The organism is Planomicrobium soli (genome assembly GCF_003014655.1).
In the GTDB taxonomy this organism is placed as follows: Bacteria; Bacillota; Bacilli; order Bacillales_A; family Planococcaceae; genus Planococcus; species Planococcus soli_B.
Genome location: NZ_PYAT01000002.1, coordinates 230,686 through 288,356 on the forward strand (window position 1 = coordinate 230,686; position 57,671 = coordinate 288,356).

Annotated in this window: 50 protein-coding genes (2 of these 50 only partly in view); 14 read left to right on the forward strand and 36 right to left on the reverse strand. The window is 44.3% G+C overall.

Annotated elements, in window-relative coordinates:
* The 11 genes from B0H99_RS03345 to B0H99_RS03400 all read right to left on the reverse strand — a co-directional run.
* Nucleotides 1-106, reverse strand: the 5' portion of a protein-coding gene (locus B0H99_RS03345) for an SDR family oxidoreductase (protein WP_106532216.1). Its footprint begins 914 nt before the window's first position; only the first 106 of its 1,020 coding nucleotides appear in the window; it begins with the start codon at nucleotides 104-106; the stop codon falls past the left edge of the window.
* A 173-nt stretch (nucleotides 107-279) separates the two neighbouring features.
* Nucleotides 280-2,232: a lipoteichoic acid synthase gene (gene ltaS / locus B0H99_RS03350; protein ID WP_106532217.1), complete on the reverse strand. Its 1,953-nt coding sequence runs from the start codon at nucleotides 2,230-2,232 to the stop codon at nucleotides 280-282.
* 830 nt (nucleotides 2,233-3,062) lie between these two features.
* Nucleotides 3,063-3,824 (reverse strand): hypothetical protein, encoded by a 762-nt coding sequence (locus B0H99_RS03355; RefSeq protein WP_106532218.1) that lies wholly within the window; start codon nucleotides 3,822-3,824, stop codon nucleotides 3,063-3,065.
* A gap of 4 nt (nucleotides 3,825-3,828) precedes the next feature.
* On the reverse strand, nucleotides 3,829-7,599 hold the full coding sequence (locus tag B0H99_RS03360; RefSeq protein WP_245894369.1) for an AAA domain-containing protein: 3,771 nt from the start codon (nucleotides 7,597-7,599) through the stop codon (nucleotides 3,829-3,831).
* Between the two features lie 409 nt (nucleotides 7,600-8,008).
* Complete coding sequence (locus B0H99_RS03370; protein ID WP_106532220.1) at nucleotides 8,009-9,319, reverse strand: 2-hydroxycarboxylate transporter family protein; 1,311 nt, start codon at nucleotides 9,317-9,319, stop codon at nucleotides 8,009-8,011.
* Between the two features lie 210 nt (nucleotides 9,320-9,529).
* Nucleotides 9,530-10,246: a response regulator gene (locus B0H99_RS03375; protein ID WP_106532221.1), complete on the reverse strand. Its 717-nt coding sequence runs from the start codon at nucleotides 10,244-10,246 to the stop codon at nucleotides 9,530-9,532.
* Nucleotides 10,239-11,837 carry a DcuS/MalK family sensor histidine kinase gene (gene dcuS / locus B0H99_RS03380; protein ID WP_106532222.1) on the reverse strand — a complete coding sequence of 533 codons (1,599 nt, stop codon included), beginning with the start codon at nucleotides 11,835-11,837 and terminating at the stop codon, nucleotides 10,239-10,241. The genes B0H99_RS03375 and dcuS overlap by 8 nt, the downstream gene beginning before the upstream one ends.
* A gap of 212 nt (nucleotides 11,838-12,049) precedes the next feature.
* Nucleotides 12,050-12,559 carry a glycosyl-4,4'-diaponeurosporenoate acyltransferase CrtO family protein gene (locus tag B0H99_RS03385; protein ID WP_106532223.1) on the reverse strand — a complete coding sequence of 170 codons (510 nt, stop codon included), beginning with the start codon at nucleotides 12,557-12,559 and terminating at the stop codon, nucleotides 12,050-12,052.
* A gap of 68 nt (nucleotides 12,560-12,627) precedes the next feature.
* A complete protein-coding gene (locus B0H99_RS03390; RefSeq protein ID WP_106532224.1) occupies nucleotides 12,628-14,127 on the reverse strand; it encodes a phytoene desaturase family protein in 1,500 nt (499 codons plus the stop codon).
* A gap of 242 nt (nucleotides 14,128-14,369) precedes the next feature.
* Nucleotides 14,370-15,227, reverse strand: a complete 858-nt coding sequence (locus tag B0H99_RS03395) for a phytoene/squalene synthase family protein (protein ID WP_106532225.1) — start codon at nucleotides 15,225-15,227, stop codon at nucleotides 14,370-14,372.
* A gap of 14 nt (nucleotides 15,228-15,241) precedes the next feature.
* Complete coding sequence (locus tag B0H99_RS03400; protein ID WP_106532226.1) at nucleotides 15,242-16,762, reverse strand: phytoene desaturase family protein; 1,521 nt, start codon at nucleotides 16,760-16,762, stop codon at nucleotides 15,242-15,244.
* A gap of 226 nt (nucleotides 16,763-16,988) precedes the next feature.
* Between B0H99_RS03400 and B0H99_RS03405 the strand changes: the two genes are divergently transcribed.
* Entirely contained in the window at nucleotides 16,989-17,882 is an 894-nt protein-coding gene (locus B0H99_RS03405) for a MerR family transcriptional regulator (protein WP_106532227.1), read from the forward strand.
* Between the two features lie 206 nt (nucleotides 17,883-18,088).
* Here B0H99_RS03405 and rpoN read toward each other — a convergent pair whose 3' ends face one another.
* The 8 genes from rpoN to B0H99_RS03445 form a co-directional block, all read right to left on the reverse strand.
* Entirely contained in the window at nucleotides 18,089-19,438 is a 1,350-nt protein-coding gene (gene rpoN / locus B0H99_RS03410; RefSeq protein ID WP_106532228.1) for an RNA polymerase factor sigma-54, read from the reverse strand.
* Between the two features lie 342 nt (nucleotides 19,439-19,780).
* Nucleotides 19,781-20,560 (reverse strand): aspartate dehydrogenase, encoded by a 780-nt coding sequence (nadX, locus tag B0H99_RS03415; RefSeq protein WP_106532229.1) that lies wholly within the window; start codon nucleotides 20,558-20,560, stop codon nucleotides 19,781-19,783.
* Nucleotides 20,561-20,861: 301 nt separating this feature from the next.
* Nucleotides 20,862-22,322: an amidase family protein gene (locus tag B0H99_RS03420; RefSeq protein WP_106532230.1), complete on the reverse strand. Its 1,461-nt coding sequence runs from the start codon at nucleotides 22,320-22,322 to the stop codon at nucleotides 20,862-20,864.
* A gap of 275 nt (nucleotides 22,323-22,597) precedes the next feature.
* Nucleotides 22,598-23,008 carry a GlcG/HbpS family heme-binding protein gene (locus B0H99_RS03425; protein WP_106532231.1) on the reverse strand — a complete coding sequence of 137 codons (411 nt, stop codon included), beginning with the start codon at nucleotides 23,006-23,008 and terminating at the stop codon, nucleotides 22,598-22,600.
* A 337-nt stretch (nucleotides 23,009-23,345) separates the two neighbouring features.
* Nucleotides 23,346-24,920, reverse strand: coding sequence for an acyl-CoA synthetase MbcS (gene mbcS / locus B0H99_RS03430; protein WP_106532232.1), 1,575 nt, complete (start codon nucleotides 24,918-24,920; stop codon nucleotides 23,346-23,348).
* 30 nt (nucleotides 24,921-24,950) lie between these two features.
* Entirely contained in the window at nucleotides 24,951-25,517 is a 567-nt protein-coding gene (locus B0H99_RS03435) for a hypothetical protein (protein ID WP_106532233.1), read from the reverse strand.
* 3 nt (nucleotides 25,518-25,520) lie between these two features.
* On the reverse strand, nucleotides 25,521-27,170 hold the full coding sequence (locus B0H99_RS03440) for a sodium:solute symporter family transporter (RefSeq protein ID WP_106532234.1): 1,650 nt from the start codon (nucleotides 27,168-27,170) through the stop codon (nucleotides 25,521-25,523).
* Between the two features lie 3 nt (nucleotides 27,171-27,173).
* Nucleotides 27,174-27,443, reverse strand: a complete 270-nt coding sequence (locus B0H99_RS03445) for a hypothetical protein (RefSeq protein WP_106532235.1) — start codon at nucleotides 27,441-27,443, stop codon at nucleotides 27,174-27,176.
* Between the two features lie 392 nt (nucleotides 27,444-27,835).
* Here B0H99_RS03445 and B0H99_RS03450 point away from each other — a divergent pair, with 392 nt between their 5' ends.
* The gene (locus tag B0H99_RS03450) at nucleotides 27,836-28,834 is read left to right on the forward strand and encodes a TRM11 family SAM-dependent methyltransferase (protein ID WP_106532236.1); all 999 of its coding nucleotides are present in this window, start codon (nucleotides 27,836-27,838) and stop codon (nucleotides 28,832-28,834) included.
* Nucleotides 28,835-28,920: 86 nt separating this feature from the next.
* Here the strand turns inward: B0H99_RS03450 and B0H99_RS03455 are convergent, their stop codons facing one another.
* A complete protein-coding gene (locus B0H99_RS03455; protein ID WP_181313556.1) occupies nucleotides 28,921-29,517 on the reverse strand; it encodes a TetR/AcrR family transcriptional regulator in 597 nt (198 codons plus the stop codon).
* Between the two features lie 156 nt (nucleotides 29,518-29,673).
* On the opposite strand from B0H99_RS03455, the gene B0H99_RS03460 reads away from it, so the two are divergent.
* The gene (locus B0H99_RS03460; RefSeq protein ID WP_106532238.1) at nucleotides 29,674-30,456 is read left to right on the forward strand and encodes an SDR family oxidoreductase; all 783 of its coding nucleotides are present in this window, start codon (nucleotides 29,674-29,676) and stop codon (nucleotides 30,454-30,456) included.
* A 70-nt stretch (nucleotides 30,457-30,526) separates the two neighbouring features.
* Here the strand turns inward: B0H99_RS03460 and B0H99_RS03465 are convergent, their stop codons facing one another.
* Entirely contained in the window at nucleotides 30,527-31,513 is a 987-nt protein-coding gene (locus B0H99_RS03465; protein WP_106532239.1) for an aldo/keto reductase, read from the reverse strand.
* A gap of 294 nt (nucleotides 31,514-31,807) precedes the next feature.
* Between B0H99_RS03465 and arr the strand changes: the two genes are divergently transcribed.
* Both arr and B0H99_RS03475 read left to right on the forward strand, forming a co-directional pair.
* Complete coding sequence (gene arr / locus B0H99_RS03470; RefSeq protein WP_106532240.1) at nucleotides 31,808-32,224, forward strand: NAD(+)--rifampin ADP-ribosyltransferase; 417 nt, start codon at nucleotides 31,808-31,810, stop codon at nucleotides 32,222-32,224.
* Nucleotides 32,225-32,435: 211 nt separating this feature from the next.
* The gene (locus B0H99_RS03475) at nucleotides 32,436-33,185 is read left to right on the forward strand and encodes an SDR family NAD(P)-dependent oxidoreductase (RefSeq protein ID WP_106532241.1); all 750 of its coding nucleotides are present in this window, start codon (nucleotides 32,436-32,438) and stop codon (nucleotides 33,183-33,185) included.
* An 80-nt stretch (nucleotides 33,186-33,265) separates the two neighbouring features.
* Here the strand turns inward: B0H99_RS03475 and B0H99_RS03480 are convergent, their stop codons facing one another.
* Both B0H99_RS03480 and B0H99_RS03485 read right to left on the reverse strand, forming a co-directional pair.
* The gene (locus B0H99_RS03480; RefSeq protein ID WP_245894372.1) at nucleotides 33,266-34,243 is read right to left on the reverse strand and encodes an alpha/beta hydrolase; all 978 of its coding nucleotides are present in this window, start codon (nucleotides 34,241-34,243) and stop codon (nucleotides 33,266-33,268) included.
* 63 nt (nucleotides 34,244-34,306) lie between these two features.
* A complete protein-coding gene (locus B0H99_RS03485; protein ID WP_106532242.1) occupies nucleotides 34,307-34,963 on the reverse strand; it encodes a DUF4085 family protein in 657 nt (218 codons plus the stop codon).
* Between the two features lie 414 nt (nucleotides 34,964-35,377).
* On the opposite strand from B0H99_RS03485, the gene B0H99_RS03490 reads away from it, so the two are divergent.
* Nucleotides 35,378-35,629: a hypothetical protein gene (locus B0H99_RS03490; RefSeq protein ID WP_106532243.1), complete on the forward strand. Its 252-nt coding sequence runs from the start codon at nucleotides 35,378-35,380 to the stop codon at nucleotides 35,627-35,629.
* A 127-nt stretch (nucleotides 35,630-35,756) separates the two neighbouring features.
* On the opposite strand, the gene B0H99_RS03495 is transcribed toward B0H99_RS03490, so the two are convergent.
* The 5 genes from B0H99_RS03495 to B0H99_RS03510 form a co-directional block, all read right to left on the reverse strand.
* The gene (locus tag B0H99_RS03495) at nucleotides 35,757-36,266 is read right to left on the reverse strand and encodes a YfiT family bacillithiol transferase (protein WP_106532244.1); all 510 of its coding nucleotides are present in this window, start codon (nucleotides 36,264-36,266) and stop codon (nucleotides 35,757-35,759) included.
* A gap of 224 nt (nucleotides 36,267-36,490) precedes the next feature.
* Complete coding sequence (locus B0H99_RS03500) at nucleotides 36,491-37,570, reverse strand: hypothetical protein (protein ID WP_106532245.1); 1,080 nt, start codon at nucleotides 37,568-37,570, stop codon at nucleotides 36,491-36,493.
* A gap of 48 nt (nucleotides 37,571-37,618) precedes the next feature.
* Nucleotides 37,619-37,768 (reverse strand): hypothetical protein, encoded by a 150-nt coding sequence (locus tag B0H99_RS17745; RefSeq protein ID WP_181313557.1) that lies wholly within the window; start codon nucleotides 37,766-37,768, stop codon nucleotides 37,619-37,621.
* Nucleotides 37,769-37,822: 54 nt separating this feature from the next.
* Nucleotides 37,823-39,337: a murein biosynthesis integral membrane protein MurJ gene (murJ, locus tag B0H99_RS03505; RefSeq protein ID WP_106532246.1), complete on the reverse strand. Its 1,515-nt coding sequence runs from the start codon at nucleotides 39,335-39,337 to the stop codon at nucleotides 37,823-37,825.
* A 339-nt stretch (nucleotides 39,338-39,676) separates the two neighbouring features.
* A complete protein-coding gene (locus B0H99_RS03510; RefSeq protein WP_106532247.1) occupies nucleotides 39,677-40,687 on the reverse strand; it encodes a hypothetical protein in 1,011 nt (336 codons plus the stop codon).
* Between the two features lie 327 nt (nucleotides 40,688-41,014).
* Here B0H99_RS03510 and B0H99_RS03515 point away from each other — a divergent pair, with 327 nt between their 5' ends.
* The 6 genes from B0H99_RS03515 to B0H99_RS03540 all read left to right on the forward strand — a co-directional run bounded on the left by B0H99_RS03515 (nucleotide 41,015) and on the right by B0H99_RS03540 (nucleotide 48,321).
* Nucleotides 41,015-41,656 (forward strand): peptidoglycan-binding domain-containing protein, encoded by a 642-nt coding sequence (locus B0H99_RS03515; RefSeq protein WP_106532248.1) that lies wholly within the window; start codon nucleotides 41,015-41,017, stop codon nucleotides 41,654-41,656.
* A gap of 510 nt (nucleotides 41,657-42,166) precedes the next feature.
* Nucleotides 42,167-43,183, forward strand: a complete 1,017-nt coding sequence (locus B0H99_RS03520; protein WP_106532249.1) for a TRAP transporter substrate-binding protein — start codon at nucleotides 42,167-42,169, stop codon at nucleotides 43,181-43,183.
* An 87-nt stretch (nucleotides 43,184-43,270) separates the two neighbouring features.
* A complete protein-coding gene (locus tag B0H99_RS03525) occupies nucleotides 43,271-43,774 on the forward strand; it encodes a TRAP transporter small permease (protein ID WP_106532250.1) in 504 nt (167 codons plus the stop codon).
* Nucleotides 43,775-43,791: 17 nt separating this feature from the next.
* A complete protein-coding gene (locus B0H99_RS03530) occupies nucleotides 43,792-45,087 on the forward strand; it encodes a TRAP transporter large permease (RefSeq protein WP_106532251.1) in 1,296 nt (431 codons plus the stop codon).
* A gap of 166 nt (nucleotides 45,088-45,253) precedes the next feature.
* Complete coding sequence (locus B0H99_RS03535; protein WP_106532374.1) at nucleotides 45,254-46,300, forward strand: FUSC family protein; 1,047 nt, start codon at nucleotides 45,254-45,256, stop codon at nucleotides 46,298-46,300.
* Between the two features lie 488 nt (nucleotides 46,301-46,788).
* Nucleotides 46,789-48,321: a gluzincin family metallopeptidase gene (locus B0H99_RS03540; RefSeq protein ID WP_106532252.1), complete on the forward strand. Its 1,533-nt coding sequence runs from the start codon at nucleotides 46,789-46,791 to the stop codon at nucleotides 48,319-48,321.
* Between the two features lie 359 nt (nucleotides 48,322-48,680).
* On the opposite strand, the gene B0H99_RS03545 is transcribed toward B0H99_RS03540, so the two are convergent.
* The 6 genes from B0H99_RS03545 to B0H99_RS03570 form a co-directional block, all read right to left on the reverse strand.
* Nucleotides 48,681-49,346, reverse strand: a complete 666-nt coding sequence (locus tag B0H99_RS03545; RefSeq protein WP_106532253.1) for a Type 1 glutamine amidotransferase-like domain-containing protein — start codon at nucleotides 49,344-49,346, stop codon at nucleotides 48,681-48,683.
* Nucleotides 49,347-49,484: 138 nt separating this feature from the next.
* The gene (locus B0H99_RS03550) at nucleotides 49,485-49,940 is read right to left on the reverse strand and encodes a hypothetical protein (protein WP_106532254.1); all 456 of its coding nucleotides are present in this window, start codon (nucleotides 49,938-49,940) and stop codon (nucleotides 49,485-49,487) included.
* A 392-nt stretch (nucleotides 49,941-50,332) separates the two neighbouring features.
* Entirely contained in the window at nucleotides 50,333-50,833 is a 501-nt protein-coding gene (locus B0H99_RS03555) for a hypothetical protein (RefSeq protein ID WP_106532255.1), read from the reverse strand.
* Nucleotides 50,834-51,034: 201 nt separating this feature from the next.
* Entirely contained in the window at nucleotides 51,035-53,338 is a 2,304-nt protein-coding gene (locus tag B0H99_RS03560) for an nSTAND3 domain-containing NTPase (protein ID WP_106532256.1), read from the reverse strand.
* A gap of 463 nt (nucleotides 53,339-53,801) precedes the next feature.
* Nucleotides 53,802-54,083 carry a YciI family protein gene (locus B0H99_RS03565; RefSeq protein WP_106532257.1) on the reverse strand — a complete coding sequence of 94 codons (282 nt, stop codon included), beginning with the start codon at nucleotides 54,081-54,083 and terminating at the stop codon, nucleotides 53,802-53,804.
* A gap of 64 nt (nucleotides 54,084-54,147) precedes the next feature.
* The gene (locus B0H99_RS03570) at nucleotides 54,148-54,990 is read right to left on the reverse strand and encodes an aldo/keto reductase (RefSeq protein ID WP_106532258.1); all 843 of its coding nucleotides are present in this window, start codon (nucleotides 54,988-54,990) and stop codon (nucleotides 54,148-54,150) included.
* A gap of 300 nt (nucleotides 54,991-55,290) precedes the next feature.
* Here B0H99_RS03570 and B0H99_RS03575 point away from each other — a divergent pair, with 300 nt between their 5' ends.
* Both B0H99_RS03575 and B0H99_RS03580 read left to right on the forward strand, forming a co-directional pair.
* A complete protein-coding gene (locus tag B0H99_RS03575; protein WP_106532259.1) occupies nucleotides 55,291-56,085 on the forward strand; it encodes an ion transporter in 795 nt (264 codons plus the stop codon).
* 181 nt (nucleotides 56,086-56,266) lie between these two features.
* On the forward strand, nucleotides 56,267-56,608 hold the full coding sequence (locus B0H99_RS03580) for a hypothetical protein (protein WP_106532260.1): 342 nt from the start codon (nucleotides 56,267-56,269) through the stop codon (nucleotides 56,606-56,608).
* Between the two features lie 63 nt (nucleotides 56,609-56,671).
* Here B0H99_RS03580 and B0H99_RS03585 read toward each other — a convergent pair whose 3' ends face one another.
* Both B0H99_RS03585 and B0H99_RS03590 read right to left on the reverse strand, forming a co-directional pair.
* Nucleotides 56,672-57,334: a hypothetical protein gene (locus B0H99_RS03585; protein ID WP_106532261.1), complete on the reverse strand. Its 663-nt coding sequence runs from the start codon at nucleotides 57,332-57,334 to the stop codon at nucleotides 56,672-56,674.
* Nucleotides 57,335-57,574: 240 nt separating this feature from the next.
* Nucleotides 57,575-57,671, reverse strand: the final stretch of a protein-coding gene (locus B0H99_RS03590) for an RCC1 domain-containing protein (RefSeq protein WP_106532262.1). It continues 779 nt past the right edge of the window; 97 of the gene's 876 nt are visible here — the last part of the coding sequence; its start codon lies beyond the right edge, outside the window; the stop codon is at nucleotides 57,575-57,577.

Below are 57,671 nucleotides of genomic sequence, written 5' to 3' on the forward strand. Positions count from 1 at the left end.
TTTCTTTCCCACGGTTGAATAAGGTTACCTCATGCCCTTTCTGAAGCGCCGTCTCTGTCAGAAAGCGGCCCAAAAACCGGGTACCGCCAAGAATTAATAATTTCATTTCCATTCCCCTTTCTTTTCAGTGAGGTTTCTTTTAAAGCGTATTCGCTATTTGTTTTGCAAAATCCTTCATCGGGCTTGAAGGCGGCAGATGCGTTAAGCTCTACTTTCCGCATCCTAATTTCCAAATAAAAAAGAACGAATCCTTTTGCAGAGGATTCGTTCTTTCATCAATTATTTAAGTTCTTCGGTTGTAACTTCTTTGTACTGATAATCTGCGGGATTAACAGGGGTGAAGCCTTCAGGAGAATAAAATCTCAACAAATCGCCATTGACTGTCTGATCCGACAGATGCAATTTGTAGATTCCTTGCTCTTGTAATTTCTTCGCCTGTTCCAGCTGATCCTCCGCTAACGGCAAACCGCTTTTCCGGTCATAGAACGTATCGCCGATTGAGTATATTTCAGGACTGACAAAATCACCGTTTCTGAATGTCACCAATTCCTCGTGTTCTTTAGACAATAGGTCTGTACCAAAATAAATATTGTCCTGGGTTTCAACACCAAGCAAGTGCATGACTGTCGGCAGAAGGTCGATTTGGCCGCCATACGTATGATTGACGCCGCCTTTCATGCCTGGTACGTGGATAAACAACGGAACCCGCTGCAAATCCGCATTGTCAATCGGTGTGATTTCTTTGGATAGGATTTGCTCCATCGCGCTATTGTGGTTTTCGGAAATTCCGTAATGGTCGCCATACATTACGATCATCGTATTATCCGCCAAACCTGAATCTTCCAATTCCGCAAAGAATTGTTCAATTGCCTCATCGGCATACCGAGCCGTCTGGAAAAAGTTATCGACACTGGTATCGCCAGTTGCAGCTTTTTCGATGGTCGTCAATTCCTGGTTGATATTATAAGGGAAATGATGCGCCACTGTGATGAACTTCGTATAGAAAGGTTCCGGCAATGTTTCAAGCAGATCCACCGACTGTTCAAAGAACGGCTTATCCAGTATGCCGTATTCAGCCATATCCATATCCGTAAGTCCGGTATAAGATTTGATATCAAAGAAATGGTCGTAGCCGAATGATTTGTAGATTTCGGACCGGTTCCAGAACGTCGCATTGTTGCCATGGAACACAGCCGATTTATACCCTTTGTCTTTTAAATCAGCAGGCGCTGCCTGGTACGTATTTTTGCCTTTTGTGATAAAGGCGGAACCTTTCGGCAACCCGAACAATGAATTTTCAAGCATGAATTCCGCATCCGAAGTTTTGCCTTGCGCCGTCTGGTGATAGAAGTTATCGAAATACAGCGTATTTGAATCGCCAATCAAGGAATTCAAGAAAGGCGTTACTTCTTCTCCGTGCAATTCATAGTTCATCAGAAACGTCTGGAACGATTCCAAATGCACGTAAACGACATTCATCCCTTCAGCTGCACCAAAATACGCTTTGTTTGGCGGCGCGTAATTGGATTTTGTGTAATTCAATACTTCCGTTACGCTGTCGCTGTCAGCCATTACTCGCTGGGAAGAGGATTTTAAACTTTCAACCGTGTCGTAAAGCGTGTAATTGTACATGCCCAAATACTTTACAATATAATTTCTGTCAAATCCACGCGTCAATAATTGCGGACGGTCGCCTTCCGCCATGGCCAGATTCAAGAACGAAATGGCCAGTGCCATGGTGATGGCTGGAATGACCGCTTTGGTTCTGAAGTTCCGTGCATCTTTTTTAATTCTTTTCGAAAATACCAGAATCGACAAGACAGCCACATCCATGAAGAAAAGAGCATCGGTTGGCTGCATCAATGTCAGAACACTGCCGCCCAAATCGCCGAAATTTTGCGTCTGGAACAAGGTTGGCAACGTGATAAAATCACTGAAAAACCGATAGTAAACCACGTTTGAATAAAGCAGGATAGACAAAAATGTGTAAATTCCAAGAAGCGATATGTACTTCCAGGTTCCTTTAAAAAAGAGCGACACGCTCAATAGAAGCATCGCCGATCCAAGTGGATTGATGAACAGCAGAAATTCCTGAAACCCTCCATCCACACCCAGGTTAAACTGCGTTTTTTGGGAAATGTAGGTTTTCATCCACAGCATTACAACAGCCAGCAGAAAAAGAGGAATAAATTTATTTATATTTTCTTTATCAAACATTTTTATATTTTTCATAATACACCTTCTCACAAATGGTCTTCACGGGAACTTCTGGGACATGGAACTAAAAAAGCTTGAAGCCGCATAACCTCAAGCGCAGTTTTGATAAATGATAACAAATTCCATTTTACTTGAAAATGAAGCAAAATGACAGTTTAAGGTTTCTTCTGACTATTTGCGGACGCGACTTGGTAAAACCAATCATTGCAATAGCAGGATAAAACGAAACATTCGTCTGACTAACTATTAGACGGCCCCCAAGCTAATAAGTTCCTTCTTTCTAAAAACTTCCCTGCAATTTTTACCTATCCTGACCAATGAATAAACGCCATCTATATTACATAGATGGCGTCAGTCTTTACACAAAATCTAGATTTAAAGAAAAATGATAGATAAAACCAACCGGATCGGCCACTTCGCTTTCCGTGGGCTCGGCTTCAGTCTCCTCGCCGTTTCACGCCTCCGGGGTCTTCAGCTCGAGTCGCTCCGTCGTTTCACTCCGTCACTGCTCCCACAGGAGTCTTCGTAGCTGGCCCGGTTAGGCGTCTCTCTTGAATTCAGGAAACGATTTCAACACACTGCTCCCACTGCAGTAGTAACCATCGTCTTCGCATTTTGCTTCAGGCTCTGTAGCGCAAGGGGGCGACTCCAGCGGGACAGCGAAGTGCCGAAATCCACTCGGGACTTGTTTCGAGTTAGTTCGGCGCGAGCCCGAGGAAAGCGTCCTCCTGGAGCGAAGGAGACGGTATGCCTCTATTATTACAAGTAATTTCATTCAAAAAAATAAACTCTTATTCTTACATTTACAGGCCCAAGCCATCCATATCAAATAGACGGCGTTTCAGCTAATTTTGAAGTTCTTTTTGTTTGTCCATCGCTTCACGCCATTTTACTACTTCTTGTTCCTCTATTTGTTTCGCCAGCGTTTCATCCCATCCGCCAATCATTCCATTCCAGACACGAGCATAAAAAATATCCTGTTTTTGGTCGTATAATTGAAATTCGATGCACGGGATGGATTCTGTGCCGAGTTCTTCACATCCAATAACGTCCGTCACGATAACTTGAAAATTCTCTTCTGCGGAACCCGACTCCTCTTTTGAAAGCAGCTCGTATATTTCGTCCCAATCCACGGTCCCGTCTATTGCATAGCGGTAAGTCGGAAGTATTTTTTCAGCTTCCGGATTCGTTTGATCAGACGCTAATCGATATTCGCCATGCACGTGACTGTAAAAGATGGGGGCCTGATCTTCTTCCATATCTTCTTCAAAAATGCCTTTGCCGAGGTAGTCATGTCCTTTGGCTGTCAGTTTATAGCCCTGCTTTTCAAGCCGGACTAAACCCGTCCGCTCCATCTTGCCGATCAAATCATGAATAAACAATTCTTCGACCAACAACATGTCAGCCAGCGTGGCGGCTCGCCGGATATCCGTTTCCTGAAAAGCCAGCAGCAGCATTTTCATCAAGATATCCATCTTAAAGCGTTTCACTCTACTAAAAGATACGTTATAGGAGCGAATGGGCAATTGCCAAAGTTCGTTCTTGATGATGGAGATATCCTGGTTGCTTAATAAATTTGACCGCAGTTCCCTCATTAATTTATCCATGCGTTCACCCCCTGCTGCCCGTTAATGCTTTCAAGCCGTTTTTCTTTTTCACTACGTCCAATACGTGCTTATACATTTGTTTTGTTTCTGTTTTTTTCGCGCGCTTCGTAAACATTTGGGAACTGCCGACCAAAACCAGCAATTCTTTGGCGCGTGATAACGCTACGTTCAACCGGCGGTAATCTTTCGCAAACCCGATATCGCCGTGCGGGTTCTGGTTGTTGCGGACCATACTGAGGAGAATAATCTCCATTTCGCTTCCTTGGAAGCGGTCGACTGTTCCCGTTTTGATTGTCAGGTGCGGCAACCGCAGCTCCTGGTCGATCAACCGCTGCAGCCGTTTTACTTGTTCCCCGTAAAAACTGATAACGCCTATGCTCTTCAGGTGGTCTTGTTGGATTCTCCCTGCCTTTTTTGCTTCCCCAACCGCACTATTCAACTCCACCAACAATCGGCTGATTTCCTGCAGCTCCACAGGGTTGTACAGGCTCTTGCCACCGCTCATCCGTTCTTCAAAATACGCCGGTTCATTCGGCAGATCGAGCCACATAAGATGGTTAGTACGGTTGACTAAGTTTGATTCGAGCAAATGGTCGCGGTCCCGGTCGGAATCCGGGAGTCCGCACTGCAACTGCTTGTTTTCGAGGCGATAGAACGGCGAAATGGTCTCCATGATATCCGCATGCATCCGGTATTGGATCGCAAGCATCGTCTTGTTGGTCTCCGGCAAATTTTTGTACAAGCGCTCAAACAGCGACTCTTCCAAAAGCTTCTCCAATTCGCGCTTTTCTTCAAACCCGCTATTTTCTTTGATCATTTCTTCAAGCGTTTCCTCCAGCGTGTCGTTGCCAAGAAGGGGCGGCAATTGATGATGGTCCCCGACTAGAATGATTTTCTTGCCTTTCAGCATCGGCAGCAACAATTCCGGCGGTGTGGCTTTTGACACTTCATCAATAATGACCACATCAAAAGCCGGGTAATTGTCCACAAAATCCTTGCGTGCAGAAGCGACGCAAGTCGTCCCGATTACATTGGCGTGCTTGATATACATTTTGCGGATTTCATCCAAGTCATGGTCGTTCGCTTCTTCCAACAAGTCCAGCCACTTCTTTTGAATCGATTGCAGCAATGGCAGATTTTTCTGTTCCTGTTTTAGCGACTCTTTTGTGAATGAAAGGCTGGCCATCTTTTTACCCGCTTCTTCAAATTGGGCTTCAGGATTTGCAGAAAGAACTTCTCTTAAAGAGTTCATCTCTTTTTCGTTGAAGGAAATGCTTTCCTGTAGACTGGCAATTTCCTCATTCAGTTCGGCAATTGCTGTTTTATTCGCTTCAAATTCATTTGTTTGTTGGACGTGTTCTTTTTGGTGTTCTTCCACAAGCTGCTTGGCCTGTTCATACAAAGCTCTTTCTTTTCGAAGTTCCGCGAGTTCGACCTGCTGCTCTTCGATTGCCTCGTCAATATTGATGGCTAGATGAGCCACATCCGACAACTGTTGGATTTGCCGTTCGAGCGGCACGCCTTCCAGCCGCTTTGTCTCCAGCTCCTCCAGCCACTTCTGGTCCAAGTCGAAGAAATGTTGCTGCTGTTTCATCGTTTGTTCATGCAGGACTTTTTTCAAGCCCTGGAAAGTCCGTTTGGAATCCTCTATATAAGCGTCAGCGGTTTTCAGCTTCGCCCCTCTTCTCCAAAGGTCGTTTTGCCGCTTGTATAAACCAGTGAGCGCTTTTGCGAGAATTGCGGGTTCATTCCGCCTTGAGCTCTTCAACACTTCTCTCAGCATTTCCAGAAAATGATCGATATCAGCAGATGTAAAAGATTCTGCCGCTGCGGCTGCCTGTTGCTTCAGCTCATCAATAGAAAGATTCGCAGCCACTGCTAACGGATCAACATAGGAAATCGCAGCCGCTATCGACTCGTTGTATTTCTTCAGCTTCCCCCATACATCCATCTTGTCACGGTTCACTTCTAACTTATTAATGCCGTACGTAATGGCAGGAACTTCCTCGATCTTTTGATCGGCCATTATCTGCAGTAAGCCATCGACTTTTTTCGTACCTTCAATTCTATCAAGCACTTTTTTCTTCTCGGCAAGTTCGGCCAATACCTGATCCCGTTTTCCAGCTATCGCAGCCATGTCCAGCTTTTTTTCAGCCAGTTCTGCTTCCAGCTTTTTTTTTAGCCGAGCACGCTCGAACTGCTGGATTTCATGTAAGATCCGATTTTGTTCTTCCTGAAACCACTCCATCGTTTTGCTTCCAAGAAGAGCCTGGTCCTTCTGAATCGATTCTTCAAGCGCCTGCAATTTTTGTTCGATGTCCCACTTTTGCCGGACTGCCTTTTCTTTAAGAATTTCAAAACCTTGAAGTTTGTTGTGTTCTTCTCCCAGCGCCGATTGAATCCTGCGTTTTTTCTCCAGCGCCGCTTTTTTGTTTTCAATAGCGGCCGCTAACCGTTCATAAATAGGTTGAAGCTCCTTATAAGCTTGTTCCGTTTCCTCTAGTTCCCGCTCCAGCTCCAGTCCGCGGTTTTTGCGCATTTCATATTGGGCCGTTATCTCTTTAAGGGTATTGTCTTTCCAGTATTGGCCGACGTTTTCTTCGATAAACTTCTTGCCGTCTTCTTCGATGCTTTCTGTCCGGCCAACGCGGAGAATCCGGATATCTTTATTTGCCAATAACCGGCCGAGTGCATTATCGACCGCCAAATTGGACTGCGAAGCAACAAGCGTCTTCAAGCCTTTTTTCGCATTTTGAAGGCAGATCTCCGCAATAACCGTCGTTTTCCCTGTTCCCGGCGGGCCTTGAATCACATACAAATCTTCAGCTGCCACAGCGCCGGACACCGCTCGTTGCTGAAATTCGTTCAACCTGTTGTGAAAGGTGAGTTTTTCCATGGGCTTGAGCGGTGCGACTTTCGGCTTCTCTTCAAACAATAGGCGATCGAGATTCGGATTTATCGCCAGACCCTTTTCCAAATTCGTAAACCCTTGGCGCAGTCTTCTGATTTGGCTCAAAGCCGCGAAATTACTGAAGACCACTTCTCTTTTGGGGAGCGTATGCCCTTTCTCGCGGAGCTGCTTGACGATGTAATTTTGCAGTTCGATTTCAACAGACAGGTTTGTTGCTTTAATGACGGTTCCGACGTCCCCGTCAATGCCGGCAAGCCGGACGCTTAGACCTCTCAGTGTTTTCCATTCGTTGTCTTTCAATCCGCAGCCAGTCAACGTAATCCGGCTGAAATCATGGTTAAACGCCAGCTTTGAATAACCGGTTTTGATATCCGGAATATCCATTCCTTGCTCCTGAATTTTCAAATAGCCTTCCCAGCTGCCGATCCGTTTTTTCACGTAATCGGAACGCTCTTTTGCCGGCGTCATCCGGTTGATCAAATTGATGAGTGTTACCGGAGCCGGGTCACGGGAATTATTAAAAACAAAAGATTCCTCCCGCTGCCAATTTGTCCCAAGCACTTGATAATTTTTTCGGAGCGTCACGTTCGTCACGAGCAGTTGATGATTCGTGAATATGCAGTGAAGGACAACGGATCCTTCCAGTTCTTTCCCTGCCAAACGGCCATTCTCAGCCCGTTCAAAAATCAGCGCAACCGAAAGAGCGCCATCGGGAGTTGTTGGATACCTTTCGATAAACACTTTAAAAGGGTTGTCCGCAATAAAAAATGAGCGTTCGCTAATGCCGAACCCGCCCATTTTTTCCGTAGCTGTTTTTGTGAATCGTAATGAAGTTTTATGTATACTTATCGTTGCGTTTGCCACTTTATCACCTGTTCTGTAAAACTGAAAATCTTTATATGAATAGATATATCGAAGTCATTTAATAATGATTAATCAATCTGGGCTCTTTCTGTTTTTCATCTAATCATCATACCATCTATCCAAGAAAATTATCTTCTTTAAATTTGAAGAAATAAAGGCGCCACCTTCGAGACAGCAGAACGGCTTTATGCCTCCCATAATAAAAGAGTTCAGTCTCTGATTGCCAGAATACTCGTCCAGTTGGTCACTATAAAAAACAGTTTTCGCCGTTTGAGACATCTTCCTTCTATTCTCACATTTTTTATGAATACAAAAATCCACCCCTTGATAAATCATGCGGGGTGGATTTTTATAGGATATATCTTTTACTGGATTATCCAGAAGTGTTCCTTGGCCAGGAAGCATTTCTTTAAATGAAGAACGGTATGAATAAGCTGGCCAAAAGCAAGATCAACGCGCCGCCAAGACGCGAGGAGATTTGTGCAAATGGCATCAATTCCATTCTTCTGGCAGCGGATAAAACGGCGACATCGCCAGTTCCGCCCATATTCGCCATACAAAGTCCCGCTGTAATCGCAGCTTCGATCGGATAAAAGCCCATAAATTTCCCGATCACTCCTGAACCGATCACCGCTCCCAAAACGACCGCCAAAACAATCAGCACGTATTGAACGCTCAAAGCATTAAGAACCGCTTCCAAATCCGTATATGCTACGCCGATTCCGACCAAAAGGGCATTGGTCCAGTTTCGCGCAACAAATTCATACCATTGGCTTGCGCCTTCTACTATCACTTCCGGCATTACATTAGCCACTTTCAGCATCGCAACCAGAATAATCATAATGGCATAAGGATGCAGCGGTATGAAATCACCTAGAATATTGCCTAGAATATAGAACGATACAGCTGCCAATACCCCGATGCCCATCTTAGCCAAATTGTATTCCGGTGTTTCCTTTTTCTCATAATAGAAACCTCTGATCAATTGACCATTCCCGGTCAGACTCGGGTACTTGTTCCCGATCAAGTTTAAGACGCTGGCAAGAATAATGGCAAAGACGTTCCCGAGCGCCAGGGCCGGAACAAGGATTGATAAATAATAGCCAGGTTCATTTCCGAGCATTTCAGAATAGACTTGAGACATCGGCACAGCGCCTGCGCCCATACCGCCGCCCATGATCGGCATTGCGATGACGAGCACCGCTTCTTGTACGCTAAACCCAAGAATCAGTCCCACTAATGCGGCAAGGGCAACGGCGCCGGCTACTGAAGCCAGCAGCGGCAACGCATAACGGACCCCTGCTTTCACTAGTATTTTCGACTCCATTCCCAAAATGCTTCCCGTAATCAATGCAGCGATATAGAAGTTCAAGAAATCGCTGTCTTTCATAAATTCAGAAATGACCGTGGCCGTACTTTCAGGCATAAGTCCGCTATAGACCATATACGCAGAACCGAAAATGGCTACGATTGCGCCGCCACCTAAAAACGTGCGGACGATCGGTGTATGGTTGCCGAACCATCCGAGCAGTTCTCCCAGTACCATCATGATCAGCAAACCGCCGATCATGCCGGCTGGCAGGTTTTCCGTATACATTGCGTAAATCGCAATTACTGAAAAGATGCCAAACCAGAGAATCGGCATATTAAAAATTGTAAATTTCCCTCTATCTTTTTTCAATGGCACCTCTGACGGTACTTGTTGTTTCGTATCTTTCATTTCTGCTCACCCCGTCTTTTTTACTTTAAACAACTTATCCGTTGCCCTTGATTTCTGTCTTTCTTCCAAAAAGCTGCCCATCTCCTAATCGCGATTAGGGTAAGCGCTTTCAATTATTGTTCTTATCATAAATAAGTTTTCTGAAATCTTATAGCTTATGGAAGTATTGATATTATTGTAATTAAAAAAAGCAACCGCTTTGGTTGCTTTTTATAAATAGGGGTTAAGCCGGTGTGAACCTTCTTTATTTAACGCGTATTGATAAATTGGCCTGCCAACTCCGTAGATCAAATCTTCGTCCAAGTAATTGATATCTGTTAAAAACTTCAAATACTTTCTCACTGACACTCTGGAAATATTGACCGCTTGCGCAAGCTCTTCCGTAGAGAAAGTTCCTGTCTTTTGCATGCGGATTACATCATTAATGGTATGCAGCGTAGTTTTTGTTAATCCTTTTGGCAATGCTGGCAAGTTCTGCGTCGCCAGATCAGATGTGTTCTTTTTCCGAAGCAAGCGATCCAGTTCTGGCTGGCTAACCCGGTCTTTAACATTGAACTTATAATGATGGTTTTTGTATTGTACCAGCGCCTCCTGAAAACGGCTGAATTCAAACGGTTTTATCAAGTAATCGACAGCTCCAAGCCGCAACGCCTGCTGGACTTGAAGGATTTCAGAAGCTGCCGTTATTAAAATAACATCGAGGTCCTGCTTTTGCTCGCGGATCCACCTCAGAAAATCAATGCCATTCGATCCGGGCATGTGAATATCAAGCAAAATCAAATCGATTTCCTTTTTTGCCAGCAATTCAATGGCCTGATCGGTATTTGCTGCACTATCGCTGACGATGAAGCCGTCAATCTGTTCAACGTATTGACGGTTTAACGCTGCAACCATCGGATCATCTTCTACAATCAATACTTTAATCATCGCTGTCATCTCCTGCTTGATAAGGAACTAGAATACTAAATGTCGAGCCTTTATCCAGCTCCGATATTACTTCAATCGAACCTTCGAGCTTCTCAACGCTATTTTTCACCAAGTAAAGCCCAAATCCTCGCCGATCCCCTTCTTTGGAAGAAATCCCTTTTGCAAAAATGGCTTCCTGCATGTCTTCTGGGATGCCAGACCCCATATCCATTACAGTTATAGCCAGCAATTCATCTATATATGAGAACTGGACACTAATGTTCTTTTGCACCGTGCCTGTAACATTTTCAATCGCGTTGTCAATTACATTTCCAACAATTGTAATTAGTTCATGCGTTACAGCCGAATCGCTTGGCTTCGGTATTTCTGTTTCACAGCTTACTGTCAACTCAACGTGGGCTTCTCTGGCGTAGCTGATTTTCCCAATAATAAAGCCAGCAAAGACCGGGTCTTTAACGTGGCGCGTAACATTTCCGACTTCATGCACTTGATGATCAACCAGCTTTGCGATAAAGCGGGCTACTTGCTCATATTCCTCTAGTTTGATCATGCCGAGCAACACGTGGAGCTGGTTCATAAATTCGTGAGACTGAGCGCGCAACGTTTCCGCATACATCTCTACACCGGTCAGCTGCTCGGCCAGCTGGTTGATTTCTGTCTTGTCACGAAATGTGGCAATCGCTCCAACGACCTTGTTATTTACTACAAGCGGAACCCTGTTCGAAATAATGGAGACGCCATTGAGATTCTGCTCCTCGTCTAAAATTGGTTTTCTTTCACCCAATACGCGGTCCAGCATTAAGCCGGGTAAAAATGCATTGATCTCCATTCCAATCGGCTCTTTTTCCAAAAAACCAGCTCTTTGAAAAATCTGTCGGGCCGATTTGTTTACCAGCACAATTCTGGAATCTTTGTCGATAGCAATAATTCCTTCATAGACCGAATGGAGCATCTGGTTCCGTTCTTCGTGGATACGTGCAATGGCATACGGTTCCAAGCCAAACAAACTTTTCTTGATGTACCGCGCCAGCCAGAAAGCGCCAACAACTCCAAATAATAACCCAATGAGCGAACCGGTAAGGATTCGCCTTTGATTCTGTTGTATGGCTTCTTCGACTTCTTTTAAAGAAATTCCCACTGCCACTGCACCAACCTGATTTCCATTGCTATCGAAAATTGGCCTAAACGACCGTATGGATTCCCCAAGCGTCCCTTCTGACCTCGACGTATATTCCTCGCCCCGAAGTACGCGCTTCTCATCACCGCCGGCAAACGGGCTGCCAATCAATTCCGGATTCGGATGCGATTTCCGTATCCCATCCATGTCCATGACAACGACGAACAGCACCTCCGTAGCTTGCTGTATGGCAAGTGCATAGTTCTGGATCGAACCCGTTGCATCAGCTTGCAAACCATTTTGGACCACTTGCGACTCTGCTACTATCCGTGAAGTGCTAACCACTTTTTCTTTTAATTGGTTTTCTATATTTTCGCTTGCTGAATCGGTAACAAGAAGGTTGGTGATCAGCAAAGATACTAAAACAACAAAGCAAACAAAAAACACAATAATGGTACTTAGTCTAAAACGCAAAGAACTCGTAATTTGCCACCTCTTTCTGCAAATGCAGGATTTCTTTATTAAAAGGCTATTTCTGAATATAAGTTAAAGTTGACCTCGAGACGAAACTTACATCGACTTGCCTGAACTATTCCTATCTGATTATCATATCATCTATTATTCGGAACGATCTTTTTAATAGTGAATTCTATACCATCAACGCTCTTTAATCACAAAAAAATCCCTCAGCGAATCAGACTCGCTCGGGATTTGTTTTGCTTTTGAATGATTAACCGCTCCAGGCGCGGGCGGTTATAGCGCTGGGCCAAGATGAACGGGGCGTTGAACAAAACAGCGTAAGCTACATTTGCCCAAAATATGCCGACAGGATTCCAAAGCAGAAATAGAGGCGCCGGAATTATCGACAGCCAATGCGTCAATTCAGCTCTTCTGGATTCGACCAGGAACTCAGTCAAAGACGAAGAATCCCGGCCATGAAGCGCCTTTTTGTTATAGGCTTTCGGAAAAAGCATGGATCCGTCTGGAAGCTGCTGTTTCCAATCCTTCACCCGGAAAAGCCGCTGCCACAATTCGCCATTGCGCTCAAAGCGGATGGGTTGAAACAACCCTTGATGGTGGACGAACCACTGAAAAGGAATTCTATAAATGCCATAAGAAATGCTGAGATGGAAAAACATCCACGCAACGATATCGGCCAGCACAAGCCAACCGGTCGATAATTGGATTAACGGCATTGGTGAATCACCTCAGCACTTTGATCAGATTTAGGCATTGCGCCTTTCCATCAACTATTTCAAGCAGCTTATTTCGCCTTATCGCGCTTTACGATTTTTTCACTCACTTGCTGTCCGCTCAGTGTCACCATTGGCATTCCGCCGCCAGGGTTGACAGTGCCGCCGACAAAATAAAGATTGTCATAAAGCTCACTCTGTTTTTGGTTTTTGAAGCCTTTATTAGTCTTTTTGTTGGAAACCGTACCGTAAATAGCGCCCCGGTGGGATCCGTAAGTGCGCTCAATATCGTGAGGCGTCCAGACATCACGCGTTACAATGTTGTCCCGCAATCCATGCAGCCCCATGCGTTCCAGCTTTCTGAGAACCGTTTCTTCGAATTTCAAATAGTCATCGGCTGTAAACGGCTTGTCTTGTATATACGGAATATGCGGCAGGATTTTTAAGTTTTCGTGTCCAGGAGGGGCTTGTGATGGATCGGTTTTATTGGTATTGACAACGTAGATGGTGGGATCATCCGGCAGCTCGTGCTTTTTGAACACTTTCTCCATTTGTTCGTGCAGATTTTCCGAAAAGAAGAAATTGTGGTGGTTGAGAAACGGATATTCTTTTTTCACGCCCAGATGCAAAACCAGACCGGAACTCGAAGGTTCAAATTTCTTTTCCAGCTTTTGGACAAACTTGGGATCTGCTGCCACCATCTTTTTGTAGAACGGAATCACTTCCATATTCGATACGTAATAATCGGCTGTCTTCACCGAACCATCTTCAAGTTCGATCCCCATGATATGGCGGTCCTTACTCGTATGGACTTGCATCACACCGAGGCTGGTATGGATTTGGACTCCGGCTTCTTTTGCCAGCCTTGTCAACCCTTCTGCCAGTTTATGCATACCGCCCGGCACATACCAGCAGCCTTGGACATGCTGCATGTAAATCATCATATTGAGAACGGCAGGTGCGTTATAAGGAGAAGAACCGACATATTTGACGAAATAAGATAGCATATCGCGCAGATGCGGGTTACCGATGCGTTTGGAAATGGCACCGTGCATGGTGGAACCCAAATCAAATCCTTTCAACGATGAAATGATGCCTTGCTTCATGATCACTTCTTTCGTCGAATCAAACCCTTTTTCGAAATAGCCGGCTTCTGTTGTATCATAGAGCCGCTTCGCGTATTTCAAAAACGAATAATACTCTTTAATATCTTTGCGGGTAAGCGAAGGATTTCTTTGTTCCATCAACTGAAGATCTCCATACAGATCCAATACCGTGCCATCCGGAAAGAAAGAGCGCCACTCGCGATTAAGCCGCTTCATCGGTACATAATCAGCCATCCGTTTCCCACTGCCACGGAATAATCTTTCAAAAATATGCGGCATCGTTAAAATGGACGGCCCGAGGTCAAAACCGAAACCATCCTGTTCAAGGCGGTTTAGTTTCCCGCCCACATGTGCGTTCTTTTCATATAAAGAAACAGCGTATCCGTTTTGCGCGAGGGAAATAGCGGCCGACAAGCCACCCAGTCCTCCTCCAATAACGAGTACGGATTTTTTAGGATTCGCCATACATGTACCGTCCTTCTTTCCAAATTTTTTCTTCAATTTTGTTTAAATCACTATAGTGGGTGGATGCTATTGCACAAGCCGCTCTAAGAAACCTATGTGCTTTGCCTTGCTATGACAGCTTTGAAACACGGAGCACTATTTTGCTCTAAGTTCACTAAAAGATATGAAGCAATACAGTAGAAACTCCCCTGGCAAGCGGAGCTATTTTGCGGAATATCGACAAGTGCAACTTCATATTCACTTTATCTGACCGAGTTAGTCAGTATCCGGATCATTTCCTGTTTGGTCACAAAGTTTTTCCGCGCAAAACAATCATAGTTGTTTTGGCGGACGCTATCCAAAATTCCCCGGTAAACTTGTGCAGAAACTTGAACGGGAAGCCGGCTGTCCCTGTCGAAGTTTGATATGCAGTCAAGAAATTCGGCATACAGCTTTTCAGCGCGCTTAGCCATCCCTTCCCAAACTTCCACAAAACCCTCGTTAATCTCGGAGTTTGCCAGTTGATCAACACGGTATCCGTTTTTCTGGAGTTCCGCGGCAGGAAGATAAATTCTTCCTTTTTCACGATAGTCTTCTCCTACATCCCGCAGAATATTCGTCAATTGCATGGCAATGCCCAGACTGACAGCGGCATCTGTGCAGTCCACTTTCGAATCTGAGGCGATGATGGGCAACAGCATGCGGCCGACTGAGCCGGCCACGTAATAACTGTAGGTTTCAACATCCTCCAGCGTTTTCGGAGTGGAAAAAGAGATGTCCATCCGCTGCCCTTTAATCTGATCGTAAAATGGATCAAGGTCCATTTCGTAGGTGTTGAAGACAATGCGCAATGCGCGCCACAATGGATGATCGATTTCCTCTCTTTGAGCAAACCGGTCGAGTTCAGCTGTCAATTTGTCCAAAGCCAGCAGCTGGGCGGCATTTCCGCGATTTTCATCAACACTGTCATCCGCTGTCCGGCAAAAAGCATAAATAGCATAGACCGCTCGGGCTTTTTCCTCAGGCAGTTTTGAAAAGGCGTAGTAAAAACTTTTTGAATGTCGTTTAATGATCTGTTCGCAAAACGCAAAGTCTTCTTGGACAGACAATTGAGCAGTCATAGAAAGCTCCCCTTTCAGCGGGTGTGGAATAGGATTCCTTTGTCATCATGCAATAGCTCTTCCGTTGCAATTCGGGCGGACAACAAGACGATCGGAACACCGGCCCCAGGATGTGTGCTGCTTCCTGTAAAGTAAAGGTTTTCGCAATGCGTGGCTTTACTTTGCGGACGCATGTGATTGCTTTGTGCAAGGGTCGGCTGAAGACCGAAAGTCGCACCATTATAGGCATTGAAGCGGCGTTCAAAGTCCGGCGGCGTCATATACGATTCAGAAACGATCTCCTGTTTCACATTTTCAAAGCCTTTGATTTTCTCTAATGCGTCTAAAATGTTGTCGCGGTAATGCTTGATTGTTTCATCGTTCCATTCATATTGTGAACACGATTTATCAGACACCGGAACCAGGACATAAAGTCCATCTTTTCCTTCAGGTGCCAAGCTCGCGTCCAGCTTAGAACCAATATAAACATAAAACGATGCTGTGTCGAGGCGTTTCCCTGAAAAGATGTCGTTCAAATTCTGCTCCAGTTCTTCATTGAAGATGAAGTTGTGCGCATTTGGCACTTCCTCGTATTTTTTGTCCATACCGAGATACATCAGGAAGCAAGAACATGAATATTTCATGCTGTCGATTTTCTTATCGGTATATTTTCCTTTTGCTTTGGGTTCAGTGACCAGGTTTTTCATCGCATATGGAAAATCGGCATTGCACATGACAAAGTCCGACGGAACATATTCGCCATTCACACGGATGCCTGTCGCCTGTCCGTTTTCGATCACAATCTCATCCACCGGCGAATTGTAATGAACCGTGCCGCCCAATTCCAAAAATAATCGTTCAAGCGAGTTAGCTAACGTATACATGCCGCCTTTGATGAACCATACCCCATAAAGGAATTCGATCATCGGGATCATCGTATAAAGAGAGGGACCGCTGTAAGGAGAAACACCGATATATAAAGTTTGGAAACTGATCATCTGTTTGAGGCGTTCGTTTTTGATGTACTTGCTGATGAAGGAATCCGCATTGTCGAACGTCTTAAGCTTCAGTCCTTGGCGCAGCACCGTCGGATTGTAGAAGTCCGTGGGTTTGCGGAAAGGTTTTTGAAGAAAGTGTTCTTTTGCGACCGTGAAACGGCTGTAAATTTCTTGTATATATTTTAAGAATCCTTGTGTATCTTCTTCCCCGAATGACTCAAGCGTTTTTGTCAGCTTGATCAAGTCTGAACTGATTTGGTAATGGTCATCTGGAGAGCCTTCGAAAAACACGCTGTACATAGGATCCAGACGCTCCATCGGGATATAGTCGTCCGGGTTAACGCCGCACACTTCAAAAACTTCCCGATACAGTTCGGGCATCATGACAATAGTCGGGCCTAAGTCGAACTGGTAACCATCTTGTTGAATCCTGTGCATTTTCCCGCCGGCCATCGCTTCTTTTTCATATAATGTGACTTCATATCCTGCTTTCTGCAAGCGGCAAGCGCTTGCAAGCCCAGCTACTCCAGCCCCGATAACACTAACACTCTTTTTCAAAGGAATCTCCTCAATTCTTTCTTTTAGTTAAACACTTTAACTGTATAACGTTTCGGCCTAACATTGGACAATCAAAGATTGAATGCCTGTAATAGTTCTTTTTATTCCCTTCAAACGAGGTTTGAAACATTCAGTGCATAATATTTGTACAATGTTTATATATCGTTAGTATAAGGTAATAGAATTAAAAAAACTAGGATTTCATCGAGGAAAGAGGCCCGGCCCAATGAAAACAAATCCAGAACACGGTCTCCTTGTAAAAGAAGTGTCTAAGTTAACCGGTTTGTCACGGCAAGTTATCCGCAAATGGGAAGAGCGTTATGGGTTAGTCTGTCCAAAAAGGCATGAAAACGGTTATAGGTTATACACGCTCGACGACGTTGAAACATTGTTGACTATCTGCAGATTACGGGATCAAGGCCACTCGATGAAAGAAGCACTGCATGCACTGTATTCGCAGCAATCTTCAAAACCTCTTCCTAAAGCACCCGTTAGCGAAGAAGTGCTTGCACTTTTAGATAAAGGTTCTGTTTACGATGAAGCCGGGCTTCTGCTCTTACTGAAACACGGGCACCACCGGTACGGATTGGAAAAGTTTCTAAGTGCCACCATCCAGCCGTTGATGCAGGAAATCGGAGAACTATGGGCAAGCGGGGCATGGGACGAAAGCCAGGAAACCATCACGAGTCTGGTCATACGCGATTTCCTGGTGCAAATCCGCAGAAACTTCGATCTGCCTGAAGGAGCACCGCTTATCCTCGGATGCTGCCTGCCGCACGAAACACATGAAATCCCATTGCACATCCTTCTGCTGCAAGCAATGATGCATGGATGGCAAACGATTGCTGCCGGCCCTTCTCCGAAGCTGTCATCTATTGAGGCTCTTGTACAGCGGATAAAACCGCAGAAACTCTTTTTATCGGCAACGACTTCTCTTCCGTTCGAACGGAATCCCCAGCTATTTGAGCAGTTGGAAAGAATTGCAGAAAAAAATCCTTCGACGGAGTTTTTTATAGGGGGGCACGGCGTTTACGCCTACGAGATTTTTTTGAAGCCGAAAAGGATTCAGGTCGCTTATTCTTTGGGGGATGTTTTTGATGAGGACTACGGAAATAGCTGATGTTTATTCCAGTTGTTTACGGCATGCTAAAATCAGTGAAGAATATACAAACAGCAAGTTGCAGCGGTTCATGAACAATTGAATGTCTTCCATAACCTTACGAAACAAGATTGATGCTTTCACAATAAAAAGAAGGTAAAAGATCGATAGTTATTCTCCCGATACTTTCACCTTCTTTTTGTTTGGTCTCTTTCACATGGTTCGCCTTAACTGTAGCGGACCCTCTTCGCTGAACTGCTGATCAGCAGCTCTTCTCTGTATTTTGCTACCGTTCTTCGGGAGATCTGGACATTTTCCCCCTTCAATATAGCAGCCAGTTTTTGGTCGGAATAAGGTTTGCTGCTATCTTCCGACTCGATAAGCTCTTTTATTCTCGTTTTGATTTGGGAAGTGGATTCTATTTTCCCCTCAGTATTCAAGAAGCCTTTAGCGAAAAGCATCTGCAACTTGAATACGCCAAAAGGCGTTTGGATATATTTGCTGTTCACCGCTCTGCTGATGGTAGACTCATGAACTTCCAAAAGCTCCGCCGCATCTTTTAAGCGCATCGGCTTTAAAGCCATTAGTCCTTTTTCAAAAAAATCTGCCTGTACTTCTACAAGCAATCTCGCGAGCCGATAAAGCGTTTGATCTCTTTGTTCCAATCCCTGGATTAAAATGCTAGCGTCTTTTAAATTCGCTTTTAAATATTCTTTTGTCACTCCATCGCATTCTTTCATCATATGTGTATAATGCTCATTGATCGATATAGCAGGCAAATGCTTCCTGTTCACACTTACAACCCACTCGCCGCCTACTTTATCGGCAATGATATCGGGAATCACATATTCCACGGCGCTACGGGTTGTCTCTTGGAGCGGTTTTGGTTTAAGCGACCGAATAAAATCGACAGCTGATTGAACCTCTTCTTTTGGCAGCTTATAAAGGCCCGCAATTTTTCTTAAGCTCCCCTGAGCCAACTCATCGAGATGGCGTTCAACAATCAGATAAGGCAAACAGGATTCCGAATAGGTTTCTGCTATTTGGATCAACAAGCATTCTTTCAAGTTTCTTGCGCCGATGCCAGCCGGTTCGAATGTGTGGAGCAGCCCCAGCACTTTTTCCGCTGCCTCGATCGGCACATCAAACTTGTCTGCTGCAGTCTCTAACGAAACCTCTAAATACCCTGATTCATTTAAGTTTTTAATATAGAAAAGTAGAATCTTTTTTTCTATAGCGCTTAAATTAGTATTAGAAGGAATTTGTTCGACTAAATGTTTTTCTATATCTTCAACTTCCAGGTTGACGGGTCTTTTTGTATGCAGATAATCTTCGCTTATATGTTTAACCGAAGCGGCCGAACCGGAATGGTTTTTCAAAAGGGCCATCTTCTCTATTCGTTTAAAGTCAACGTGATGATCTTGGTATTCAATATTCAATAACGGATTTTCCGCAACTTTCTCTGCTAAACTTGCTTGCAATTCCACTGCCGACATTTGAAGAACCTGCAGCGATTGTTGCATTTCCTGCGTTATCTTTAACGTTAAGTTCTGTTTGATATTGACTTCTAGCTGCATGAACTTCACCGCCTTTTTTAAATATTAATAATTTTATAATAATATAAATCAGTGATATTTACCGCGATTTATTAAATATGAGTTTTATTTAGTTCGTAGCCTGGAATCTTTACGGTGAAAAAAAGACAATCCGCAAAAGGATTGTCTGTTTCTTGTTTATCTGCATGAAGCTCTGTTAGGTAGCTTGACATTATTTTTAACGTTTAATAATCTGCAACATAAGCTATGCTATCTGGCCAAAATCTCTGCAGTTTTCTTCATATATTGTTACCACAACTTTTGCACCTGCATTCCGGTATTCTACTCTTGCTTGAATTAGCTTTTGGCATCCAGACCGAGGCCTCAGTTTCCGATCCTCAACGCCTGACCTTTGTTTTGCAGCACTGCCAAAATACTTAGTGCAGCAAGAAGGCTGGTCTTCGGGTTGCTTGGCATCGGATGGTTTTCGACTTGCAGCTGCATCCGCCCGAAATCCCCTTCCGCTTCGATGGTGTGGGTATTCTGTTCAATGGCCGGATCGACGATGACGCGCACTTTCGTTTGCTTGACGCCGATTCCCGCAAGTGCGAGCACCAACGCCACATTGACATTCTTCGGGAATTTTTCGACGGCGTCATAAGCGGAACCTTCGAATAGCACTTCCTCTTCGTCCGATTCCATTCCGAGAGATGCAGGTGATTTCCGTGTCGTGATCTGGACCCTCTTCAATCCCCCAGCTGCTTTCGCCGATTGCAAGACGTCCAATCCACCGATTGCACCGGATGGCAGGAAAACATGTGTCCCTGCAGACTCTGCCAACCCTTTAATTTCGTCCAGGAACGCAGCATCTTTAAAAACTCCAACACTGCTGACAATAAGGTCTTTTTTATGGGTCACCACATCTTTCAGATAAATACCCGCCGCTTCCACAGTGGATGCCTCTACGACGATGTCGAGTGGCAAGTCCAAAAACCCTTGAAGCTCCGTGTAAAAATCAGCCTCAAACTGTTCACTCAACCGCTGGCCCGCTTCCTGGTTGCGTCCGAAAATGGCTGTGATTCTTCCGTTGGCCTTATGGTTGATGTTGGTTTGCTCGAGCAAGTACGTCGCGATATTGCCTGTTCCGATAATCCCGATGTTCATGATTGCCCCTCCTCACGGTGTAGATAAAAACAGCCTGGAATTCCACTTCGCTTAGAAGTGATACTCCTTGAGTTTTTTTAAAGTCTTTTATTTTCAGGAATGAATTTTCCAAAACTGATTTTACTCTATTATACATTTTCCAGTGGTTCCTAACTGTTCTCAAGCTCTTGCTGTGGCATGTATTCTGCCTTTATCCATAACGATAAAAACGCCACCTTTGAAATCGGTGATTTCATTTAAGATGGCGTTTTCTTTATGCGATTGCGGTCCATAACTAAATCGTTCTTTTTACAGTAAGCAGTCATTTGTAAGACGGTTTGACTCTTCCGTCTGTCGCCTGCTCAAACGCATACGCGAATTCAATCAAGGCGGGGTCACTGAATGCCGGACCCATGAACGTGATTCCGAACGGTCCGTTTTCCTCCTCGAAACTGTACGGCACCGTAATGAGCGGCATCCCTGCAGTTGCACCAACACTACCGCCAAAATCCTTCGGCAGCACAAAAGCGGAAGCCTTCAACTCCTCTAGCGTAGACATGATTCCCCGTTCGCCTGCCAGCAGCCTTTTTCTCTTCAGCGCCTCTACATACTCCGGTTCATTAAGGCGTCCGGATGTTGCATTGGATTTTTCCAATTTGCTTTGCCCATACCGCAGCATTTTCTCGGGATGCTTATTATGAAAAGCAATAAGGTCATCCAGTGAGCGGATCGGGTTGCTGGGATGCGACTTGCCCAGATATTCGTTGATATTCGGCTTGAACTCGAAATACTGGACTTCATCCCCCACTTCTTCTTCCGTTACGCCGATGTCGACAGGGTCGATCAGTTCAGCTCCCGCTGAGCGGAGCACATCCAACGCTTCGTTGAACAGGTCCAGTTCATTGGCCGTGATGCTTTCTTCAAATAAATGGCGGGGCACTGCAAGGCGCACGCCCTGCAAGCCGTCTTTCTTTAAATGCGCCAGCCAGTCATAGGACTCATAAGGCTTGGCGCCGACTGTAATTTCATCTTCAGCGTCCCAGCCGATTATGGCTGAAAAAACCGTTACCGCATCCGTGACGTTTCTCGCCATTGGCCCGGCAATGTCCTGTGACGCCGCCAATGGAATAATGCCGCTTCGGCTCGTCAACCCGAGCGTCGGTTTGATTCCTACAAGGCTATTTTCGTCAGAGGGATTAATGATGGAGCCAGAAGTTTCTGTACCGATGGAAGCTGCCGCCAAACTCATGGCAATCGCCGCTGCGCTTCCGGAACTTGATCCACCGATATAAAAATCACCGAAAGGGTGGTTGATATGGCCCGAGCGCGAACAATAATTATCCGGCATATCCTCCGACATCATATCCGCCCATTCTGTCATGTGGGTTTTCCCCAGCAGCACCGCTCCCGCTTTTCGCAGTTTTGCCGCGACAACCGCATCTTTCTCCGCATAATAATCCTTCAGCGCATATGATCCGGCACTGGTGTGCATTTTATCCCCCGTGCCGATATTATCTTTCAATAAAATCGGAATGCCGTGCAAAACCGAGCGCGGCCCGGAGATTTTTCTTTCCATATCCAATGCCTGGGCAATGATCAACGCATCTGGATTGACTTCAATGATGGAATTGATGCCTTTGTCTCGTTCGCTTATGTTTTCATGGAACATCAAAACGAGTTCTTCGGAAGTCAGCACCCCGTCTTCCATCTCTTTCTGCAGTTCCGCTATTGTTAGATCATCCAGTTTTTCAAGCCGATACTCTTTCAATCTATCTAGATGCATATATTCCCTCCTCTTCCTATCAAAATCCCACAGACGCCCAATAACTGCTATACTGTCTCGCTTCCCTAGGAGGCAATGCGATAAACACGGAGCGCAAAAGCAAGAGGCTTGAACGGGAATTAAAATTTTTTTGTTCCCCACAATAAAAAAGCCCACTTAGTGAACACCCAAGTGGACCCTCTTATTATTGTTCTAATAATTCCATTCAAGAAAAAGCAAACAGCATTGTAAAAAATATTCTTAACGTACTTTTTCTAATGGTTTTTCATTGCTTCTTATAGTTCTTCAAACGCTCTGACAGCCGCTTCTGAAACTTTAACGTCGTGCTCGACACTGCTTCCACTAGCGCCGACGGCACCGACGACTTTGCCGTCTTTCGTGAGCGGAATTCCGCCGCCGAACACTACAATACGCCCACCATTGGTCGTGTTCAGGCCATACAGTTCTGCATTCGCCACCGTTGCTGATGCAAGTCCGGCCGTCGGCATTTTCAAGGCAACAGACGTCCAGGCTTTGTTTTGTGCAATGTCGACACTTGCCAGCCAGGCATCGTCCATTCGATGGACCGCTATCATATTCCCGCCGTCATCGACAACGGAAATCACCATGGCAACCCCCAGATTCTTCGCTTCCTGTTCTGCTGCATCAATCAGTTTCTTCGCTGTTTCCAATGTGATTTTTTCCATAATATCGCTCCTTTTATGCAATCGGTTTGGCAGTAATTGTTTCTTTGCCAGTCTAACATAGCCGGAATATTCATACAGTTTACAGAGGCCACTCCTGATAAAACCGTTCTAAAGACTGCTCGGAGTAGGCATTTCATAGTAGAAGCAGGAGGAGTTGAGAGAGCGAACGCTTGCGGGGCCTTAGATTCCTTTAAAGCCTCTGGCATTATTCACAGGATACATTGCACAGACTGAAATCTTTTCCACTTTCACAACATATATGAACCATAAAAGCCCCCGAACCGCTCGAAGCGGTTTGGGGGCTATCGGTAGAACGTTATCTATCAGGAAGAAAACTTTATCCGAGCTTTCGCAATTCCACACGCCGAATCTTCCCGGAAGTGGTTTTTGGCAATTCTTCGAGATACTCGATAATGCGCGGATATTTGTAAGGAGCTGTGATCGTTTTTGCGTGATCTTGCAGCTCTTTTGTCAACGCATCAGTATTGGAAGCATCTACTGATTCCCGGAGGACAACGAACGCTTTAACGACAGTGCCGCGAATTTCATCCGGCACCCCGACGACCGCACATTCCTGGATTGCCGGATGCTTCATCAAAGCATCTTCCACTTCAAACGGCCCAATCGTATAACCGGAACTGATAATAATGTCGTCACTTCTTCCTTCGAACCAGAAATAATCATCTTCGTCTCTTGAAGCTTGATCCCCTGTCAAATACCAGTCTCCACGATAAGATGCGCTCGTCCGTTCGGGATCCATGTAATATTCTTTGAATAATGCCGGACAGCTCCGGTGGACCGCAATATCGCCCACTTCCCCGACAGCTGTCGGTTCTCCGTTTTCATTGATCACTTCGACCGGATTTCCCGGAGTTGGCCTGCCCATCGATCCCGGCTTTAGTTCCATGTCTTGAAGTGTGCCGACTAACAGAGTATTTTCGGTCTGGCCATAGCCATCACGAACATTGATCTGAAAAGCCTCTTGAAAGGCTTCGATTACTTGCCTGTTCAAAGGTTCTCCGGCAGAAACTGCGCTTCTCAAATGCGGCAATTGATAATCATTCAGATTTTCCACTTTCGCCATGATCCGGTACTCAGTCGGTGTACAGCATAATACATTGACTTGCTCCTTCTCAAGAATATCCAAATACTCCCTAGCATCAAACGGACCGTTATAAACCAATGCCGTAGCTCCAAGCGTAATTGTGGACAAGAACGGGCTCCATAGCCATTTTTGCCAGCCAGGAGCAGCCGTGGCCCAAACCACATCGCCGCTTCTCACACCCAGCCATTCGGTAGCCGCTGTCCGAACATGCGCATAACCCCAGCCATGAACGTGGACAACCCCTTTTGGGTTCCCTGTCGTTCCGGAAGTATAGGATAAAAACGCCATATCCTCACGATGCGTCGGAACCGCTTCAAAATCCGTCGTTTCCACTAGAGCCAATTCTTCGAAAGACTGCCAGCCTTCCTCTTTCCCTCCGACAATCAGCTTGTTTTTCAGCGCTTCCACTTCCACGTCAATCTTATTGGTCTCAGCAGTCGCCCTGTAATGAGCGACGATGCCTTTAGCACCGGAATGTTCCATCCGGTAAAGCAGATCTTTTTGGCGGAGCATTTCCGAACAAGGAATCGCGACAATTCCAGCGCGCAAGCAAGCCAGATAAGTGATATAAGCTTCTGGAATGCGCGGCAGGATGATCATCAATTTATCGCCTTTTTGGAGCCCTAATTTTAATAAGGCTTGGGCAGATTGATTGGTTTTTTCGATCAACTGCTGGTATGACAGCTCTTGCCGATCGCCTTCCGCATTGAACCAGCGGATTGCCAATCGATCGCTATCGTTCCGGTATTTTTCCAACTCAGATGAGATGTTGTATTGTTCTGGTGCAATCAAGTGCTGGAAATCCATCTGCTCACTCCTCTAGTCATTTTTGTATAGTCATCCCGTGGGTGTGATCAAGTAGTATACGCTTGCTAAAAAAAGAAAAGATAAAAAAGCGGCAAAGTAAGATTTTTTCGTTGTGAAATTTTGGGTAGCCTGAATGATTCGCGCACTCACTAAATACATCCAGACAACCCCACCCAATAGAAGCAAAAGAACAAAGCCGTTTTCTTTGCCGGCTCCAGCCAGGTAAGGCACGGCAAGCAGACCCGGAATAAGCGCTGCAGGTACAGCCAGATTGATAGCCCGCAGCTGCCCGGTCCCGCCAAGCCCTTTGGCACCGGCCCACAGCAATAACGCTAATCCGATTTTCGTGACAAATGCCATTAACAAACCGAAGAAAAGGAAAACCAGCGGAATGATAAAGACTTTAAGTAAAGTCGAATCAAAACTTAGTATGTACGAGGCATTGGACGCAATAGAAATTGCGCCGTAGCCTACTCCTGTGGCGAGCAAAAGAAGATTGCTCGCCCCTTCCGTTTTTGGCGAGTCCAAAAATGAACGAAAAGATGGTTCGTCCAACGCAATCATTTTCCCGACCATTTTTAACACTCCTTTTTTCATGGTTTAAATCCCCCAAGGCATCAATGCCCAAATAGCGACGCCTAGCGATAAAGCGACTGTGATGCCAGCGCCGAGCGTGCTGTTATAACGGTAGGATTTCACGTCGTTCCAGCCATGGATGCGTTCAATCAGTTCATCATCCCGCTGCCTAGTCAATTTACTGGATAATGCCGGCATCCGGTTCGTGATATAGGAGACGACAATCAATAAAATGAAGCTGACCGGTACTGCCAGCATTGCCCCCGACAATCCCATCCCATCCGTCACGCCATGCCCTGTCAGCACAATGTTCGGGAAAACAAACGGCGAGACGATAATGTAAAGAATTCCTCCGACGGCAGATGCGGCAATCGCTCCATATTTATTGGCTTCTTTCCACCAGACACCTACAATGATAAGCGGTGCATTGGTGACCCCCGCTAATCCGAAAGCCCATAAAATACTGACAACCAAAAACGCGGGAGGTTCAATGGCTAACAGGATACTTACCAGTCCCCCTAGGAAGATAGCGATATAGCCAATTCGCAAATTCACTTTTTGAGGGATATTCGGCTTTAGTGTCGCAATAACATCCTGAGAAATCAGTGCACCGATCGCCAGCAAGTTGCCGCTTAATGTGGATAAACCTGCTGAAATCGCTCCAGCAATAACAAGTGCCGTCACCCACTCCGGGTTATAAACCAAATTTAAAATAATCGTTAATTTGTCCGCATCGGTATCAGAAATAACTAAGCCTTGCGTAGCCGTTGCGTATACACCGACAAAGCCCATTGCGTAAGTTGCGGAAAACACGAGCCCCAGTATGAAAGCGAACCATACCATAGCCGAACGGGCACTTTTCAATGAGGAAGAGGTATAAACACGCATGGCCAAATGAGGCAGCCCGAGCGCTCCGATGGTCAGAGCCGGGATCAGTGAGAAATACCATTTCGGTGGAAATTGGTAATCAAAGAATGTCGGCAAGGATTCCAGCATAGTCGGAACCATGTCGGCATAAAGCAATGGCGGGAAATACCAGCCTTCCGCGCCGACCGCTTTCATAATAGCCCCTAACGGAAGAATGAACATCAAGGCGATAATCACCATTTGAATGGCCGCATTGTTCGTTGCGCCCGCCATTCCCCCGATGGTGATATAACCGACAATAATCAGGCCGAAAACAAAAAGGCCCGTTATGTAAGGAATGCCCAATAACGTTTCAAACGTGACAGCGATTCCGATCATCTGCCCCAATGCGTACATGACCGAAACCAAAATCATGAACAAAGCAGCGATAATGGAAGCTGTCGTGCCGTAGCGGTCGCGGATAAAATGCGTTGGAGAAAATGCGCCCATCCGCCGCAAGCTCGTACCGTAAATGATGGTGATCAATGGGATCGCCAAGATCAATTGAATCCATAACATGATGAAAGGAACTTGCAATCGTAAAATAAGTGCGGTGATGCCTAAGAAAGTGGCCAGACTCATATAAGTCGCAGCCATCGCAAGGCCATTCGTTATAGCTCCTACGTTTGATCCACCAACGTACAAATCTTTTGCCGATGAACTTTTTCGGTTCGATATATATCCGACTATATAAAATAAGACGAACGTTAACGCAACAACAACCAATCCAAGAACCGGATTCTCCATCTTCCAGCTTTGTCCATCCATCGACTACACTCCTCTCGCCTTGTCAGATTCTGCATCTACACTATTCTCGCTGTCAATTTCGTCATCAATTTTGTTTCCGATTTTACCTGCGATGATGGTCAGGAGGAAAACGCCGAACCATCCCATCAGAATCGGCACGATATACATTGCCGGGAATCCGAATAACATGGCATCTGTAGGAAAAATTGAAAAAATCAATGCCACGTTTCCAACAAGAACAAATGCCAAGGTCATCCAAATCGTGAACTGCACTTCTTTCTTGTACGCCTTCATGAATGATCTCCCCTTTTCAGCTAGGTTATGGATTGCTATCAACCGTTTCAAAACTGAGTGACTGCTCAGTCATTCTCCACCCCCTTTTCTCCCAAGTAGATTCTCGAGCATTGTAATAATTGTAACCGCTTCCATTTATTAAGGTCAATAAAAAGTTTAAACATTCTAACAATTAGAAGGGGTGCGTTAAGCCTCTTTTTTCTCCCATAATATTGCGCGAACAAGAAGGATAATTAAATCGGATCAATCTTTTACAAAAAGATATTCAAGTTTGCTTCACCCTATACAACCGAGAAAGCAATTTTATAAACCCAAGAACATAACTTTCTGGAGTTATTGGTATACTTGATAAATGCAGCACGGATAATGCGTGCAAAGAAGGACGGGATGGATTGAAACGATTAACGCCAACGGGCGAATTCATATATACGTACGCTTATCACGAGGATGAAAAAGAACTGTGCCAGTTGGAGATGCGCGCATTTTTCGGCAGAGACACAGAAGAGAAGATCATAAAAAGCAAATGCGGCATCGATCCGAGCAGAAGCCCGTTCATCAAGGAGCAGCTTGAAGTGCTGTTTGAAGCAGCGGAACTATCCGGTATTTTGGAGCAAGCGGCTGAGGTCAACATGGACAGTGCCACATTTAAAGTGATTTTCCCGAAGATCAACGGGCTGGCTTTGGGGGATAAAGTGGATTACTTGGAAAAACGTGATATTGAACGGCGAATTGGCGCAGTTATCACAGGCCGGGCAGACGTCCACAATCCTGACGTCACGTTCGGATTGATTCCATTTGGCGGACGCTGGTATTTCGGCACGTCCCGGCAAAGTGAGTCTGTCTGGTTCCTGCACCAACAAAAACCGCGGGAGTATTCCACAGCACTGAGCACGAGAGTGGCACGCGCTGTCGCCAATATCGCAGTCCCCTATCCTGCCGGAATCAAAGCCATTGATCCGTGCTGTGGCATCGGAACGGTTTTGGTCGAGGCCCTGTCGATGGGGATCGACATTGTCGGGCGGGACATCAATCCGCTTGTAGTTGAGGGTTCACGGGAAAACATCGCGCATTTCGGGTTGACGGGCCAAGTCGATTCAGGGCCGATTGCCGACATCACCCAGCAATACGATGTGGCCATTATCGACATGCCTTATAACCTGTATACGCGCATAACATCCGAGGAACAGCAGGAAATCCTGAAACACGCACAGCCTTTTACGGAGAAGCTGCTTGTCGTGACAATCGAAACGATCGACCACATGATCGATCAAGCCGGCTTCACCATCACCGACCGCTGCATCGCGAAAAAAGGATTGTTCCTGCGGGAAATCCTGGTTTGCGAGCGAACAAATGAACGGACAAAGCTTATCGAGGAATTACAGGAAATTTAAGAAAACATGTGAAGCATCGTTTCGATAAGATGCTTTTTGTTCTATATGCAAGACAGCCCTTTAAATCAGGAAAGGCTGTTTTGTCTTTACTCCACCCGGAACCCGGCAGCGATTGCCTGTAAAATCCTGATCAATTCCCCAGCCACTTCCCTCGGCGACTTCTGGTACCCTTTCTCTGCCCAGTCCAGGATCAGTCCGGCCGTCCCATGGGCCATGTATAGCTTGAACTGCGAGGAATTGATGTCATGGTCGCCATTTGGTATGAAGGTGAATTGCTCATCCAAAAGTTCGAATATTGCACGCGGCAAGTCCTTGTACAGGCCTGGAATGGTGTCTTCCTTCAAGTAAAGATTGAAAAACGAGCGGTTATCGTAGATGAACGCAACCAGTTCGAAAGAATCGGAATCCATCGATTGCGTTGAAATCTCCTTGCCCGGCACATAACGTTCCATACTGGTCCGTTTGATTTGCTGGAACATCTCTGTTTTCAGCTCTTCTGTCAGATGTAGTTTATCCAAATAATAAAGGTAGAATGTTGCCCGGTTATACTTCGCGCGCTGGACGATATCTGTTACCGACACGTGGCTGAAGCCTTTTTCATTGATCAGATCGGTGAACGCCCCTTTGAACTGGCGTTTTGTCCGTTCGGCTTGCGGCGAAAGCTTCTTCTTTTTCTCTTCCATATCCCACTGCCTCCAAAGTCGACACTTTTCACGAAACTGTCGCATTACTCAACAAACTCGTTTTTTTTACTGATTGAACCCTTTTTTGCAAAGGCTTACACTAGATGTGGTCATTAAATCCAGTTTAGCACACCAATTAAAAGGAGAGATTATAAGATGATTAATTACACGGATAAAGCAATCATCATCACAGGCGGAGGTTCCGGTCTTGGCCGCGCTGCTGCGCTTTCCATCGCAAAACAAGGCGGCAAACTTGTGCTTGTCGACATGAACAAAGACGGCCTGGAAGAAAGCAAAAACGAAATTCTTGCTGCAGCTCCCGAAGCTTCGGTTGAACTTGTCACAGCAAACGTGACAAATGAAGAAGAAGTGAAAAACTATGTTCAATTCACGCTCGACACATTCGGCAAAATTGATGGCTTCTTCAATAACGCCGGCATCGAAGGCAAACAGAACCCGACAGAAGACTATGGCTCTGATGAGTTTGAAAAAGTGGTCAACGTCAACTTGAACGGCGTTTTCTACGGCATGAAACATGTCCTTAAAGTCATGAAAGAACAAGGCTTCGGTTCCATCGTCAACACCGCTTCAGTTGGCGGCATCCGCGGAGTCGGCAACCAATCCGGCTATGCAGCGAGCAAGCACGGCGTTGTCGGTCTGACCCGCAACTCCGGAGTTGAATATGGCCAGTTCGGCATCAGCATCAACGCCATCGCACCAGGCGCCATCATGACTCCAATGGTCGAAGGCTCTCTTCGCCAAATCGGCGGCGACAACTGGGAAGCAGTCGGCACGGAATTCGTCAGCGTCAACCCGATGAAACGCTTCGGCAAACCGGAAGAAGTCGGCAACCTCGTTACATTCCTTCTATCGGACGCTGCGAAGTTCATCAACGCTTCCGTTATTCCAATTGATGGCGGGCAGTCTTACAAATATTAAGGAATAGAAAAGAGGTTCCGGCAATCAAGCCGGAACCTCTTTTCTTTATACTGCTATTTCGACTAAATTCTTACTTCCCGGGCAAAACCGCTTTAGGAGAAACAAGTCCCTGCTCTACCAGTTCTTCCCAAAAAGCAGTTGGAATCGTGGCCTTCATTGCCGCAAGATCTTCCTTGATGCGATCCGGTCTTGTCGAACCCGTCACCACCGCTTTTACAGCTGGATGAGCGGTCGAGAACTGGAGCGCTGCATCTTTCAAGTTCACGCTGTGATTTTTCGCGACATCGCTAAACCGCTCGACTCTCTTTCGGATGTCAGGAGTGATTTCTTTGTAATCGAAATAGTCTCCGCCAAACAAAGCACCCGAGTTGAATGCCCCGCCGATCACAAGTCCACCGTCTTTTTTCTCTGCCAATGGCATCATGCGCTCGAGCGCGCGTTCATGCTGAAGCAGCGTATATTGCGTCGCAGACAAGCTCAAATCTGGATGTGCTTCTTCCAGCTCAAGCGCCACTTCGATCGGTATCGTCGTATTGACACCAAGCCCCCATGCTCGAATTACACCTTCATCCCGAAGCCGATCCAATACTTTGAATGCACCTTTGCGTGCTTCATCGAATTTTGTAATCCACTCGTCTCCCAAAAAGTCCGGCGAGAGGTCATGTACGAATACCATATCCAAACGGTCCGTTTTCAAACGCTTCAAGCTGTCATCAATCGATTTGAGCGTGCCATCCTCCGTATAATCCGTCTGAATTTTATTCTTGCGGCCATACTCAAACAGCCCTTCTTTTTCTTCCTCTTCATCCAGAATAATCCGGCCGACCTTCGAACTCAGCAAAAAGTCGTCGCGATTATAGGAAGACAAGATTTCACCAAGCCGCATTTCGGCAAGTCCTGCACCATAAAACGGCGCCGTGTCAAAATACCGGATGCCTTCATTCCACGCGGACTGGATCGTCTCCATCGCTTCTTCTTCCGGAACGTCCCGGAACATATTGCCGAGCGGCGCAGTTCCCAGGCCGAGCTTGTTCTTTACCGTTACTTCGTTTTTCATAATGGACACCTCTTTTAGAAAGTTGTTTTAACTAAAACACATAACAACTATCTACCCGCTATGATTTTGGATAAACGACGGCACGCGGAATGGGGCAAAATCAAAAAAGCCCGATTCCTCGCGATGACTATCGAGAAACCAAGCTCTGGTTATATGCAATAACATTAAGTGGTACGGATCGTTCTTTCTACTTCTATTATACCGCTAATAAAAATATATTTATAGACTACTTTTTACCAAATCATTGTCCTATACTGTTCTATACCATACTAATCATACAGGAGGCTGATCTCGATGAACGTCAAAAAAGATTTTTTGGATCCCGGTCCTTTCTTTCATGGAACGAAAGCCCAATTGGAAATTGGCGATCTTTTGGAACCGCAAAACCAATCCAATTATCAAGACAAGAAATCCAATTACATCTATTTTACGGCTACGTTAGAAGCTGCGAAATGGGGAGCAGAATTGGCCGCATCCAACGCTAAAGAGAGAGTTTATATAGTGGAGCCCTTGGGTGATTTTGAAAATGACCCTAACTTGACCGATAAACGGTTTCCGGGGAATCCGACACGTTCTTACCGGTCCAAATCTCCACTGAAGATCATTGCTGAATTGGGTTCCTGGGAACGGCATTCTGATGAAGAGATTCAACATATGCTTGCTTCTTTAAAAGAATTGCGTGAACAAGGAAAGGCAATTATTTTGGATTAACCTTTTTTGATTGCCTTCTTCGTGTCGTAAATGATAGCTCTCTGTCCACCACTTAAGGCATCCCTGCCAATTCAACACATTCCAGCGCTTGTGTTTACGAAATAAGTGATCACGGTAATTGCCTATTGCCTGATTAACTCTTCTCCAATTAGGGAAACGACTAAAGGTAGAAATTTTAGAAGAGACAACTTTATTGGAGGAGGAAAATTACATGGGCAAAACAGCAATCATCACAGGTGGCGGCAGTGGACTGGGACAAGCGGCGGCACTCCGTCTAGCAGAAGAAGGCATTAACATTTCGGTTGTCGACATCAGCGAAAAAGGCGGCAACGAGACCGTCGAACAGCTTAAAGGAAAAGGCGTCGACGCTATTTTCATCAAAGCCGATGTTTCAAAAGCGGAAGACGTGAAAAACTACGTAGACAAAACGCTCGAGCATTTCGGTTCGATCGACTATTTCTTCAATAACGCTGGCATTTCGGGCAGCGGCAAGTATTTTCTTGAAACAGACATACAGGAAATTGATCAGATCGTCGGCATCAACCTGATGGGTGCTCTGTATGGCCTGCGCTATGTGGCCGAAGTCATGGTTAAGAACGGCGGCGGCTCGATCGTCAATACCGCTTCAAGCGCAGGGGTCATTGGCCAGGACTCCGTCGTCACCTATGCCGCTACAAAGCACGGCATCGTCGGCATCACGAAGAGTTTGGTTGCGGAATATGCCAAGGACGGTCTCCGGGTCAATGCCATTGCGCCAGGTCCGACTGAAACACCGATGGTCAAAACGTTCTTCGAAGCGAATCCAGAGATGAAAGCGAACGCCGAAGCCGGTATTCCGCAGAAGCGCCTTGGTACACCGGAGGAAGTCGCAGAACTCGTTGCTTTCCTGTTGACTTCGAAGGCCCAGTACATCAACGGCGACACTATTCGCATTGATGGCGGATTTACGAATACGAAATAACCTGTTGTAAAAGGAAAAGCGTGGCAAGGACAACTTCCTGGCCACGTTTTTTTATCTATAATATTTTAACTTTTGAAGCTTTAATCCTTCTGCTCCACAAATAAATGCTCCGAAGCATGTTTGAATGAGCTCATCAAAAATTGGGTTGCTGCCTTGCTTATCTCGGCATTTGGATGAATGATATCAAAGCCATGGTAAGCTCCTTTATACATTGCAAAATCGACCGAAACTCCTGCCTGTTTTAAATTTTCAACATACTGAATCGTTTCATCTCGGAAGGGTTCGATATCCCCTACGAACGTGACTGTTGGCGGTAAGTTACTGTAATTTGTTGCCCGCGCTGGGGCAGCATAGGCCGGTACGTTCTTGCCGAACCTTTCACCAAGATAGAGCTTCCACGCCCAGCGGTTGGTGTCCGAGTTCCATACATAGGCATTGTTTTCCCGGGCCGATGCCGTCAGCATCCGGTCATCGATCATCGGATAGAGCGGCATTTGAAACGCAATATTCACTTCGCCCTTGTCTCTCGCATACAAGGTAAGCGCAGCCGTCAAGCTACCGCCGGCACTTTCTCCGCCGACCATCAGCTGATCATCCCGGATATCCAACTTCTTCGCATGGTTTTTCATCCACAATAAAACCTCATAACAATCATCGAACGCCGCCGGGTAAGGTGCATCAATCGCCAGGCGATAGTCAGGCGCGACAATGACACAATCGCTTGTCTCAATCAGTTTTTGATACATCTTCCCGCTCATTTCCGGAACGCCTTGTGCATAGCCCCCGCCGTGGATCCACAGCACACCGGGAACCGCTTTTTCCAGATGAAGCGGTTTGTAGATGCGCACACGGATTTTGGAACCATCTTTCCGGTCAACCCACACTTCACTGCAGCGGAGCCCGTTTACGTCTTTTCCTTTGAACGTTTTATCCATCTGTTTTTTGGAGTTCTGCATCGATTCGATAAACTTCGCTTCGGTCGGTTTTTGCACCAACCGGCTCAGGAGCATTCCTCTGAACCGTAATTGCTTATTGACCATTTTGCGTGATACTTTCAAAAGTAGAGCCTCCTCATAAAATAAACCTACATTCTCCATGTCTGCTTTTCTGGATTTCCCCTGTTACTCCAATACCTCGATTTTTACGTCTCGCGCAACAATCTTCACCTCAGTCCTCGGGCTGTCGAATAGGGCCTGAAGTTCGAAACCAGGATCGGTCAGATCCATTTCATCATACAGCCACCAGGCGCCTTCAAACTCTTCTGGAATGTTGGCTTCTGTAACTCCGGTGAAGGTTAGCTCGATATCGGTGAAATAATGGAAACAGCCTCTGCAATCGAGCTGGATGATCAGCACCTCATCCGACGGCTTTTCGACCGAAATCACGGTTGCGTCGTGCAGGCTTTCCTCCACCAATTGTACAGCGCCAGCCGGAAGCTGATCTTTGATGGACTCGTAGTGGCGGTTATACTCGCCAAAAAGCGCCTCCATACGCTCCTCTCTTTCCGCTTCCCATTGTTTAGCCATATCGCGCAATTCTTGCGTCGGAAAACCTGAGTTGATGGTGCCGTCATGGATATACGGATAAAACGATTCGGGCAGGAATTTCAGTAGATCCGCACGCATCTCTTCCAAATCACGGCGGTTTATCTCCTTGTAGTCAATGCCTTCAGCTTTATAATAAGCCAGTTCTTCTTCCCACTCTTCTAACGTCTCATGGAAAGTCAGAAAACCAAATACCTGCATTTCCTCATACCAGTCTTTCGTGAAATATTTCATCAGACACCTCCCATTGATTTTTTCAGCCGGTCCTGGTTGCCATTAAAAATTTAGTCTCTAATAAATCCAATTGCGGACAGCGTTTTTACCGCATAAGCGGGGAATAAAACTAAACATCGGATTTAAGAACATCGTTATAGCAGGTAAGAATTTGGATACACTGTGAATTATATTATACAGTCAGAATCGTTCAGGATTGTCTCTAGCATAGGAGCGTGTTTTTATAAGCGTTTATCTCTGTTTTCCTGCGGGGATACAACTAAAAACTGCTTTAGAAGGGGTATATTATGAGCCAGCACGAATCATCTATACAAAAACGAACATGGAAAAAATAAACGAACTCCTTGAAGAGAAATACAAGGAAACGTTAAAAAATTCCCATTCAACTGAAAGCAGATTTAAGGAGGAAGAAAAATGGAACAGAAACTAGCAGTAACTAATGATATACTGTTTTTCGCTTTAAAATATGTATTAGGTAAAAGTTCAGATGCACCTATACTTGTAATGGATACAATCAAGGAAAATATTAAGAGTATAGAAGATGTTAATTTAAGAGAATATATCCGTGAAATATATGAGTGTAGAAATTCAGGCATGATTACAGATGAAACAACTTGGCTGGATTTTGTAGACTATCTTCAGGAAGAATTAAGGAGTAGAGAATAGTAAAAGATTGTTCCCATCAAGCTGATAGATAAAACTGAAATAGGAATCCGCTTTATTGGTGAATCGAGCGGATTCCTTATGTGAGGTTACTATTTAGCTTAAATCATGTTTGACTAATAGATACAATTCAGTTCGCCAAGGCAATCTTAATATGCTCCAAATGATGTTCTTCGTGCCAGGACAGTTTTGCCAGTTTCGTTGCGACGCTGATTTCGCCATTCGTTTCGTGAGTAAAGACGCGGTTCAATTGTTCTTCCGTCACATGCTGGCCAAGTGACACAATCCGTTCGTTCAGCCCTTCCAGCATCCGGATCGAACTTTCCACCGGCAGCTCATTGTCCGGAAGCGCTGCCCATTTTTCCTGGTCAAAAGCCGGAACCGTCGGATTGTCATCCGTCAAAGCTAATTTCAGGCGCTGGTACATATTAAGTTGCGAATCTGCAATGTGATGCACCAGCTGACGGACTGTCCAGCTGCCTTCTCTGTACTTCTTAGCCAATTGCTCATCGTCCAATCCATCAACTGCTTCCCTCAGCCGCGTCGTGTATGTTCCGATTTTCCCTAGCCATCCCTGGACATCTTCAGCTTTCACATTTTCAGGAACCTCTAATTTTCCAATGGGAAATTTCACATCCATTTTTCCAACCTCTTTTCCTTATCCGTATTTTTGGACTATCGTATTCACGCCCAATATACCAATGAGGTCGGATTTTGTAAACTGGCAGAAGGTGCACTCAAACTCCGGTTTCAGATAATGCTTTTTCTTTGCCTCACAATTTTTAAGGATGAATAAACTTAAACGCCGTACCTAAGAACTTTGTATGCACTACAATATAAATGGTGTCTTATGGCCAGAACCATTTAGAACTGTTTCAAACACAAAGGCACGATTTTAGGTGCTTTTGATGCGATTTGATCTATCAGAACTTGCGCGTAATCAGTAGGATTAACATTTTTAACACTGAATACTTTCTCGCTGTTTCGGACCAGTTGTTCCAGAATCGCTTTTTCATTTGATGCGGCTTCTTCGATCGCCATGCCGGGATTGAAAAATTCATAAGCAGTCAAGAACGGTGATTTCAAGTAATGGAACGCATTGCGGTTCAAGTTCAGGATTTTCCGGACCGCTTCTTCAGCCGGTTCTACGGATACTTTATCTCCTCCCCTTTCGAGAATCGCGACATGTGTCACGGTTTCTGCGTCCAGGATGGACGAAGCAGAGACGTAATCGGTGATCGGCTTCGCTTTTAAAAAATCGATATATTCAAGCTGCGGGATCATCTTGGTTGCTTTGTTCTTCAGCTTTGACGCCATACTTTGTTCCATATTCGAATAAAAGCGGAATGTACTCGTCCATGGCACCGAAAAGATCTCATTGCCATCTGTAATCGCCAGATCCTCTGCGATAAATTTCGCACCATGGTTCATGCAAGCCATCATGCTGCTCAGCGTCTTGCCCGTGCTTGGTGGGGCGAATACTGCAACCGCTGCACCGTCTTTCTTGAATGCTGAGCAATGGATGGGTGCATATCCTTTCTTGAGAAGAAGCAGCGTAGCAAGATCTGTCAGGATATAGCCTACAGAATGTAAATTCATAAAGCGATGGGTAACGAATTTATAGTAATTTTTATTGACAGTGATTTTAGGCTCGTCAGACAAGAGATTTTCCGCTTTGATGCGCAGCTTTTTGCCCATAGCGAAATCGCGCGTGTAATAGATTTTCTCTCCGCCTGAATTGCCATTGAAATAATGGTATTTGCCAAGTTCAGCCAGCTGGTCGTCCTCATTAAAGTCCTCGATCACCAAATGGAGCTTTACTTTGCATGCTTCATAGTCTGCCTTTTCCGCTTCAGGCATGTTGTACCCGAATGACCATTTAAAGTTTTTGATATTGGTTTTGACCGCCAGAACCCCTTTGGCCGCAATGTAATAATGTTCCACTGTTACTCCCCCTCATTCCGCGTGTAAGCTTCTCCCTACAAGATCTTTTTACAGTCCGCACATTCTCCGCCAGGCAACTGCTTTAGCAAGGGTCAAGCTCCCCATTACATTAGCTTGTTGCTGAAATTCTCCTTCGCCTTCTGCTGCCGAACCCCCATTCGACAGCGCAGCTCCGGAGCCAAAAGAATGCGAACACATAAAGATAGATCGAATCTCCTCAATAATCTGTTTGCTTTAAATATGAACCTGGCCTTATCTTTTTGCCAGCGCCTGAAGCCGGGCTTTGTAATAGGCGACGTCGCTGAGCTGAAGAAGCCAGAGCATGATGCCATAGACCACAATGCCTGTACCTACCCCGCAAGCGAGGGCAATGGTATCGGAATGGCCGTGGCTGATGAAGTCGAATACGCTTTTGGCGGCCAGCGCCATAACAGCCGCTGCGGCGATCGATTTGGAAATATCCAATACGATTTTTCTGGTATTCATTGAACCGACTTTGCGTACAAGAGATACATAGAGCAGTCCGGTACTTGCCAAAGTAGCGAGGCTTGTGGCGAGCGCGAGCCCATTGATGCCCATGATCCGCGACAGGAAGATATTCAGGCCGACATTCAGGAACATGGCAAAAAATGCACTGATCATGGGCGTCCTGGAATCTTCGAGCGAGTAGAACACCTTTGCCAGGACTTCACGCAGCCCGAATCCGAGCATGCCGATCGAATAAAAGAAAAGTGCGCCGGAAGTTAATGCAACCGCATCTTGTCCAAAAGCGCCCCGGCCAAACAGGAGCTCCGTCACTTGCCGGGAAAAAATCATCAGCCCGAATGTTGCCGGAATCACCAGCAAGGCGATGGTGGTAATGATTTTTCCGACAATGTCTTTTAGCTGGGCCAGATTTTTGTTGACCGCAAGCTTAGAGATCTTCGGAAACATGACGGTGACAATCGCGGTAACGAAAATTGCCTGGATGAAGAACTCGATCCGGTGTGAATAGGTTAAAGCGGAAATGCCGCCTTCTGTAATTCGGGAAGCCAGCGTCTTGTCGACGAGCACATTGATCTGGTCCGCCGACACGCCGATAATGACCGGAATCGCCAAAAGGAGCATTTTCCGGACATTCTTTTCTGCCGGTTTAACGACTGCACTATGCCGGTATCCTGACTTGCGGATGGACGGCAAAAGAAACAGAAACTGGACCAGAACTGCCAAGACCGAACCGATGGACAATAAATAAAAGTTCACTTCATAGCTCAGGTAAATGAAAAAAATGATCAGCAGATTCAATGGCAAACCACTGAGCACGGTCGCCAAAAACCGCTTATTGACATCCAAGTAACTATTGAAGATATAGACCAATGCGGTGAAGTAAATGCTAAAGGCGGAAATGCGGGTGAAATCCACCGCGATTTGGAGCGTTTCGCCTTCAAAGCCGCTGGCAAATACCTTTACGATTTGTACGGGAAACAGCTGCATCGCCACAACCAGCACCGTGGACAGCAGCATGACAATATTCGTCAAATTTGCCGTGAAGCGGGTGGCTTCTTTCATCCCTTGATGTTCGTTGATCTTCGTGTAGATCGGGATGAAACTGGCTGCTATGCCCATACCGACAAAAGAAAACAGCACAGATGGAATCGTCTGGGAAATCAAGTACGCATCGGTTAAACCGTCTGCGCCATAAAAATAAGAAAGGGAGATATCCCTTGAAAATCCAAGCACTTTCGTCATAACAATCACTGTCATAAGCGCAATGACGGTCTTTTCCATAATTCTCTACCTCATTTGCTCAAAGGATGGTATTTGGCACTCTTCCTTGGCTGCTGGTTTCAAGCGGCCGGCTATGGAATTACCAATCGCGGGGACAAACATCTGCCTGCAGAATAGAGCCCTTTTTTCAAAATTGCAGAGTGCAAAACACCATAGTGAAGCATCCACCCTTTCTCTTTCTAACTATTTACTTTAAATTTCATACTAGAATGAATAGGTTAAATGCAGGTTAAATTATTTAACTAGTTAAAATACTTCTGATATCCATTAAAGAGCACCACGCTATACCATTTTCCTCAACAAAAAACCGCCTCTCGAAAGAAGGCGGTTTTGCCAGATTCATTGGACTGAAACAGGTGTTTTGTTTACATCCATTTCAAAAAGCAGCGCTTCCGCATAATGAGTCGGATTTTCCCTTTTCAGCGTGAACGCTTTTTGGGAGTTGTTGACAAGGGCAGTAAGGATTTCCCGTTCTTTTATAAGCCCTTCATCAATCATCAAGCCCGGGTTGAAAAATTCGTATGCAGTCAGTAAAGGCGACCGTAAATAATTGAATTCATAACGGTTCAAGTTCATCAACTTGGCAATGGCAATGCTTTCAGGCAGCAGCGCCGTTCCGTCCTGATCTTTTTCAAGAACCGCCACGTGGGTCACTTCCGCTGAAAGAACGGCTTGCCTTTTTTTGTCCTGAGCCGTTTCGGCCTTCGGGTCCCTGCTTTTATCTTTCTTGCTGTTTTCGGTGTAATGGCAAAATGAATTGGTCCAAGGCACCGCATAAATAGTTTTCCCATCTGTAATGGCCATGTCCTCAGCGATAAACTTGGCGCCGAAATCCATGCAGGCTGTGACAGCGCTCAACGTTTTCCCCGTATCCGGCGGAGCGAACACTGCCACAGTTTTATCCTCTTTCTGGAAAGCTGAACAATGGATCGGCGCAAAACCTTTTTTCAACAAAAGAAGGGCCGCTAAATCCGTGACAATATAATGGATGGAATGCAAATTCATAATTCGGTGTGTGATAAATTTGAAATAAGTTTTATTGACCGTGATTTTCGCTTCTTCCGACAGGAGATTCTCCGCTTTAAAGCGCATCTTTTGGTTCATTGGCAGCTTACGGGTGTAATGGACCTCATTCCCGCCTGGTGAACCATTGAAATAATGATACCTCCCCATGGACGCAAGTTTTTCATCATCATTGAAATTCTCCAAAACAACATGGATTTTTACCGCGCAGTTCAAGTATTCGTCTTCTGTGCTTTCGGGCATATCACTTCCAAAACACCATTTAAACCCCTTGATATTCGTTCGAATGCCTAAAATACCTTGTGAAGCTACATAATAAAATGACAAAGCTTCTCCCCCCTTCAACTTTTTCGCACGAGTGCTGCAGAACCCCTTCCACAAGAACCTTTCCGCGATTTCATACATAGTTCCACCGCTTTTCGGTCTTCTCGTATTTTAAAGGTAAAGGAACGAGGTTAAATAAACGTTAAAATTCAGTAAAGTATATGAATATTCTGTTAGTTTTATAAATTTTCTGCTTACTTTTCTTTCATCTCTCTGTAATTGAGCAGGAGAGAGTAATTCCTTCTTGCCTCTCGCCGCCAGACGTATCAGTTTGTTCTATTCTTTAGCAGGGTAGACAAGAAACAAATAAGTATTCAGGAGGAAACAGACATGAAAAAGAAATGGATTCCAATGTTGCTGGCATTTGGGTTATTGATTTCATCTCCCCTCTCCTTTCAATCGGTGACAGCTCTAAGCAGCGCCTCTGCAGCCCAGGAAGAGAAGCTGCCGGCAAGACTTGAGAATCTGATGGACATCGCGCCAGAGCATCAGTTTACTCTTCGCAAAGGAAGCGTGCGCATTGAAGTGGAACTCCTCCAATGGACATTAAATCAGTATGGGCTCCCAACAGCGGTTGATGGCATCTTTGGATCTAGGACAGAAAAAAATGTCCGGCAGTACCAAAAGGATAAAGGCTTGAAAGTTGATGGCATTGTCGGTGAGAAAACGTGGGTAGCAGTTTACGGGGAACACAAAAAACCTGCAGATCCAGAAGGAAAACTGCCGGCCGAGCTGAGAAATCTAATGGACATTGCGCCGGAGCATCAGTTTATTCTGCGTGAAGGAAGTGCCCGAATTGAAGTAGAGCTTCTCCAATGGACGTTGAATCAGTATGGACTACCAACAGCGGTTGATGGAATCTTTGGGCCCCAGACAGAAAAAAATGTCCGGCAATATCAAAAGGATAAAGGCTTGAAAGTTGATGGCATTGTCGGTGAGAAAACGTGGGTTGCACTATACGGGGAATATTAGAAAGATCATTTCTATAGCATCGCTTTAAAGGAACTTGTGCCGGGTGAACTTAATATACTTTCCGAGAAAAAATCCGCCCAACTATAAGGCGGATTTTTTAGTTGGCATTGTGTTTCTGTACAAAGATTCATTGAGATGGATCGATGCTTGGCTTCAAAAGAAGAACAATAACCAAAACCCATTAAGAGGTTAACTATATTAAACAAACAAAATTCCTTTAAAACGCAACTACAAAAACTATTACTTTTTCCCTCCCTGCTATACAGGTTCTAAACTATTAAATAAAGATTTCCACTTACTTACTACTCAATCAAAGGAAAAAGGTTTAGGAATATAATATCAAGGGGAAAATTACAATAAATCCATTAGATTGGATAAACAACAGTATACTGTTTATTGCTAGAAAATTTCTCTATTTTATCAGCAGCCTATAGCAATAAGAGGCAATCCGGATGGACGTCCGGGTTTTATTTTGGGTTATAACAAAATAGAAATTAGGGGGAATGATCTTTGAAGTTACGGAAGTTGCTTTCTTTATCAATTTTAGGCAGTTTAACCGGCTTGATGCTGGCGGGCTGTGCTACCAGCAATGCAGCCGGCGAGGACGGGCACTCGACTACATTGCGGATTGCGCATAGTTTGGCTGAAGATCATCCGATCCATCAGTCGATAACGCAATTCGCTGACCTGGCCCATGACAATTCCGATGGCGCGATTGGATTCGAAGTATATCCAAACGGCCAATTGGGACAGGAGCGCGGCACAATTGAGATGGTCAAATCAGGATTAATCGATATGGCAAAAGTCAGCGCGAGCGGACTGGAATCGTTCAGCAGCAGCTATTCGATTTTTTCGCTTCCTTATGTGTTTCAAAGCAAAGAGCATTATTATGAAGTGATGAATAACAGCGAAGCGGTCCAGGAAATATTCCAAAGCACGAGAGACGATGGATTTATCGTGATCAATTGGTATGACGGCGGCCAGCGCAGCATTTATACCGCTGACAAAAAAGTAGAATCTCCGGCTGATATGAACGGCATGAAAATCCGCGTCCAAGAAAGCCCCACTTCGATTGCGATGATCAAAGCAATGGGAGGAGCTCCGACACCGATGTCATTCGGCGAAGTGTATACGTCCCTACAGCAAGGCGTCATCGACGGGGCTGAAAGCAATGAAACCGCACTGACAAACAGCAAGCACGGCGAAGTATCGAAAGCCTATACCTACACAGAACACCAATATGTACCGGATTTGCTGATTATCAGCACTAACACCTGGGACAGTTTATCCACGGAACAGCAGCAGGCATTAAAAGACGCGGCGGCCATATCTTCCGAAAGCCATATCGATGTATGGGCGGAAGCGATCGATCAAGCGATCCTGGAGGCAAAAGAAATGGGTGTGGCATTCTACGAAATCGACAAGCAGCCATTTATCGACGCAGCTAGACCGCTTCATGAATCTTATCAGTCCCAAAACGCGGATTACGAACGGTATTTCAAAGATTTCCAAAGCTACGCCAATTAAAAAGCACTGAAAGACAGGTTCTCGCCTTGGCAATCAGCCGCTCTGGGCAGTGCCTGTCCTTTTCGCGATAAAAAAGGAGAAACACCGATGAGAAAAATAGTTGACCGAATTACGGCATTCCTGACCTGTTCCCTGATGGTCGCCATGGTGCTGGTAGCCTGCTGGCAGGTGTTTACCCGCTTCGTTCTGAATTCACCAAGCACCGTCACCGAAGAATTTCTGCGCTACGCGCTGGTCTGGCTGACCATGCTCGGAGCTGCCTATACATATGGATTGAAAAAGCATTTGGCAATCGTTTTTGTCGCAAGGAAACTGCCGGAAAAAATCCAGCGCATCCTTGATTTCGTGGTTGAGGCAATCATTATCGTATTCATTGTCTCTGTCCTGCTGTTCGGCGGCACACAAACATACCGCAGTGCAATGGGCCAAGTATCCTCAGCCTTGGGTATGCCAATGCAGTATTTATACTTAAGCGTGGTTGTAGCAGGTGTTCTATTTATTTTTTACGCCTTCATCCACATCTTCGAGACCATCAATAAGATCAAACAGACTGATCTCCAACCGAAAGCTAGAGAGCAGATAAACCCATAGAACAGGAGAGAATTTAGATGGCATTACAAGCAGGACTAATCCTCGCAGTAGTTTTCACACTGCTGCTGATTCTTAGTGTACCGATTTCATTCAGCATCGTCATTGCATCGCTGGTCACCGCTTTGTTCATACTGCCGCCGGATTTAGCGGTCTTTATGGCCAGCCAGACGTTGGTGACCGGCCTCGACAGCTTTACGCTGCTAGCGGTTCCTTTCTTTATACTCGCCGGCGTTCTCATGAACAACGGCGGAATTGCTGAACGGCTCGTCAATTTTGCAAAAGTCCTCGTGGGCCGAGCACCCGGGGCACTGGCACATACGAACGTGCTGGGCAACACGCTGTTCGGCTCGCTTTCAGGCTCTGCTGTCGCTGCTGCGGCGGCTGTTGGAGGGGTCCTCGGTCCACTGCAGAAAAAAGACGGCTATGACCCGAGATACTCAGCGGCAGTAAACATCGCTTCCGCTCCTATCGGGCTGATCGTCCCTCCGAGCGGAACCTTGATCATCTACTCACTGGTCAGCGGCGGAACTTCTGTCGCGGCCTTGTTCGTCGCCGGATATCTTCCAGGGCTCCTGTGGGCGATTGCCTGCATGGTCGTGGCCTACACAATCGCCAAACGCCGGAATTACCCAGTCACTGAACGTGTGTCTTTGAAAGTCGCATTCAAGACATTCATCGAGACGATTCCGAGCCTGATGCTCATCGTCATTGTTATCGGCGGAATCCTGGCAGGAATTTTTACGGCCACTGAAGCGGCAGCAGTCGCCGTCGCCTACACATTCCTGCTGACGCTTGCTTACCGGACAGTAAAAATAAAAGAATTCCCCAAGGTCCTTATGGAAGCGGTCGAGCTTACTTCTATCGTCATGATGCTCGTCGCCGCTTCCGCAGTCATGTCCTGGGTCATGGCGTTCACCGGCATTCCGGGTGCCATCAGCGGATTTATCCTGGGCATCTCCGATAACCCGATCGTCCTGTTGCTGCTCCTGAACGTCTTCCTGCTTCTGATCGGAACTTTCATGGACATCACCCCGGCAGTCTTGATCTTCACGCCGATTTTCCTGCCGATCGTCACAGGCTTCGGCATGGATCCGGTCCATTTCGGCATCATGCTGGTCATGAACTTGAGCATCGGCACCATTACACCGCCGGTCGGCAATGCCTTGTTCGTCGGTTCCAGTGTAGCGAGACTGAATATGGAAGAAGTCACGAAACCGCTGCTTCCTTTTTACGCAGTCATTATCTTGGTGCTGATGCTGGTCACTTACATTCCGGCCATCAGCTTGATGCTGCCGAACCTGCTGCTTGAGTAACTTGAAAAAATAGCAATACAAAAAAGGGACTGTTAGTTATCGATAACTAACAGTCCCTTTTTGTAGTGGATGATTCCTGTACTATCACCATGGAATCTAACCAAAATCTGATGCTATACTGAGCTTTAGTGAAAATACTACGCAAAAGAGAGGTGGTCGAACTATGATGCGCTCCTTCCGTTTCAATGGCAGACGAATTGTCAAAACGGGTATAGCTATATTTTTAACAGCCATTATTTGCGAGTGGTTTGGCTGGCCGCCCGTTTTTGCTGTCATCACCGCAATTGTCACGATCGAGCCGACTGTCAGCGACTCGATCAAAAAGGGGCTTGTCCGGTTCCCGGCCTCTGCGATCGGTTCGGCATTCGCTGTTTTCTTTATCACACTCTTCGGGAATTCACCGATTACTTATACCCTCGCTGCTGTTGCCACGATTTTGGTCTGTTACAGACTCAATCTTCATGCCGGCCTGCTCGTTGCCACGTTGACAGCCGTCGCGATGGTCGAAGTTATCCACGATCATTTCCTGATCGCTTTCTTCATTCGATTGGGTACAACGAGTATCGGTCTGCTCGTGTCTACCGCTGTAAACATGCTCGTCTTCCCACCAGACTATCGGAAAGATATTCTAAAAAGCATCCAAAACATCAGTGAACGTGCAGGAAGCATGCTGGAACACACATTCCGGACGATCCTGTTTGACGGTGATGCAAACCTTCAAGAGGACCGGGAAACTGTTAAACGGCTGACTGCGGAAATCAGGAAGACTGAGAAACTGATCTATTTCCAGCGGGATGAATCCAGTTTATACCCGTGGGTCCGCGATAAGGAAGCGGAGCTTCAGATGGCGGAAAGGCAATTGCAGTTTTTACATAATCTCGAGTTCCATCTGGATGCTTTGCTTCGGGTCCCGCTGCACGATATCGAGTGGACAACAGCGGAGCGAGATCTTATCATGCATGCCGTCACGGCGCTCGCGAACGACTTGCAGAATTCTACGAGCTACGATCACGAAAAGCATCAGCACCAGTTAAAAAGGATTACGGACTTGTTTTGGGAGAACAGCAAAAGAGTACCGGCAAGCGATCCCCTGCATCCTACCCTATTCCCGCCAGAGTTCACGATCCTTTACGAGCTCATCACAATTTACGATTTAGTGGATAAGTTTTTTGATCCGGATAGTGTGAAGGCTGCTCGGGGAACAAGAAACTAATAGGACCATTCGAATACCATCAAACTTGAGTAAACCTGTTGTATTTACAAATAACCAATATTAAAACGGCCGTGTCAGAAAATCAAACTATTTCTGACACGGCCGTTTTATATTAGTGAATGCCCTGTTTCATTCTCTTAAGAAATAATAATGCAGCGGATTAATAAAAAGACGCGACCAGCATGCCATCCTTCCTGTCCTATCCATTTGCCGATTAACCTGACAGTTACATTTTAGTCACTTACATAATTACTGTATAGGTAATTTGTTTTACTAATCAGGAAAAAACGATAGATTCTAACGTGCTTATATGTTAATATATAGAAAAATTAACAGAAATTTTTAAATACTTTTATTTGTCATTAGCATGTTTACAGAAGTTACCCAAGGCGTAAAAGTGGGTCAGAGCGATGTTTAGCAAACTCCTTTCCTTTTTGTCTGGCGGTTATTCAGTTTAGATCAATTTTAAATGGAAAGTGGAGAAGAACATGAAGTTTCTGGCAAAAGCAATAATTCTACTAATTTTATTTATAGGAATGAGCATCGGCAGTTATTGGCTTATATTTAGCCAGGGCTTAGTAGCAGGAATTCTGATTGCCTTTGGGCTGCTGCTCCTATGCTTAGCAACACTTGCTTTTAGCCTCTATGGCATCGAAATTGGACAGCTTAAGAAAATAAAGCTGATCAGCCGGATGGAAGTCGCGATTCTTTTGATCTTGACCGTTTACCTCAGTTCGGCAATCAGCTTGTTTGCAATTGCCAATACATTTTTGGAAGTCAAAGAGAACATCGGAAATCCTACAGTTGCTGAAAAAACTCAAACACTGGCTTCTTCACTTTGGAATAGCAATACGAATCAGAACTTGGCAGGCACGTTGGAGAAAAATGGTGTTACTTATTCGTATACTGCTTCGACAAAAGATGAAGTTGATAAGATTGATAAGTTTTTGGAACAGGAAAAAGGACGGATTGCTGATTTTTTTGGCAATGAAAACACAAGCAACCTGACTATTGTTTTCCATGATGAGTTCGATACATTGGCAGAAGCGACCGGTTTTGATGATACAGGGGGCTATTATGATTACGATACTCGGGAAATCCATATGGTTCCAGATGATTATTCTTGGGAGATCACTTTACTTCACGAATATAGCCACCACCAAAGCGATCTTTATTCTCAAAAGCATGGATTGGCTGAAACACGATTACCGACTTGGTTTGAAGAAGGAATCGCTAATTACCTCGCAGGCGACACTAGTGACTGGTATGAGTTGGAAGACGTTGAAATTATTGATTTCCACTTATTGAATCACCACTATACTTTCCTAGACACGTACACTCGAACATTCGACCCGTATGCTCAAAGTTTCTTGGCGGTCGAATCGCTTGTTAATGCATACGGAGAAGAGGTCCTTAAGACTTTTCTGTCTGCAAGATTGCCAAGTAAGTTCTATGAAATGCTGGAAGAAACAACCGGTATGGCGTTAGTCGACTTCCAGGAAACTTTCCTTGATGACATGATTGAAGAAAACAAAACGGAACAAAAGAAGTATGAGCTTGCTTATGAAGCGATGGAAAAAAGCAACTATGCAGAAGCCCAGAACCTCATTGATGAGCTATCCATTCTGGCATCAGAGCAGGATTCCAATCAACTGGCATGGATGCAGACCGACCTTTATCTTATGCAAGGAAAATTTGATGAAGCGATCGACTTCATGGAGAACCGTCTTGAAAATGAAGATTCTGAATACCGAATTGATGATTTGACGACCCTTGCGGAAATCTACGTGCTTGTTAATCCTGAGAAATCATTGGATTTGATTCAAATAGCTGAGAAAGAATCGTTGGAGGGCGAGGAGATGTACGATTTAGAGGCATATCTTGAAGCCTATGAATTGATTAGTTCCCCTTCACCATACGAAGGATATATGATTCTTTTGGATGAAGAGCTTCTCTACAATGAAACCATTATTGAGAAACTGAGAGAGAAGGTAGAGAAAGAGTTTCCAAAAGCCAGTTGATACTCGTTAAAAAAGAGCTTCCGCATTTGCGGAAGCTCTTTTCATTATGCATTAAATCCTTTTCACTCGTTCATATTAAACGTCTAATACCAGTCCGAGTCCTCTTCCCCTCTTTTTAGTGGATGTTCTCTGTGTCGCGCACAATTCATTGCAGCATCTCACATTCCCAGGAAAAACGACTGGATGTCTACCGTTTACTGGCACAACAATTCCTACAATTAATGAATTTCAGATTCTATAACTAGTCCATTTCACAGATAAACACAGGAAAGCCGTATCCGTTAACCTTTGAGGTCAGTGGATACGGCTTTTTCTTAATTCAATTTCAAGTAAAATTAAGCATGGAAGCTTCCTGTTATTTACTTCGATCTGAACGTTTCATCCAATTTTTGAATCTTTGATTGGAAGACCTTGTACACATCCCCAAATATATCGATTCTGTCCACAGCAACCCGAATGCCACAATCCTTATTCGACGCGTAAATTTTCATTTCCTCCGATAAAAGAGACAGCTCATTTCGAACCATTTTCATGTTATTTTCCAGATCAAAGTGGGATAGGACTGAAAAATCGCCGAGACCCACTCCTTCGTAAACAGAGCTCTCCTCAACTTCAGATCCAAGGTTTCTTGAGCAGAGCCATTTAGCCGACATATTAATCGCACCGGCGCTTGCCCCCAGCACAACAGCTTCGCTTTTTCGGATTGCATCCGCCAATTCATAGTCCACCAAAAAGCGGTTTTGTTCAAGCGTATTTCCGCCCAACAAGAAAATGACAGAAGCATTCTGAAGCATGGCATTGGCCTCTTCCATCTGTACTTGAGAATTGATCCGATGATATTCCTCAAATTCGATGCCTTCATGAGCGAGCCACGAAAGTTCCGCAACACCATCCTCCTTATCAACCAATGGATTCCCACTGATCATAACAAGCGATTTCCTGTCAGTTATATCCTTCTGGATCATTCTTCCCAGTTGTTCTGGAAAAGTATTGCTGAACCACCCAAGATAGTAACGTATTTTCATAGTTAACCCCATTGATTTTATTTTTCTGGGAGCGTCCCATTCCCAAGCAATTTATAATCGCAAATAAAGACTAAAAGCGGAAGCAAGGAAAGCAGAATTTATAGCCTTTGAATTCAGGTAAATAAATTTAAATGAAGTTTACTTATGAACACTCGTTATCTCTTCCATCAATTGAACCCATTCTTCTCGCTTGAAATCATACAACGCCAGCTCCGTTTTTCTCAGGACCAGGTGGATGCTGTCGAACTTTTCATCTGAACGGAATCTCCACCAGCTTTTCGCGTTTGAAGGTTTGGTGCCTGGCTCGTAATAAGTCAATGTGATTTCGGGATCTATGATTTCCTCTACCCTGTCAATATCTAAATAATTATGCGGAAAATCAATATAGAGACCGAGTGCCGCTTTATGAGGCGTAATGTACCCAATTTTATGTGATAATTCCGCGTCCTTATTTTCAAGAGTATCACTCCACGGAACCGGTTTATTGCTCGCAATCAGAAGCCGATCGCCTTCATTCGGTTCGATCCTGCAATTCGGAAGACTGTTGAATACTTCAAGCATCTCGTTCATTTTTTGTTCTACGGTTTTGTCCACTTAGCTATCCCATCCTTTTCAATTCATCTATCTTCCATGAAGGCTGCAATTCCTTTTAGGCAAGATAATACCGCTTACTATAAGAAGATTTAATGCCCCTTAACTGATATTCTAACATGTTCCCTTGATGGCTCCATGTTTCATTTTCTTACTTTTTTTAAAATCACACTTTTGTTTCCCAGGGAGCGACACACTCCCCAAACAATTTATACTGTTGAATAAAATGAAAAAGCCACAACCGACATGTTGTTGCAGACGGTGTAGCTATGGGTAAAGGATAAATTGTAGTGAATTGTCTAAATGTTCTGGAATCATCTCTTTCTCAAAGAAGCGATTTTAAATAACAATGCATTATTGCAATCGACTAGACTTATCCTCAGAAACCGATTTTCTTATGCGGATTTTCCACCGCCGTCACCTTTGAATACAATAGCCAATACTGTACCGGCCACAACTGCTCCAATTCCTATACCAATACTAATTAGGCGCTCGCTTCTGTTTCCGGAATCCTTGGCATGATCAGATATATATTTATCCATTTCTTTTAATGAGTCGATCAGATAAATCATTAATTCTGTATCCATTGTAGGGTTAGCTTTTATTACTTCCGTAATAATTTCCTTTGTTGTATTAAAACCTTCAATAGCCTTTGCATCTATAAATTTTTGCTTATCCGCCATCTCCGCAATAAACTCCTGTTGTTTCACTACCAATTCTGTAAAGTTTTCTATCTTAGGTAGAATCATACCGAGAATTTCCTTATCAACTATTGCATCCATGTTAACAAAACGTCTAAATACATTTTCATTTGACAATTCTTTTTCAGAATCAAGCCCCAATTTATCTAGAACTTGCTGTTTTGAATTTAAAACCTCTTTGTCTTTATTTTTCATAGTCCTAACCTCCTCTTATAGTATTACCTGCGTTTCTCAGAAATCGACACAATTCCTAATTAATTTTTAATCCTGGATAAAGCTTAGAAGCCAAGATTTAAAATTTTCTTTGATATACCCATGTATAAGTTGCAGAAAGCTGCGTATAGCCAAAATCCTTTAGAATCGTTTATTTGCAGAGATACGATTTAAGCGCATTTCTTATACTCTATAGCTTCTAACCGGACGATCTAAAACATCATCTATACTTATTTCGGAATTCCCTTTTAGTTTTTGTGGTTTCGTTTTTCTTGATGTTCGCACTTCACTGAAAGCATCTTCAATATAAGACTCAACAGTAGAATCAAATTCTTGAAGAACTCTAATAAGATTCGACTTAACATCTGCATCTTCAGTAAGGTCTATAATACTCATGACTTCACCTTTCACTACTTCTTTTACTGAATGTAATTCTTCATAAGAATCGTCTTTGAATAAATCTATTTCACAAAGTTCATCTACTGTATTTATATAGTTGTAAGTATCTATATAGTATTCTAGTTCACTTAAAACCATTTTAATAAAATAGTCTTTATCAACTTTATCGATTCTGCGATTCTTCATCATTACATTTATTATTAAATCAAGTAGAATTATATGTTCTTCAAAACTTAAACCTTCGAATAAGATTTCCATGTTTTCTATACTGCCAAGTTTCTCATCTATTTTATAATAGTTTCTTAAATGCTCGTTTTGTAAAAAGGATTGGATAAGATTAATTTTATTCATGCTATGTTTACCAATTCGCGTAAAACTATCTAATGACACTAATAAATTTAAACTTTCTTCGTATGCTTCTTTTAAAATAGTATGCTCTGCCACTGTATATATAATAATTTCATGTAACTTCTCTTTCTGAATAGTACTGTATTCCAAAACTTTTTCATTTACTACTAGCTGTCTCAATACATCATTGAAATCGTCAGGAGAATATAGACGTTCAAGTTGGTCTAAATAAACTGATTTTCGCTTTAAATTTTCTAGCATTAAATCATTTCTAAAAGTTGCATCCTTTAAGTAGTCATTTATAGAGGGATTCGATACTCCTACTTTTATTCCGTTATAATCATCAACCACTTTAATCATTGAATGATTTAAACGTTGGAGGATACTTTCAAAATTATTAATCGTATTATCTACATTTAAATTTGTTGAAATATAGTAGTTAAAACTTTTTTTAAAAACCTCTATAGAAACCAGTGTATCTGTCAATGAATATAATATATACATAAAAGTTCTATCTAAATCTTTTATCCTCAGCTCAAATTCATTTCGCCAAATATCTTTGGGATTATTTAAGTTTTCTAAAATAAACTCATAGTAATCTGTTTTCACTACAGCTTCTACCTTAATCGGTAAAGTCACATATTCAATGACTCTTGGATTATAATTTCTGTGTTGAACAATATGCATGTAATTCTTGTCTCTTCTTACACTATTATAATAATCATCAGTCACTTTGTTTTTTACTAATAACGCATAAAATATCCTTGCTTTTTCAACATCTCTTATTTCATTCATATTAATTCGGCGCATTTGCATCTGTTGTGTACTAAAATATCTATTCAGCGCTTCATAAGCATTGTTTGCTTCATTTAAAATAGTAACCCGCGAATTCAATATTATAATTTTGTTTTTATGTTGTTCGACGAATTTTATCAAACTTAATAATTGTTGATCTTGCCCATCTTTCAACTTGAAGTAATGCTGCCCTAGAAAATCGTCTAGAAAAATAACTTCTTTTAAATCTTTATTTAGCGTTACTGCTCTTTTTATCGTATCTATATCTCCGTTAGTTGAAAAACGAACTTTATATCCGTCCCTAATAAAATGTAGTAACAACATTTTTGAGTTAATAGTTTTACCGACTCCGGGATCTCCATAAAGCAATACTTTTCTTTCTCTTTCTAGTATTTCAATGCAAAAATTGAAAATATCTGTTTGAACAAAGTATTTAAGTTCTTCTTCTATGTCTGAGATTAAGACTTCACTATCAATGAATACTTCTTGATTTAAATAGTCCTTTAAAACGTGGTCAGTTACGACCCATAATTTAAATTGGCTGCGCAGTATATCAAGATTATCTTCGCTTTCTAAAAAACGGTCTATATCCTCTCGAGTAATTATATTTTTTTCACTTTTCATATAATCTTGAAACAAGCTATAGACTTCTTTTATATTTTGGGGAGTAAGTGATTGCGAAGTAAAAATATAGTACTGCTTTGGTTTTAGTTTCTTTACTTTTTCAACTTCTGTTTTTAAAGACCTTTTAAAACTTGCATAATTACTTTTTTCAAAGTGTTTTACTTGGACTAATACATTTCTATTAATTACATCATCAACAAGATCTATTCCACCGTCTTTTCCTTTTGGAAAGTATCTTAACTCGATTTTAAGTTTCCTCTCCATAATATCTATACACAGCTTTTCAAATTCAAAGTCATTTAGTCTCGAGTATTCAAACATGTTTGCCTCCTAATCTACTGCAAATTTACTTATTTCGAAAAGAAAATCTTCTAGATGCGAAAAGAGATACTTATTACAAAAAGACATAACTATAACCACATTTCAATTTTTATCACTTTAATATTAGCATTATTTAACTATTTTTTTACTGCTTTTGGAAAATTCCTTGTAATTAGTTTGGCTTTATTTTTATATAGCTTTGTGAACTATTTAGATGCTTTGTTTCTACAGAGTTCAAGTGTAATTTGCTAAAATCCCTTTAATTTGTTAATTTGCTTTATTCTCTCTTCGAAGTTGTGGCTTACAATAAATAAAGTAAATATGAGAGATTAAAGATTTTTGCCTCATAAGAAAAGCGAATCCGTTTGGATTCGCTTTTTCTATTTATTCTTATGTTTTAATTAATGTGCTCCTGAGGCATTTTATTATATATTCAGCGGCGTACTTTACATCCGCTTCTCCTTTAACTACCTAATTTCAAATCCGCAAAAAGCAAACCCCATTCATGAATTTTATAGGTCCGTGCACCGCTCTGAACAAAAGGGTCTTGTTTAACAAGAGCCTCGCACTCCTCATAAGTTTCAGCGTTGTATATCACCAAACCGCCAGAGCCGTCGACAAAGCGGCCGAATGCCGATACATGGCCGGCTTGCTTCATTTCATCGAGGAACGCTAAGTGTGCTGGTCTTTCCTGATCTGATTTTTCCTTATCCACTAAAGGCAACAGAACTGCATAATGAGTCATTTGATTGATTTCCCCTTTTCAATAGTTTCACTTGCATTCAAACCATTCTATACTTACGCTCTTTTTAAAACTCTTCATGAGTAGCCGGGTCCATATCATTCAGTCTGCCATCCGGCTTAGACAGCCCTGCTATCGCACTCATTTCAGTTTCGCTTAAAGCAAAATCAAAAATATTTATGTTTTCCCGCTGCCGCTGAGGAGAAGTGGACCGCGGAATTGAAACAGAGCCGATCTGGTGATGCCAGCGCAGCACCACTTGCGCAATGGTCTTATTATGATTCTCGGCAATCTTCCCTATTGTTTCATTTGATAGAATGTCCGATGATCTGGCAAGCGGGCTCCACGACTGCGTTTGGATGCCCCTTTCCTCATGCACTTTCCGCTGCTCTTCCTGGTTAAAGAACGGATGCAGTTCGACTTGGTTGAGACTTGGCGTTACCCCGGTCTCTTGTATAATGCGCTCCAGGTGCTCTGGCAGGAAGTTGCTTACGCCGATCGACCGGACCAATCCCCATTTCTTCGCATCGATCAGGGCCTGCCATGCTTCTACATACTGGTCCTGCTTTGGAAGCGGCCAATGAATGATATATAAATCCAGGTAATCGAGCTTGGAACGGTACAGCGATTCCTGGATCGCCACTAATGCTTTCTCATAAGTATGGTAGCGGCCTGGCAGCTTGGAGGTAATCCACAATTCCTCGCGGGAGATGCCGCTGCGCTTGATGCCTTCTCCGACCGCTCCTTCGTTCTCGTAATTGTAGGCCGTATCAATTAGCCGGTAACCGGCGTTGATTCCGCTGCTGACGGCGTCCGCTCCTGCATTGCCCCATAGCCCGTATGTACCCAGTCCGGTAACCGGCAGTTTTGTTCCATCGTTCAGCGTTACTTCTGGTATTGCTTTTTCCATTGGGTTTCACTCCTCTCGGTTCCCTTTTAAGGTTACTCTTGCGCGGTGGTAAAATCAAACAATTCTGACTAGAAAAAGCATCATCACTTCTTTATGGTCACGATCTCTTTAAAAATGGTTGTGCATCCAAATTGTTTAATTCCTGTCACTTTTAAAGTGTTGAAAAACGGTTATGCCATAACCTCAACATGACGCCCATGATATAATAGTTGGAGTTTGGGAAATAGCAGGTCCCCATCCATTCCTGAAAACAGGAGCCAAAAACCTGCAAAGAAAAAGTAAGGAGTCGTCACTTTAGTTATGAAAGATAGAATGATACGCATTATGGAAGGCAAAAGAGTCACCAATTTCATTACCATCCTGATCCTCATTAACGCAATTCTTGTTGGCCTTGAGACTTATCCGGATTTCGCTGCGAAATACAGCACTTGGCTATTGGCACTGGATTTTGTCATTCTCGGGTTTTTCACCTTGGAAATCCTAATTAAGCTTTATCTTTACCGCACCAAATTCTTCCGGAACGGTTGGAACAATTTCGACTTTATCATTGTGGTCGGCAGTCTTGTTCTCTACAACTCCCCATACATAAGCGTTTTACGTATTTTCCGTGTGCTGCGTGTATTGCGGACAATTACCACGATCCCTTCTTTGCGAAGAGTGGTGGCCGCGTTATTTATGGCCATTCCGACCATAACCAGCGTCATTGTGCTGATGTCGATCATTTTTTACGTGTATGCGGTTATCGGCACATTCTTTTATTCCTCGGTTGAACCGGAATTTTTCGGCAATCTTGGTTTGTCGTTCATCACCTTATTCCAAGTCTTCACCCTCGAATCCTGGGCAAGCGGCGTGTTCCGTCCCATATTTGAAGTGGTTCCGTGGTCGTGGCTCTATTTCGTTTCCTTTATTGTCATTTCGACTTTCCTCATGATCAACTTGATCGTCGGGGAAATCGTCAACAACGCCCAAAAGATTTCAGAGGAAATCGACGCGGAAACAGCTGGAATCATAGAGGAATTATCGGAAATCGATGAGCTTAAAGCTGAAGTAGCCGAGTTGAAAACTATGATTCAAACTTTGGTAGACCGGAAATAAAACCAGGTTTACAGCAGAACAATATAAACCACCTTCTAAATCGGAGGTGGTTTTTGTTTGGGTAAAAGCAGGTAGTTGAAAGACCCGAAATAGAATATTTCGCCACTTTCTTTAAAAGAAACCAAAATGGGTATAGAGCACTATACTCATTCACAGATTTCATTTTAAAAGGAGGAACACTATGCATTATCAACTCAACCTGCACTTGGCGCGCGAGAAAAAAGATTATTACTGGTTGTTCAAGAGTGAAGAAGATACGATGACGGTTTTCAATGATGTGATCGAGACCTTCAAGCAATACGAACCGCAGGATACGGCAGCGTTCATGAAGGAAAAGCAACAGGAAATCGACGAGACCGGTGGAAGCAATACGGTCCAAATCGAAGTTGTTAAAGTGGATAAAGAAGCCATCATCCGCTCCGCTTCCTATAATGAGATGTGGTATGAAGGCCGGCATTTCCAGGATATCTACAAGACACTTACTGACAGGCTTGGAGTACCGGAAGAGGAATCGATAGCGTAGCTTCGTTACAACAAAGACCCTCTCCAAACAGACCATTTCTGTTTGGAGAGGGTCTTTCCGTTCTCACGATTCAACATTTAACAATTTGATTAACCTAATAACTTCTTTATCGTCGCCTACGTCAATAGGGACTAGTTCTGTATTATTGATGATCTCGCTGTAGAAATCTTCGCCAGCCGGGTAGTTGCCGTCCCAGCGCAACGGCACGTTGTAGACATTGATGGTGCCATCGCCGTTTCCGCTATACGTGACCGATCCGTCCACCAAGCGCGAACCTGCCAGCTGGATCACATCTTCTGGATAGGTGCCGCTTGTCTCGTCATCCGGGTTGAGCGGCGTGCCGGCTGGCATATAGTTAACGTATAGTCCGTCTATGTCCTGATTTGCCCCAAGCTGCAGCCAGACTCTGGCGTATTCGATTTCCTGGCTCGAATAGTCGGATAGCGTTTCTTTGCCTTGCTGATCGTTTGTGGTTTCTGAAGCGTCGCTGTTCGATTTTGTCTGAGTGGATTCTTCTGAAGAGTTGTTCGTGTTCTCCATATCCTGTTCCTCCCGTTCACTGGTCGATTTGCTCTCATCGGTTTCGGTTGTGCCTTTTGGGGCCTGTTCACTTACAGTATTGTCTTCTGAAGCTTCCGTTGCAGGTTCTCCGTTCGTATTGCCACCGCAGCCCGCCAGCAGTAATAAAACAACGTGGAAATAAAAGATCTTCGTGATTGCCTTCATTCCTCCCACCTTTCCTTTCTTCTCTATTAATGAACCGCAAGAAGCTCCTGGCAGTATTTTCAATTCACGCAGCTGGTCAGTATAGATGATAGCTACAAATTCTATGTTTCAGAAGGTTTTTCCTGCTTGAATTTATTGTCTTCAATTAAAAAGGCTGGACAGAATCAATCCGTCCGACCTTTTTGCTTTTACCATAAGATGTTCCAGCTCCTCGTAGAAGTTTTCGTAAACACAGCGAAATTAACCCCTGCTCAACCCGATGCCGCTCCAACCACTCACAACGCATTGCCCTTCGCTGTTTCGGCCCGAAGCAACTACCGTACCGTCAGATTTTAGA

Coding starts and splice junctions, on each gene's coding strand:
- B0H99_RS03490 (WP_106532243.1), top strand. CDS start 35,378: ATGGAACAGAAACTAGCAGTAACTAATGATATACTGTTTTTCGCTTTA.
- B0H99_RS03580 (WP_106532260.1), top strand. CDS start 56,267: ATGCATTATCAACTCAACCTGCACTTGGCGCGCGAGAAAAAAGATTAT.
- B0H99_RS03385 (WP_106532223.1), bottom strand. CDS start 12,559: ATGCCGTTAATCCAATTATCGACCGGTTGGCTTGTGCTGGCCGATATC.
- B0H99_RS17745 (WP_181313557.1), bottom strand. CDS start 37,768: ATGTGTTCGCATTCTTTTGGCTCCGGAGCTGCGCTGTCGAATGGGGGT.
- B0H99_RS03575 (WP_106532259.1), top strand. CDS start 55,291: ATGAAAGATAGAATGATACGCATTATGGAAGGCAAAAGAGTCACCAAT.
- rpoN (WP_106532228.1), bottom strand. CDS start 19,438: ATGCAGCTAGAAGTCAATATCAAACAGAACTTAACGTTAAAGATAACG.
- B0H99_RS03460 (WP_106532238.1), top strand. CDS start 29,674: ATGATTAATTACACGGATAAAGCAATCATCATCACAGGCGGAGGTTCC.
- B0H99_RS03445 (WP_106532235.1), bottom strand. CDS start 27,443: ATGAAGGCGTACAAGAAAGAAGTGCAGTTCACGATTTGGATGACCTTG.
- B0H99_RS03485 (WP_106532242.1), bottom strand. CDS start 34,963: ATGAAATATTTCACGAAAGACTGGTATGAGGAAATGCAGGTATTTGGT.
- B0H99_RS03555 (WP_106532255.1), bottom strand. CDS start 50,833: ATGAAAAATAAAGACAAAGAGGTTTTAAATTCAAAACAGCAAGTTCTA.
- B0H99_RS03370 (WP_106532220.1), bottom strand. CDS start 9,319: ATGAAAGATACGAAACAACAAGTACCGTCAGAGGTGCCATTGAAAAAA.
- B0H99_RS03535 (WP_106532374.1), top strand. CDS start 45,254: ATGCGCTCCTTCCGTTTCAATGGCAGACGAATTGTCAAAACGGGTATA.
- B0H99_RS03395 (WP_106532225.1), bottom strand. CDS start 15,227: ATGACTGCTCAATTGTCTGTCCAAGAAGACTTTGCGTTTTGCGAACAG.
- B0H99_RS03420 (WP_106532230.1), bottom strand. CDS start 22,322: ATGCATCTAGATAGATTGAAAGAGTATCGGCTTGAAAAACTGGATGAT.
- B0H99_RS03440 (WP_106532234.1), bottom strand. CDS start 27,170: ATGGATGGACAAAGCTGGAAGATGGAGAATCCGGTTCTTGGATTGGTT.
- B0H99_RS03355 (WP_106532218.1), bottom strand. CDS start 3,824: ATGGATAAATTAATGAGGGAACTGCGGTCAAATTTATTAAGCAACCAG.
- mbcS (WP_106532232.1), bottom strand. CDS start 24,920: ATGGATTTCCAGCACTTGATTGCACCAGAACAATACAACATCTCATCT.
- B0H99_RS03515 (WP_106532248.1), top strand. CDS start 41,015: ATGAAAAAGAAATGGATTCCAATGTTGCTGGCATTTGGGTTATTGATT.
- murJ (WP_106532246.1), bottom strand. CDS start 39,337: ATGGAAAAGACCGTCATTGCGCTTATGACAGTGATTGTTATGACGAAA.
- B0H99_RS03545 (WP_106532253.1), bottom strand. CDS start 49,346: ATGAAAATACGTTACTATCTTGGGTGGTTCAGCAATACTTTTCCAGAA.
- arr (WP_106532240.1), top strand. CDS start 31,808: ATGAACGTCAAAAAAGATTTTTTGGATCCCGGTCCTTTCTTTCATGGA.
- B0H99_RS03540 (WP_106532252.1), top strand. CDS start 46,789: ATGAAGTTTCTGGCAAAAGCAATAATTCTACTAATTTTATTTATAGGA.
- B0H99_RS03425 (WP_106532231.1), bottom strand. CDS start 23,008: ATGGAAAAAATCACATTGGAAACAGCGAAGAAACTGATTGATGCAGCA.
- ltaS (WP_106532217.1), bottom strand. CDS start 2,232: ATGAAAAATATAAAAATGTTTGATAAAGAAAATATAAATAAATTTATT.
- B0H99_RS03465 (WP_106532239.1), bottom strand. CDS start 31,513: ATGAAAAACGAAGTAACGGTAAAGAACAAGCTCGGCCTGGGAACTGCG.
- B0H99_RS03570 (WP_106532258.1), bottom strand. CDS start 54,990: ATGGAAAAAGCAATACCAGAAGTAACGCTGAACGATGGAACAAAACTG.
- B0H99_RS03530 (WP_106532251.1), top strand. CDS start 43,792: ATGGCATTACAAGCAGGACTAATCCTCGCAGTAGTTTTCACACTGCTG.
- B0H99_RS03390 (WP_106532224.1), bottom strand. CDS start 14,127: ATGGCGAATCCTAAAAAATCCGTACTCGTTATTGGAGGAGGACTGGGT.
- B0H99_RS03525 (WP_106532250.1), top strand. CDS start 43,271: ATGAGAAAAATAGTTGACCGAATTACGGCATTCCTGACCTGTTCCCTG.
- nadX (WP_106532229.1), bottom strand. CDS start 20,560: ATGAACATCGGGATTATCGGAACAGGCAATATCGCGACGTACTTGCTC.
- B0H99_RS03585 (WP_106532261.1), bottom strand. CDS start 57,334: ATGAAGGCAATCACGAAGATCTTTTATTTCCACGTTGTTTTATTACTG.
- B0H99_RS03375 (WP_106532221.1), bottom strand. CDS start 10,246: ATGATTAAAGTATTGATTGTAGAAGATGATCCGATGGTTGCAGCGTTA.
- B0H99_RS03495 (WP_106532244.1), bottom strand. CDS start 36,266: ATGGATGTGAAATTTCCCATTGGAAAATTAGAGGTTCCTGAAAATGTG.
- B0H99_RS03455 (WP_181313556.1), bottom strand. CDS start 29,517: ATGGAAGAGAAAAAGAAGAAGCTTTCGCCGCAAGCCGAACGGACAAAA.
- B0H99_RS03475 (WP_106532241.1), top strand. CDS start 32,436: ATGGGCAAAACAGCAATCATCACAGGTGGCGGCAGTGGACTGGGACAA.
- B0H99_RS03435 (WP_106532233.1), bottom strand. CDS start 25,517: ATGAAAAAAGGAGTGTTAAAAATGGTCGGGAAAATGATTGCGTTGGAC.
- B0H99_RS03405 (WP_106532227.1), top strand. CDS start 16,989: ATGAAAACAAATCCAGAACACGGTCTCCTTGTAAAAGAAGTGTCTAAG.
- B0H99_RS03565 (WP_106532257.1), bottom strand. CDS start 54,083: ATGACTCATTATGCAGTTCTGTTGCCTTTAGTGGATAAGGAAAAATCA.
- B0H99_RS03560 (WP_106532256.1), bottom strand. CDS start 53,338: ATGTTTGAATACTCGAGACTAAATGACTTTGAATTTGAAAAGCTGTGT.